At 67.9% G+C, this 56,663-nt stretch carries 51 protein-coding genes and 1 pseudogene (1 of these 52 running past the window's edge); 32 read left to right on the top strand and 20 right to left on the bottom strand.

Annotation, left to right across the window (positions count from 1 at the left end; all coding sequences use genetic code 11):
- Positions 1–1,428, bottom strand: partial view of an ABC transporter ATP-binding protein gene (locus ACNQQL_RS21670; RefSeq protein WP_347065557.1) — the 5' portion only. It extends 435 nt beyond the left edge of the window; the window shows 1,428 of its 1,863 coding nt (coding positions 1–1,428); it begins with the start codon at positions 1,426–1,428; the stop codon falls past the left edge of the window.
- 536 nt (positions 1,429–1,964) lie between these two features.
- Here ACNQQL_RS21670 and ACNQQL_RS21665 point away from each other — a divergent pair.
- Positions 1,965–2,846: a Dyp-type peroxidase gene (locus ACNQQL_RS21665; protein ID WP_204422521.1), complete on the top strand. Its 882-nt coding sequence runs from the start codon at positions 1,965–1,967 to the stop codon at positions 2,844–2,846.
- Positions 2,847–2,943: 97 nt separating this feature from the next.
- On the opposite strand, the gene ACNQQL_RS21660 is transcribed toward ACNQQL_RS21665, so the two are convergent.
- Both ACNQQL_RS21660 and ACNQQL_RS21655 read right to left on the bottom strand, forming a co-directional pair.
- Complete coding sequence (locus ACNQQL_RS21660) at positions 2,944–3,345, bottom strand: OsmC family protein (RefSeq protein WP_072439310.1); 402 nt, start codon at positions 3,343–3,345, stop codon at positions 2,944–2,946.
- Positions 3,346–3,442: 97 nt separating this feature from the next.
- Positions 3,443–4,366 (bottom strand): LysR family transcriptional regulator, encoded by a 924-nt coding sequence (locus ACNQQL_RS21655; RefSeq protein ID WP_204422522.1) that lies wholly within the window; start codon positions 4,364–4,366, stop codon positions 3,443–3,445.
- A gap of 496 nt (positions 4,367–4,862) precedes the next feature.
- Here ACNQQL_RS21655 and ACNQQL_RS21650 point away from each other — a divergent pair, with 496 nt between their 5' ends.
- The 6 genes from ACNQQL_RS21650 (at position 4,863) to ACNQQL_RS21625 (ending at position 10,896) form a co-directional block, all read left to right on the top strand.
- Complete coding sequence (locus tag ACNQQL_RS21650; RefSeq protein WP_347065554.1) at positions 4,863–5,927, top strand: helix-turn-helix domain-containing protein; 1,065 nt, start codon at positions 4,863–4,865, stop codon at positions 5,925–5,927.
- A complete protein-coding gene (locus ACNQQL_RS21645) occupies positions 5,876–7,192 on the top strand; it encodes an Nramp family divalent metal transporter (RefSeq protein WP_204422524.1) in 1,317 nt (438 codons plus the stop codon). Before ACNQQL_RS21650 ends, ACNQQL_RS21645 begins: the two co-directional genes overlap by 52 nt.
- Before the next feature lie 81 nt (positions 7,193–7,273).
- Positions 7,274–7,864, top strand: a complete 591-nt coding sequence (locus ACNQQL_RS21640; RefSeq protein ID WP_072439318.1) for a phosphatase PAP2 family protein — start codon at positions 7,274–7,276, stop codon at positions 7,862–7,864.
- Between the two features lie 459 nt (positions 7,865–8,323).
- On the top strand, positions 8,324–9,112 hold the full coding sequence (locus tag ACNQQL_RS21635) for an SDR family oxidoreductase (protein WP_072439320.1): 789 nt from the start codon (positions 8,324–8,326) through the stop codon (positions 9,110–9,112).
- A gap of 44 nt (positions 9,113–9,156) precedes the next feature.
- Positions 9,157–10,173 (top strand): NADP-dependent oxidoreductase, encoded by a 1,017-nt coding sequence (locus ACNQQL_RS21630; protein WP_096474887.1) that lies wholly within the window; start codon positions 9,157–9,159, stop codon positions 10,171–10,173.
- Positions 10,174–10,380: 207 nt separating this feature from the next.
- A complete protein-coding gene (locus ACNQQL_RS21625; protein ID WP_347065550.1) occupies positions 10,381–10,896 on the top strand; it encodes a thioesterase in 516 nt (171 codons plus the stop codon).
- A 66-nt stretch (positions 10,897–10,962) separates the two neighbouring features.
- On the opposite strand, the gene ACNQQL_RS21620 is transcribed toward ACNQQL_RS21625, so the two are convergent.
- The 4 genes from ACNQQL_RS21620 to ACNQQL_RS21605 all read right to left on the bottom strand — a co-directional run bounded on the left by ACNQQL_RS21620 (position 10,963) and on the right by ACNQQL_RS21605 (position 15,418).
- Positions 10,963–12,015 carry an AI-2E family transporter gene (locus ACNQQL_RS21620; RefSeq protein WP_347065548.1) on the bottom strand — a complete coding sequence of 351 codons (1,053 nt, stop codon included), beginning with the start codon at positions 12,013–12,015 and terminating at the stop codon, positions 10,963–10,965.
- Between the two features lie 235 nt (positions 12,016–12,250).
- Positions 12,251–12,835, bottom strand: coding sequence for a YSC84-related protein (locus tag ACNQQL_RS21615; RefSeq protein ID WP_347065546.1), 585 nt, complete (start codon positions 12,833–12,835; stop codon positions 12,251–12,253).
- 64 nt (positions 12,836–12,899) lie between these two features.
- On the bottom strand, positions 12,900–13,286 hold the full coding sequence (locus ACNQQL_RS21610; RefSeq protein WP_072439328.1) for a DUF883 family protein: 387 nt from the start codon (positions 13,284–13,286) through the stop codon (positions 12,900–12,902).
- A 284-nt stretch (positions 13,287–13,570) separates the two neighbouring features.
- Positions 13,571–15,418: an ExeM/NucH family extracellular endonuclease gene (locus ACNQQL_RS21605; protein WP_347065544.1), complete on the bottom strand. Its 1,848-nt coding sequence runs from the start codon at positions 15,416–15,418 to the stop codon at positions 13,571–13,573.
- A gap of 207 nt (positions 15,419–15,625) precedes the next feature.
- On the opposite strand from ACNQQL_RS21605, the gene ACNQQL_RS21600 reads away from it, so the two are divergent.
- The 8 genes from ACNQQL_RS21600 (at position 15,626) to ACNQQL_RS21565 (ending at position 22,631) form a co-directional block, all read left to right on the top strand.
- Entirely contained in the window at positions 15,626–15,979 is a 354-nt protein-coding gene (locus ACNQQL_RS21600) for a YciI family protein (RefSeq protein ID WP_034185206.1), read from the top strand.
- Positions 15,980–16,103: 124 nt separating this feature from the next.
- Positions 16,104–16,523, top strand: coding sequence for a YciI family protein (locus ACNQQL_RS21595; RefSeq protein ID WP_175958629.1), 420 nt, complete (start codon positions 16,104–16,106; stop codon positions 16,521–16,523).
- A 42-nt stretch (positions 16,524–16,565) separates the two neighbouring features.
- On the top strand, positions 16,566–16,982 hold the full coding sequence (locus ACNQQL_RS21590; RefSeq protein WP_072439335.1) for a VOC family protein: 417 nt from the start codon (positions 16,566–16,568) through the stop codon (positions 16,980–16,982).
- Positions 16,979–18,247, top strand: coding sequence for an RNA polymerase sigma factor (locus tag ACNQQL_RS21585; protein ID WP_347065541.1), 1,269 nt, complete (start codon positions 16,979–16,981; stop codon positions 18,245–18,247). The genes ACNQQL_RS21590 and ACNQQL_RS21585 overlap by 4 nt, the downstream gene beginning before the upstream one ends.
- A gap of 233 nt (positions 18,248–18,480) precedes the next feature.
- The gene (locus tag ACNQQL_RS21580; RefSeq protein WP_034185149.1) at positions 18,481–18,903 is read left to right on the top strand and encodes a rubrerythrin family protein; all 423 of its coding nucleotides are present in this window, start codon (positions 18,481–18,483) and stop codon (positions 18,901–18,903) included.
- 113 nt (positions 18,904–19,016) lie between these two features.
- Positions 19,017–20,354 carry a heterodisulfide reductase-related iron-sulfur binding cluster gene (locus ACNQQL_RS21575; RefSeq protein WP_347065538.1) on the top strand — a complete coding sequence of 446 codons (1,338 nt, stop codon included), beginning with the start codon at positions 19,017–19,019 and terminating at the stop codon, positions 20,352–20,354.
- Positions 20,355–20,385: 31 nt separating this feature from the next.
- Positions 20,386–20,967, top strand: a complete 582-nt coding sequence (locus ACNQQL_RS21570) for a DUF3501 family protein (RefSeq protein ID WP_347065535.1) — start codon at positions 20,386–20,388, stop codon at positions 20,965–20,967.
- Between the two features lie 722 nt (positions 20,968–21,689).
- Positions 21,690–22,631: a transposase gene (locus ACNQQL_RS21565; protein WP_072439341.1), complete on the top strand. Its 942-nt coding sequence runs from the start codon at positions 21,690–21,692 to the stop codon at positions 22,629–22,631.
- 121 nt (positions 22,632–22,752) lie between these two features.
- On the opposite strand, the gene ACNQQL_RS21560 is transcribed toward ACNQQL_RS21565, so the two are convergent.
- A complete protein-coding gene (locus ACNQQL_RS21560; protein WP_347065533.1) occupies positions 22,753–24,279 on the bottom strand; it encodes a mannose-1-phosphate guanylyltransferase/mannose-6-phosphate isomerase in 1,527 nt (508 codons plus the stop codon).
- A 428-nt stretch (positions 24,280–24,707) separates the two neighbouring features.
- Here ACNQQL_RS21560 and ACNQQL_RS21555 point away from each other — a divergent pair, with 428 nt between their 5' ends.
- The 10 genes from ACNQQL_RS21555 (at position 24,708) to ACNQQL_RS21510 (ending at position 37,592) form a co-directional block, all read left to right on the top strand.
- The gene (locus tag ACNQQL_RS21555) at positions 24,708–26,081 is read left to right on the top strand and encodes an undecaprenyl-phosphate glucose phosphotransferase (RefSeq protein ID WP_175958636.1); all 1,374 of its coding nucleotides are present in this window, start codon (positions 24,708–24,710) and stop codon (positions 26,079–26,081) included.
- Between the two features lie 65 nt (positions 26,082–26,146).
- Positions 26,147–27,559 carry a UDP-glucose/GDP-mannose dehydrogenase family protein gene (locus ACNQQL_RS21550; protein ID WP_347065530.1) on the top strand — a complete coding sequence of 471 codons (1,413 nt, stop codon included), beginning with the start codon at positions 26,147–26,149 and terminating at the stop codon, positions 27,557–27,559.
- Between the two features lie 31 nt (positions 27,560–27,590).
- Positions 27,591–28,034, top strand: coding sequence for a low molecular weight protein-tyrosine-phosphatase (locus ACNQQL_RS21545; protein ID WP_072439345.1), 444 nt, complete (start codon positions 27,591–27,593; stop codon positions 28,032–28,034).
- Positions 28,028–29,206 (top strand): polysaccharide biosynthesis/export family protein, encoded by a 1,179-nt coding sequence (locus tag ACNQQL_RS21540; protein WP_034185155.1) that lies wholly within the window; start codon positions 28,028–28,030, stop codon positions 29,204–29,206. The genes ACNQQL_RS21545 and ACNQQL_RS21540 overlap by 7 nt, the downstream gene beginning before the upstream one ends.
- Positions 29,207–29,256: 50 nt before the next feature.
- The gene (locus ACNQQL_RS21535; RefSeq protein WP_347065528.1) at positions 29,257–31,482 is read left to right on the top strand and encodes a polysaccharide biosynthesis tyrosine autokinase; all 2,226 of its coding nucleotides are present in this window, start codon (positions 29,257–29,259) and stop codon (positions 31,480–31,482) included.
- 62 nt (positions 31,483–31,544) lie between these two features.
- Positions 31,545–32,504: a glycosyltransferase family 2 protein gene (locus tag ACNQQL_RS21530; protein WP_072439351.1), complete on the top strand. Its 960-nt coding sequence runs from the start codon at positions 31,545–31,547 to the stop codon at positions 32,502–32,504.
- 127 nt (positions 32,505–32,631) lie between these two features.
- Positions 32,632–33,768 (top strand): glycosyltransferase family 4 protein, encoded by a 1,137-nt coding sequence (locus tag ACNQQL_RS21525; RefSeq protein WP_347065525.1) that lies wholly within the window; start codon positions 32,632–32,634, stop codon positions 33,766–33,768.
- A 10-nt stretch (positions 33,769–33,778) separates the two neighbouring features.
- Positions 33,779–35,245 carry an O-antigen ligase family protein gene (locus ACNQQL_RS21520; protein WP_072439356.1) on the top strand — a complete coding sequence of 489 codons (1,467 nt, stop codon included), beginning with the start codon at positions 33,779–33,781 and terminating at the stop codon, positions 35,243–35,245.
- On the top strand, positions 35,242–36,426 hold the full coding sequence (locus ACNQQL_RS21515; RefSeq protein WP_072439358.1) for a glycosyltransferase family 4 protein: 1,185 nt from the start codon (positions 35,242–35,244) through the stop codon (positions 36,424–36,426). Before ACNQQL_RS21520 ends, ACNQQL_RS21515 begins: the two co-directional genes overlap by 4 nt.
- Positions 36,426–37,592 (top strand): glycosyltransferase family 4 protein, encoded by a 1,167-nt coding sequence (locus ACNQQL_RS21510; protein WP_072439360.1) that lies wholly within the window; start codon positions 36,426–36,428, stop codon positions 37,590–37,592. Before ACNQQL_RS21515 ends, ACNQQL_RS21510 begins: the two co-directional genes overlap by 1 nt.
- A gap of 130 nt (positions 37,593–37,722) precedes the next feature.
- Here the strand turns inward: ACNQQL_RS21510 and ACNQQL_RS21505 are convergent, their stop codons facing one another.
- Positions 37,723–38,973, bottom strand: coding sequence for an MFS transporter (locus tag ACNQQL_RS21505; protein WP_347065522.1), 1,251 nt, complete (start codon positions 38,971–38,973; stop codon positions 37,723–37,725).
- 153 nt (positions 38,974–39,126) lie between these two features.
- On the opposite strand from ACNQQL_RS21505, the gene ACNQQL_RS21500 reads away from it, so the two are divergent.
- Entirely contained in the window at positions 39,127–39,597 is a 471-nt protein-coding gene (locus tag ACNQQL_RS21500; RefSeq protein WP_072439364.1) for a winged helix-turn-helix transcriptional regulator, read from the top strand.
- A 138-nt stretch (positions 39,598–39,735) separates the two neighbouring features.
- On the opposite strand, the gene ACNQQL_RS21495 is transcribed toward ACNQQL_RS21500, so the two are convergent.
- Positions 39,736–40,509, bottom strand: coding sequence for an AraC family transcriptional regulator (locus ACNQQL_RS21495; protein ID WP_175958643.1), 774 nt, complete (start codon positions 40,507–40,509; stop codon positions 39,736–39,738).
- 25 nt (positions 40,510–40,534) lie between these two features.
- A complete protein-coding gene (locus ACNQQL_RS21490; protein WP_006479474.1) occupies positions 40,535–40,876 on the bottom strand; it encodes an FKBP-type peptidyl-prolyl cis-trans isomerase in 342 nt (113 codons plus the stop codon).
- Positions 40,877–41,464: 588 nt separating this feature from the next.
- On the opposite strand from ACNQQL_RS21490, the gene ACNQQL_RS21485 reads away from it, so the two are divergent.
- Together ACNQQL_RS21485 and ACNQQL_RS21480 are read left to right on the top strand one after the other, a co-directional pair.
- Positions 41,465–42,382 (top strand): metal-dependent hydrolase, encoded by a 918-nt coding sequence (locus ACNQQL_RS21485; RefSeq protein WP_347065518.1) that lies wholly within the window; start codon positions 41,465–41,467, stop codon positions 42,380–42,382.
- A gap of 470 nt (positions 42,383–42,852) precedes the next feature.
- Positions 42,853–44,316 (top strand): sigma-54 dependent transcriptional regulator, encoded by a 1,464-nt coding sequence (locus ACNQQL_RS21480; protein WP_347065516.1) that lies wholly within the window; start codon positions 42,853–42,855, stop codon positions 44,314–44,316.
- 1,067 nt (positions 44,317–45,383) lie between these two features.
- On the opposite strand, the gene ACNQQL_RS21475 is transcribed toward ACNQQL_RS21480, so the two are convergent.
- Entirely contained in the window at positions 45,384–46,166 is a 783-nt protein-coding gene (locus ACNQQL_RS21475) for an ABC transporter substrate-binding protein (protein ID WP_072439373.1), read from the bottom strand.
- 233 nt (positions 46,167–46,399) lie between these two features.
- Here ACNQQL_RS21475 and ACNQQL_RS21470 point away from each other — a divergent pair, with 233 nt between their 5' ends.
- Together ACNQQL_RS21470 and ACNQQL_RS21465 are read left to right on the top strand one after the other, a co-directional pair.
- Positions 46,400–46,819 carry an MbcA/ParS/Xre antitoxin family protein gene (locus ACNQQL_RS21470; RefSeq protein WP_034185167.1) on the top strand — a complete coding sequence of 140 codons (420 nt, stop codon included), beginning with the start codon at positions 46,400–46,402 and terminating at the stop codon, positions 46,817–46,819.
- Between the two features lie 2 nt (positions 46,820–46,821).
- Positions 46,822–47,517: an RES family NAD+ phosphorylase gene (locus ACNQQL_RS21465; RefSeq protein WP_347065630.1), complete on the top strand. Its 696-nt coding sequence runs from the start codon at positions 46,822–46,824 to the stop codon at positions 47,515–47,517.
- Between the two features lie 34 nt (positions 47,518–47,551).
- Here the strand turns inward: ACNQQL_RS21465 and ACNQQL_RS21460 are convergent, their stop codons facing one another.
- A complete protein-coding gene (locus tag ACNQQL_RS21460) occupies positions 47,552–48,283 on the bottom strand; it encodes a metallophosphoesterase (RefSeq protein WP_175958648.1) in 732 nt (243 codons plus the stop codon).
- 139 nt (positions 48,284–48,422) lie between these two features.
- Here ACNQQL_RS21460 and ACNQQL_RS21455 point away from each other — a divergent pair, with 139 nt between their 5' ends.
- Positions 48,423–49,076 carry a DUF1345 domain-containing protein gene (locus ACNQQL_RS21455; protein ID WP_347065512.1) on the top strand — a complete coding sequence of 218 codons (654 nt, stop codon included), beginning with the start codon at positions 48,423–48,425 and terminating at the stop codon, positions 49,074–49,076.
- Between the two features lie 6 nt (positions 49,077–49,082).
- On the opposite strand, the gene ACNQQL_RS21450 is transcribed toward ACNQQL_RS21455, so the two are convergent.
- Complete coding sequence (locus ACNQQL_RS21450) at positions 49,083–49,751, bottom strand: glutathione S-transferase (protein ID WP_347065628.1); 669 nt, start codon at positions 49,749–49,751, stop codon at positions 49,083–49,085.
- Between the two features lie 95 nt (positions 49,752–49,846).
- Positions 49,847–50,554, bottom strand: coding sequence for a class I SAM-dependent methyltransferase (locus ACNQQL_RS21445; RefSeq protein WP_347065510.1), 708 nt, complete (start codon positions 50,552–50,554; stop codon positions 49,847–49,849).
- A 304-nt stretch (positions 50,555–50,858) separates the two neighbouring features.
- Between ACNQQL_RS21445 and ACNQQL_RS21440 the strand changes: the two genes are divergently transcribed.
- The gene (locus ACNQQL_RS21440) at positions 50,859–52,511 is read left to right on the top strand and encodes a DUF3459 domain-containing protein (protein WP_347065626.1); all 1,653 of its coding nucleotides are present in this window, start codon (positions 50,859–50,861) and stop codon (positions 52,509–52,511) included.
- An 82-nt stretch (positions 52,512–52,593) separates the two neighbouring features.
- On the opposite strand, the gene ACNQQL_RS21435 is transcribed toward ACNQQL_RS21440, so the two are convergent.
- The 5 genes and pseudogenes from ACNQQL_RS21435 to ACNQQL_RS21415 all read right to left on the bottom strand — a co-directional run.
- Positions 52,594–53,178, bottom strand: a complete 585-nt coding sequence (locus ACNQQL_RS21435) for a thiamine phosphate synthase (protein ID WP_347065508.1) — start codon at positions 53,176–53,178, stop codon at positions 52,594–52,596.
- 28 nt (positions 53,179–53,206) lie between these two features.
- Complete coding sequence (locus ACNQQL_RS21430; RefSeq protein WP_347065506.1) at positions 53,207–54,550, bottom strand: hemolysin family protein; 1,344 nt, start codon at positions 54,548–54,550, stop codon at positions 53,207–53,209.
- 76 nt (positions 54,551–54,626) lie between these two features.
- The gene (locus ACNQQL_RS21425; RefSeq protein ID WP_347065504.1) at positions 54,627–55,406 is read right to left on the bottom strand and encodes a HAMP domain-containing sensor histidine kinase; all 780 of its coding nucleotides are present in this window, start codon (positions 55,404–55,406) and stop codon (positions 54,627–54,629) included.
- 67 nt (positions 55,407–55,473) lie between these two features.
- Positions 55,474–56,397: a DMT family transporter gene (locus tag ACNQQL_RS21420; protein WP_347065502.1), complete on the bottom strand. Its 924-nt coding sequence runs from the start codon at positions 56,395–56,397 to the stop codon at positions 55,474–55,476.
- A 40-nt stretch (positions 56,398–56,437) separates the two neighbouring features.
- A pseudogene (locus tag ACNQQL_RS21415) lies at positions 56,438–56,663 on the bottom strand (LysR family transcriptional regulator); the annotation flags it as partial.

The raw sequence follows: 56,663 nt of genomic DNA, 5'->3' as shown, positions 1-56,663 counted from the left end.
CGCGACGATGAAGTCGTGCGCACTGGCGAGACGCGCGGCGCGTTCGATGTCCGCGCGGCTCGCGTCGGGGCGCGCATACGCGATGTTCTCCGCGAGCGTGCGGTGGAACAGTACGGGCTCCTGCTGGACGATCGCGATCTGGCTGCGCAGCGAATCCTGCCGCACGCGCGCGATGTCCTGCCCGTCGATCGTGATGCGGCCGCCCGACACGTCGTACAGGCGCTGGATCAGCTTGATGAACGTCGTCTTGCCCGACCCCGAGTGGCCGACGAGGCCCACGCGCTCGCCGGGCGCGATCCGCATCGAGAAATCGTCGTACAGCGGCACCGGATGGTTGCCGTAGCGGAACGTCACGTGCTCGAAGCGGATCTCGCCCTGCCCGATCCGGATGGCAGGCGCGCCGGGGCGATCGTCGATGCCGAGCGGCTGGCGTTCGAGCGCGACGAGTTCTTCCATGTCGTTCACCGAGCGCTGCAGGTTGCGGATGTGCATGCCGACGTCGCGCAGGTAACCCTGCAGCATGAAGAACATCGTCAGCGCGAACGCGATGTCGCCGACGCTCGCCTCGTCGTTCGCCCACAGCCGCAGCGCGACGCCGATCATCGCGGCCTGCATCGCGACGAGCATCGCGCCCTGCAGCCCGCCGTTGAACGTGCCGCGCACCCACGTGCGGCGCGTGCGCTGCCGCCACTTGCCGATCACGCGCGCGAGCCGCGCTTCCTCGCGCGTTTCCGCGCCGAACGCCTTGACGACCGCGTTGCAGCTCACCGCGTCGGCGAGCGCGCCGCCCATGCGCGTATCCCACAGGTTGCCGAGCCGCGCGGCCGGCGCGACGATGCCGAGCGACACGGCGACCGTCACCGCGATGTACAGCAGCGAGCCCGCGCCGACGACGAGCCCCATCACGGGCCAGTGCGTGCCGAGCAGCACGGTTGCGCCGACCAGCATCGCGACCGACGGCAGCAGCGCGATCAGCACGGTGTCGTTCAGCAGGTCGAGCGCCCAGATGCCGCGCGTGATCTTGCGCACGGTCGAACCCGCGAAGCTGTTCGCGTGCCAGTCGGTCGAGAAGCGCTGCACGCGGTGGAACGATGCGGCGGCGATCTCGCTCATCATCTTCAGCGTGAGCGTGATGATGTTCAGGTAGACGCCTTGCCGCAGCACCGTCGCGCCGATGCCGAGCGCGGCGAGCGTGCCGAACGCGACGATGGCGGAATGCCACGCGGCGGCGCGGTCGGTCAGGCCGGTCGACAGCGCGTCGACGAGACGGCCGGCGAACAGCGGCGTGAGCACGTCGGCGAGCGCGGCGAGCAGTGCGAAGGTCGCGACCGTGGCGATGTGTGCCGGCTGCTTGCGCCAGTAGCGGATGGTGAAGCCGAAGACGGCTTTGAATGCGTGGCCGCCCAGATGGGAGGTTTTTCTGGTCATTTATCATTGCCCGGCGCATCGCGCGACGGGACTTTCCGGTTCGGAGAACGTCGAAAACGCAACAGCCGGGGCCGCGTGGAAAACGCGGGCGGAACGAAACGGGCTGTCGGGAAAAGCGCGGCTGACGGGTTAGCGAAAAACTCGGGAGCCGGCGCGGACGGCGGGCTGGATCAGCTGCGCCGTGGAACCACGTTCGGGAAGGTTGCTGGCATTCGGAACATCTGCACCTCCCCTGAAGTGAACGGTTGAAAGGACGCCGAAAAGACGTTTAAAGATTCTATCAGCAGTGTTCTGCACGCTGCAACGTCTGACGAATGCGGCGTTGCGGCGTCGATACGGTTAGTATTCAGGGTTCCGGCCCTTTCTTTTTAGGGCTTTCCGCGAAGCGGTGGTGCAGGGTGGCCGTCGGGCGCATCGATTACACTTCGGCGTTCGCGGCACGCCACGGTGCGTGCGTCCCGGCGCGGCCCGGCACGACGAGCGGCCGCCCGTTGCGGCCCTCGCAGAATCACCCCCGATACACTCCTGAGGAAACGATGAGCGACGTTCAGCAAGGCATCCTGGCTCCGATCGACACGGCGGCCCGATACCTCACTTTCACGATTTCGAATGACGGCAATGTAGCGGCGGCGCTGGCCGCGCTGCGCGAGATCGTCGATGGACGCGACACGGTCGTCGGTTTCGGACAGGCGCTGGCGGCGCACCTCGGGCGCCCGGTTCCGGGCCTGACCGATTACCCGGCGTTCGCGGTGAAGGACCGCACGCTGCCGGCGACGCCGGCCGACGTGTGGGTCTGGCTGCGCGCCGGCGATCGTGGCGAGATCGTGCTGCGCGCGCGGGCGATCGAACGCGTGCTGGCGCCGGCGTTCGCGCTGCAGGACGCCGTCGACGGCTTCCGCTATTCGAACGATCGCGACCTGTCCGGCTACGAGGACGGCACCGAGAACCCGACCGGCGACGACGCGCTCGACGCGGCGATCGTGGCGGGGCAGGGCGCGGGGCTCGACGGTTCGAGCTTCGTCGCGGTCCAGCAGTGGCTGCACGACTTCGACCAGATGGAGCGCATTCCGTCGGGCGACATGGACAACATCATCGGGCGCCGCCGCTCGGACAACGAGGAACTCGACGACGCGCCCGAGTTCGCGCACGTGAAGCGCACCGCGCAGGAAAGCTTCGAGCCGGAGGCGTTCATGCTGCGCCGTTCGTCGCCGTGGTCGGACGCGCGCCGCGCGGGCCTCTACTTCGTTGCGTTCGGCTGCTCGTTCCGCGCGTTCGACGTGCAGATGCGCCGCATGAGCGGCGCGGACGACGGGATCGTCGACGGCCTGTTCCGCTTCACGCGGCCGCTGACGGGCGCGTATTTCTGGTGCCCGCCGATGAAGGACGGCAAGCTGGACCTGTCCGCGCTCGGGTTGTAAGCGCCTGGTTGTATCGATGGACGGGCGGGCCGCGCATCGTGCGCGGCCCGCCCGTTTTGTTTTTCAGGCGGTGATGGTGTGCCGCGCGCCGCGCACGTCACTTCAACGTCGTCTCGATCCGCGTGCCGCGCTTGATGAACTGCGTCACCGGCGTCTTCTCGCAGATCTCGGCGAGGCGCTGGCGTTGCGCGTCGTCGAGCGGGCCGTCGAGCGTCACGACGCGGCGCACGTATTGCACGCCTTCGCGATCGGCATGCAGCTCGGTGCGCACGTCGATGCGCGCGGCCGGCCACGACTTGCGCTGCATGACCATGCGCAGCGTCGCGGCCGTGCATTGCGCGAGACCGGCAAGCACGAACTCGTACGGTGCCGGCCCGCGATCCTGGCCGCCTTCGCGCGGCGCCTCGTCGCCGGTCAGCGCGTGCGTGCCGGCCTGCAGCTGGACGACGTAGTCGGGCGCGTCGGCATCGAGGACGGCGGCGGCATGGATGAGCGACATGGCAAGTCTCCGGTAAGCGGGAAAAGGAAGCGGGCGCCGCATGTCGGCGCGAATCCGTCAGCATACCGTTTCGATCGTAACGGCGTACGCAGCGTGGTTACGCGCCGGCGCTGCCCGCGCTGCTGCGCACGAGCGCGGCGATGCGCTCGCGCACCCACTGGTGCGCGCGATCGGTGTCGCGCGATTCGTGCCAGTACGCGAGCAGCGGGAACGGCTTGAGCCGCAGCGGCAGCGGCCGCACGACGATCGGCAGCAGTGCGGCCATCCGCAGCGCATAGGTGTGCGGCAGCGTGACCAGCAGGTCGCCGGTCGCGGCGATCTGGCATGCGGCGAAATAGTGCTGGCAGGTGAGCCGGATATCGCGGAAGCGCCCGTCGCTGCCGAGCAATACGTCGAGCGATTGCGGTTCGCCGAACGACGACACCGCGATATGCCGCGCCGCGAAATAGTCGCCGCGCCGCAGCGGATCGCGCGCGAGCGGATGATCGCGGCGCAGCGCGACGACGAGCGAATCGTCGAGCAGGTGTTCGGTGGCGATGCGCGGGCCCGTCTGCACGCGACGCTCGACCGCGAGATCGAGATTGCCCGATGCGAGTTCGCGCTCGATGTCGGGCACTGCGATGCGACGGCTCACGAGCCGCAGGCCCGGCGCTTCGTCGGCGAACGCGGCGACGATCCGCGGCAGCGCGATCGATTCGAGCACGTCGCGAATGCCGACCGCGATGCTCAGGTCGAGCGTTGCGGGATCGAATGCCGATGGATCGCGCACGGTGCCTTGCAGGCCCTTCAAGTGCAACTGCACGTCCGCGATGATCGACCGCGTGCGCTCGGTCGGCACGACGCGGTTGCCCTGGCGCGCGAACAGCGGATCGTCGAAATGCGCGCGCAGCCGGTTGAGCGCATGCGTGACCGCGGGCTGCGTGAGATGCAGCGCGCGGGCGGCCGCGCCGATGCCGCCGTGCACGTAGACGGCGTCGAGCACGCGAAACAGGTTCAGGTCGAGACGGTGATCGGCGGGCACGGGGCGCAGGCGGCGTGGTGAACGGTGGATCGATTCTAAAGGATGCGCAGGCAACGGATGCGCGGGCTTTCGTGTGCGGCGATCGATGACGTTCGATGCATGTCGGGGCCGTTCGGACCGGTACGCGACCGCAGCTTCGTCCGATGCGCAACGCAACACAACGAACGAAATGCGCACATCGTGACGCATGACGACCGCACCGATCGGCTGTATCGACAGGTGCGATTCCGTGCGGGCATACCATCGACTCGCGACAGCCTGTAGTAATCCGCCATCATGCTGTCCACGTCGGCCATTTCGCGCCAAAGGCGCTACCCGTTCGGCTAAGATGCCGTCGCTTCATATTTCGGGATAGCCGTCCTGTCGCACGCATTCAAACCAAATATAAGCCTGACAGTTCGACGGTATTAGAAGAAGTCGAAACAAGTCGGGGGCTTGGCCAGTGAATGCAGCAGATCAGAGGTGGGTCGTTATCTATTTGAGTACGGGGTTTTCGTTGGCCCAGGCCGCGCGTCTCGGCGAGGCTTTCAACCTGGCGAATCGCCTGCATGCGTTCAGTGCGGATTACCAGTTGAAGTACGTATCCGAAAGCGGGGGACTGTTGCAGTCGTCGTCCGGCGTGAGCATCGCGGCCGATCCGCTCGGCGACGAGCACGGCCGCCGTGCGCTCGCGTTCTTTCATCTTCACGGCGACCGCGCGGCCGTTAACTGGAACGATGCGTTGCAGCGGCGTCTGACTGACATTCGCCGGCACGCGCGCTGGATCGTCGATGCGATGGACCTGCCCGCGCTCGCGGCCTCGCAGCGGCCGTCGGCGGCGATCCACGTGTCGCCCTGCAAAGCCGGGCGCCGTGCCGACGCGACGGTCGAACTGCAGGCCGGCGAGACCGACGTGTTCGCGGCAGCGCTCGACATGTTCCGCGCCGATCTCGGCGACAGCGCCGCGCAGGAGATCGCCAGTAACATGCTGCGGCCGGTCGAGCAGCGCTATGCACAGTCGATGTGGGCGTTTCGCGAACTGAGCGCGAGCCCGTCGATCCGGATGTCGGCGCAGCGGCTGCGCGCGCTGAGCGTGAACCGCATCTCGATCGCGAACGCCGCACAGGCCGCTGCGATGAGCGAGCGCAATTTCCTGCGGCGCTTCAAGAAGGAGATCGGCGTGACGCCGACCGCGTTCGTCCAGCAGGTGCGGCTCGAGCGCGCGTGCCACATGCTGATCCATACGACGCTGCCGGCCGACAAGGTCGCGCGCCGGACGGGGTTCGGCAGTGGCGAGCGGCTCGCGAAGCTGTTTCGCCAGCGCCTGCTGATGTCGCCGACCGAATTTCGCGTCGCCGAGCGGGAAAAGATTCTCAGCCGTGGCGCTGGGTCGCCCGATGCGAACGACGGGTCCGCAGCCGCGTTGGGCGACGGCGGCGGCGCGAGTTGCGCCGCGTATGCCGGCGTGCAGGAGAAAACGGGGCGGATACCCGTAGAATCGTCCTGTCGCGATCTCGATTCCCGGTTTACATGCCCTTCCTCCCCACTACCGCCACCGCCCCTTTCTGCCCGTCGGAAGTAAAGGGCAGCATCACGATCGACGCCGGCGCGCCGCGCTGGCAGAAGCTCAAGCGCTTTTTCGGCCCCGGCCTGCTCGTCGCGATCGGCTACATGGATCCCGGCAACTGGGCGACCGACATCCAGGCCGGCTCGCAGTTCGGCTATTCGCTGCTGTGGGTCGTCGCGTTCTCGAGCCTCGCGGCGATCTTCCTGCAGATGCTCGCGGCGCGGCTCGGCCTCGTCGCGGGCAGGGATCTCGCGCAGGCCAGCTACGAACGCTACGGCCGGTTCGGCCGCATCGTGCAGTGGGTCACCGCCGAGGTGTCGATCATCGCGTGCGACATCGCGGAAGTCCTCGGCTGCGCGCTTGCGTTCAAGCTGCTGCTCGGCGTGCCGCTCGCGTGGGGGATCGTGCTGACCGCGCTCGACACGATGATCGTGCTCGGCCTGCAGGGCAAGGGGTTCCGGCAGATCGAGGCGATCGTGCTCGGGCTGATCGCGACGATGGCGTTCTGCTTCGTCGCGCAGGTCGCGATCACGCCGCCCGACTGGCACGCGGTGGTCGGTGGGCTCGTGCCCGGCGATCCGGGCCACGACCGCAAGGACGCGATCGTGCTCGCGCTCGGCATCGTCGGCGCGACGATCATGCCGCACAACCTGTATCTGCATTCGTCGGTCGTGCAGACGCGGCATGTCGTCGGCGGCGCGCGCGGCGTGGTCCGCGACACGCTCGCGCTGGTGCGCATCGATACCTGCGTGTCGCTGTTCGTCGCGATGCTCGTCAATGCGGCGATCCTGATCGTCGCGGGCGCGGCATTCCATGCGACGGGCCAGCACAACGTGACCGACATCGAGCAGGCCTACAAGCTGATTACGCCGATCGCGGGCGGCGCTGCCGCACTGCTGTTCGGCATCGCGCTGCTCGCGTCGGGGCAAAGCTCGACGCTGACCGGCACGATCGCCGGCCAGGTGATCATGGACGGCTTCCTGCATACGAAGATCCCGTGCTACCAGCGCAGGCTGATCACGCGCGGGCTCGCGCTCGTGCCGGCGCTGATCGGCGTGCTGTGGCTCGGCGACGGGTCGGTCGGGCAACTGCTCGTCTGGAGCCAGGTGCTGCTGAGCTTGCAACTGCCGTTCGCGATGTGGCCGCTGATCCGGTCGGTCAGCGATCGCAACGTGATGGGCGAGCACACGATCGGCCGCGGGATGCAGGTCGCCGCGTGGGCGCTGTTCGTCGTCATCACCGGCACGAACCTGCTGCTGATCACCGGTGTCGCGGGCTGATACAGCCTGTCACAGGCTGACACAGACGCGCTGCGCGCATGCGGTAAACTGCGGCCTTTCGATCGTCGTCCGAAGTCCGTTATGTGGAGTGAAATCAGCAACATCGGCGATGCCGCGCTGACCTTGCCGATCGCGCTGGCCTGCGCGGCGTGGCTGGCGCTGACCGACCGGCGCGTCGCCGTGCGCTGGGTCGTGCTGCTGGCCGCCGGCATGGGCCTCGTCGGCGCAACCAAGATCCTGTATGCCGGGTGCGGCATCGAGATTCCCCAATTCGATTTCCGCGTGATCAGCGGCCATACGATGCTGTCGACGTCGGTATGGACGGTCGCGCTGTCGATGCTGTGGCAGGCGTTCCGGCCGGGCAAGGCGCCCGGCATCGCGGCCGGGCTGGCCGTCGGCGCGGTTACGGCCGTCGCGCGCGTGTTCGATCACTCGCACACGATTCCGGAAGTTGTCGTCGGCTGGATGCTCGGCGCGCTGGTCGCGCTGATGTTCCTGCGCGGCTACGACGGCGCGCGGCAGCGCGCGTTCTCGCCGCGCATCGCGGCCGTCTGCCTGCTGCTCGTGTCGGGCATCGCTTACGGGAACCGTGCGCCGTTCCAGCAGATGATCGATACGCATTCGCCGCAACTCTGCGCGTTCGTGCGCGCGCCGTCGGGCGACGGATTCTGACGGCTGCCGGTTGCGGCGGCCCGGTGTTTCGGTGTTCCGGTGCCGCCAGGTTGCCGCCGGCGATCGCCCGGTGATTGCGCGATTCCTCTTCCCGATCGTTCCCTGTCTGTCGCCGTACGCATCGTCCGCCATTCCCGGAATCAACGAACCGGCCGGTCCACGGGATCGGCCGTGCCGCTTTGCGCATTGGCGCAGCCGCACGACGGTCATGAGCGGAATCTATGACCGGGCATAACGATTATTCATTTCATCGATTGGCGTCATTCGCGTACGCTGGCTGTCGTTCGACCGCGGCCGGCTGCCCGGCGCGCGTCACGCTCGTCTCGATATACTCGCGGAAACCGTGCGGCACCTTATGAATCCGACGCGCCGTCGACCGGCATGCGTCGGCCGCGACACGCACGGAAAACCCGTCGCGGCAGCATGCCGCGACGACGATTCACGACAGGAGCAGCTCACATGACAGTCGTTTCTTCGCGCCTCGCCGGCAAGTGCGCATACATTACGGGCGCCGCGGGCGGCCTCGGCCGCGCGATCGCGCGCCGGATGGTCGAGCAGGGCGCGCGCGTGTTCTTGACCGACATCGCCGAAGCGGCGGTGCTCGACGCGTTCGCGCAGGAACTCAACGCGGGCCACGCGACGCCGGTCGCGTTCGCCGCGACGCAGGACGTGCGCGACGAAGCACGCTGGCAGGCGCTGCTCGCGCAGGCGAACGATGCGATGGGCGGGCTGTCGGTGCTCGTCAACAATGCGGGCGTCGGCTCGATCGGCTCGCCCGCGCAAATCGAACTGGACGAATGGCGGCGCGTGATGGCGATCAACGTCGAGAGCATCGTGCTCGGCTGCAAGCATGCGCTGTCGTACCTGGGCGCGAGCCATCCCGCATCGATCATCAACATCTCGTCGGTCGCCGCGTTCAAGGTCGAGCCGGATTTCACCGCGTACAACGCGTCGAAGGCGGCGGTCGCGTCGCTGACGAAATCGGTCGCGATCGATTGCGCACGCCGCGAGCTCGACGTGCGCTGCAACTCGATTCACCCGGCGTTCATCCGCACGGGGATCGTCGAACCGCTGTTCCAGACGCTCGGCGAACGCGATGCGACGCGCAAGCTCGCGCGCGGCATTCCGCTGCGCCGGCTCGGCGAGCCGGACGACGTCGCGCATGCGGCCGTGTATCTCGCATCCGACGAAAGCCGCTTCGTGACGGCCGCCGAACTCGTGATCGACGGCGGCATGTGCGCGGTCTGACGCGCATCCCGCATCCCGTACCGCAATTACCGGAGGAGAACATCGTGTCGACACCCGTGAATCGCCAACTGCTGCTGAAGACGCGCCCGGAAGGGCGGGTCGGCCGCGAACACTTCTCGCTCGTCGAGACGCCGGTGCCGGCGCTCGCGGACGGCGAGGTGCTCGTGCGCGTGCTGTACCTGTCGATGGACCCGACCAACCGCGTGTGGATGAGCGACGTACCGCAGTACCTGCCGCCCGTCGCGATCGGCGAGGTGATGCGCGCGCTCGGCATCGGGCGCGTGGTCGCGTCGCGCCATGCCGGTTTCGCGGAAGGCGATCTCGTGCAGGGGCTCGTCGGCTGGCAGGATTATGCGGTCGTGCCGGCCGACCAGGCCGCGCAGCTCGTGAAGCTGCCCGCGCAGTCGGGCCTGCCGCTGCCGACGCTGCTCGGCGCGTGCGGGATGAGCGGGCTGACCGCGTATTACGGGCTGACCGACATCGCGCCGGTGCAGCCCGGCGAGACGCTCGTCGTGTCGGCGGCGGCCGGGTCGGTCGGCTCGATCGCCGGGCAGATCGGCAAGATCCACGGCGCGCGCGTGGTCGGCATTGCGGGCGGCGCGGACAAGTGCCGCTACCTGACCGAGACGCTCGGCTTCGACGCGGCCGTCGACTACAAGGCCGACGATTTCCGTCAGCAACTGAAGGCGGCGACGCCGGACGGCGTGCACGTGAACTTCGAGAACGTCGGCGGCGAGGTGATGCGCGCGGTGTTGTCGCGGATGGTGATCGGCGGGCGCGTCGCGCTGTGCGGCGTGATCTCGAACTACAACAGCGGACGCGCGGCCGACGACGTCGGCGTGCTGATCTCGAAGCGGCTGACGATGCGCGGCTTCCTGATCCTCGACTACCGCAAGAGCCGCGAAGCCGTGCAGACGCTCGCGGGCTGGTTGCGCGACGGTCGGCTCAAGGCCGAGGAAACTGTCGCCGACGGTCTCGAAAACGCGCCCGACGTGCTGAATCGCCTGTTCGACGGCGACCATCGAGGCAAGCTCGTGCTGCGTGTCGATCCGGACGCGTGACCGGCTTGCGGCGCGACGCGCGATATCGGTCGCGCGTTGCCGTCAGGTGTTGTCGAGCGCGATGAGTTCGATCAAACGGCTCTCAGTTTCGGACTTGTCCCATATATTGTCCCGGCCTCTCTCCCTAAAGTGATCGCCAGTGAACAGGCGGCGTGACCGACGCGTCACGCCGCCTTTTTTCTGGTCACGCGGCAGAGGAGAGGGAACATGCGGAACAACGCGAAGCGGGTGGCATCGGCAGCGATGCGCAATCGAACGGTGCGGTGCGTCGGCGCCGTGCGGATGATGGCGATCGGGCTGGGCGTCGTGCTGGCGATGTCGAATGCGGCGGCGGCGGGGCAGGCCACGTCGGACGGCACCGTGCGGTTTACCGGCGCGCTCGTCGATCTCTACGACGTGACGTTCGACGCGCCGTCGGGCGCGGTTGTCGAAGGACGGGAAGCGGCGGGCGGCGGGGCCGCGGCGGCGCTCCGGTTCGATGCGCATGGCCGGCGTTTGCCGGGTGCTCATGTGGCACTGGTCGGGCCTGACGGTGCGCCGTTCGCGCTGGACGCCGATTCCGGCGTGCGCGCAACGTGGCGCGATGCGCGCGACGATCGAAGCGTGCCGCTGGTGTCGGGCCGCGTTTATCGCGTGGGCCCGTATGGCGGCGTGATGACCGTCGCGGCGGATGAAGCGACGGGCGCCGTGGCGCCCGTCGTGATCAGGATTCGCCATCCGTGACGGAGGGCTTGTGCGTGCGGATGGAGCGGTGGCGGCCGGGCGTATGGCACGCGGCCACGCGCCGCGTCATTCGCCCTGTTCGGCGCGCGCGTAGATGTCCCAGCTCGCCATGAACAGCGCGGCGACGAGCGGCCCGATCACGAAGCCGTTGATGCCGAACAGCGCCATCCCGCCAAGCGTCGAGATCAGCACGACCCAGTCGGGCATCTTCGTGTCCTTGCCGACGAGGATCGGGCGCAGCAGGTTGTCGACGAGACCGATCACGCCGACGCAGAACGCGACGAGGATCACGCATTTCCAGATCTCGCCGATCGCCAGGAAGTAGAGCGCGGCCGGTATCCACACGAGGCTCGCGCCGATCGCGGGCAGCAGCGACAGGAACGCCATCAGCGCGCCCCACAGCACGACGCCCTGGATGTCGAGGATCCAGAAGATCAGCCCGCCGAGCGCGCCCTGCACGAGCGCGACCGCGATGTTGCCTTTCACGGTCGCGCGCACGACCGTCGTGAACTTCGCGAGCAGCAGATTCTTGTGCTCCTCGTCGAGCGGCAGCGCGCGGCGCACGCGGCGGCCGATCTCGCCGCCGTCGCGCAGCAGGAAGAACACCATGTACAGCATTACGCCGAAGCTGACGATGAACTGGAACGTGTTCTGGCCGATGCTGAACGCCTGGGCCGCGGCGAACTGGCTGATCTGCGCGGCGCCGTCGGTCAGCTTCTTCTGGATGCCGGGGATGTTGGTCAGCCCGTATTTCGCGAGCACGCGCTGGATCGAGGTCGGCAGCGCGTGGATGATGTCCTGGAAGTACTGCGAATAGTTCGGCTGCGCGGTCTTGATTTCCTGGTACACGTATGCGATTTCCTGCACGAGCGTCGCGGCGACGAACACGAGCGGCAGGATCACGATCAGGATGATCAGCGTCATCGTCACGAGCGCGGCCAGGTTGCGCCGCTTGCCGAAGCGCGCCGCGAGCCAGCGCTGCACCGGCTGGAACAGGATCGCGAGAATGGCGCCCCAGAACACGGCCCCGGAGAACGGCGCGAGAATCCCGCACATGCCGACGGTGACCGCGAACAGCAGGAAATAGAAGAATTTTTGGTGATCGTGTCCGCTATCCATGGGTGGCATTCGCGCAGATTGATGCTTGGTTTGATTGACTCTCGTTGCCCCGGGCGCGATCGGCTCGCGAACGTCACGGGTTCGCTGCGGAACACGCGGCGGGGCGGCCCATCGGGAGTATGCCCGCAAAGGTGCCGCCATCATAACCGCTGCGCGCGACCCATGCGAAAACGCCGCGGCCGGGGCCGCGGCGCTGCCGGGAAGCGAACGCGGCGCAAGGCCGCGTGCGATACCGTCAGATATTGAGCTTCGTGACCTTGGTGCCGTTCACCGACAGGTCGCCCATCAGGCCCGCGTTGGTCAGGACCAGCACCTCGACCGGTGCGGTGGCCGTGTTGGTGTCGACCGCGCCGTTCGCGCCGACCTTCACGACCGCGACCGATGCGTCGGCGCCGGCGGCCCAGCCGTCCGACTTGCGGAACGAGTCAAGCGCATCCTGCGTCATGAACAGGAACACGATCGCCTTCGACTGCGCGCCGGCCTGCAGGCCGACCGACAGCGACGACGTGTTGTAGTAGCCGACGGTGCTGCCGCCGACGCGCAGCGCTCCGTTGCCGGACTGGCCGCCGATGATGAGACCGGCCTGCAGCACGTTCGGGAACACGAGTACGCCGCGCGATTTCGCGACGAGTTCACGCGAACCCGGCACCGTCGAATAGAGGCGCGACAGCGTCGCGTTCACGCTCGCGTCGATCGACTGGCGCTTCGACGCGCTGGCCGATGCGGTTTCGGGTTTGTCGGGCGTGGTCGTGCAGCCGGCGAGTGCAAGGCTGCCGAGCATCACGGCGGCGGCGGCTTTCATGGCGAGGGACTTCTGCATGGCGGTTCTCCTTCGTTGTCTGATTGAGGACGGACGGTGCGAGCAGCGGTGCGGGCAGCCCCGTTCAACGGCGGGCAAGGAGCAGGCCCGCAACGAACGCGAGGCCAGCGACGACGCCGGCGGTCTGCCACGGGTTGTCGTGCACGACCTGCGACACGCGTTCGGCCGAATCGCGCAGCCGGGCGGCCGCGCTGCCCGACGCGTAGTCGAGCGCGCTGCGCGCTTCGTCGAGCCTCGACTGCACGCGCTTGCGCAGCGCGGCGATATCGCCGTCGCCATCGTTTTTCAACAGGTCTTCCAGTTCGTCGACCAGCCCGCGCAGATCGTCGGTCACGTCGGCATGCAGATCACGGGCGGCGGAGCGCGTCGTGCGTCCCACGCGCCGGCCGGTGCGACGGATGTCGGCCAGGCCGCGGTCCAGTTTGTGTTCGATCGAGTCGGTGAGCGCCATGGTGTTTATCCTCCTTCGATTCCAGGCCAATTTGAAGATAAGACGAATCCCAGCAATTGATGTGATTCACTTGCCCCAATTGAGTTTCGAGACAAATTTTCAATTCGTTGGCAGGATCGCCGCGAAGCCCCGTCGCGCGGGGCGGGGCGACGGTTGAAAAAATTTCGCAATCGGGCGAATCGGCGTGTGGAGCAGCGGTACGAAGCGAATGTCCGGTAAATATGGCATCGCCAGGGTCGTCAGGTAAATAGTGCCGTTGCAGGCCTTGTGTTGATGCAAATGCACTAGTCCACGCTGTGTCGGGGAGCACGGTTCGTGCCCGAGGCCGGCACGGCGCCGCTGTCGCCAAGCGCGACATCGATGATGACGGGATCGTGGTCCGACGAGCGGTATGCGTCGGGTGCGTAATAAGACGATCGGTGCACACGCGTTTTGTAATCGGGCACGGGTTGCAGGGCGACCGGTTCGTCGGCGTTGATGTGCCATATGTGCACGGCCTTCACGCGTGCGGCGAGTGTCGATGTGGCCAGCGCGTGGTCGAGGTAACCGGCTTCGCCGCGAAATACGTAGCTGTACGCAGCATCGCCGACGAAGCGGGCAACCAGGTTCGCATAGCCGCGCGATTCGAGCGCGCGGACCGGATCTTCCTTCGCATAGCTGTTCAGGTCGCCGATCAGCAGCATGCCGTCGGCCGCGGCGCCCGTCGGCGAAGCGGCGAGCCAGTCGGCGATGCGCGTGGCCGCTCGCGTGCGCGCCGCATTCCAGCAGCCCTGGCCGTCGGACTGGTCGAGGTCGGCGCCGGTCGCGTTCGGGCAGTTCTTCGACTTCAGGTGATTGACCGCGACAGTGAACGCGCGCGTGCCGCCGATGCGCCGGAAGGTCTGCGCAAGCGGCGGCCGGTGCCGGCCGCCGAGCGCGACGGTCGCGGCGTGCCCGACCGGCTCGACCGTGCGACTGTCGTACAGCAGCGCGACCGCGATCACGTCGCGGCCGAGCCGCGCGGTGCCGGGGTCGACAGCGCGCCAGCCGTCGCCAAGTTGCGCAGCGAGACGCCGCACCGCGCTCGCGTCGCCGTGGCCGTTGTTCGCGATTTCCATCAGACCGATCACATCGGCGCACAGCGAGCGCAACGCCGCGACGATCTTTGCTTCCTGCCTCGCGAAGACGGCGTGCGTTTTTGCGCCACGGTTGGCCGGCGCGTCGAATCCGCCGCCATGGCCGTCGCCGTTGAAATAGTTGAATACGTTGAACGACGCGATGCGAACGTCTGCAGCGGAGTGCCGGTCCGGCGCATCGGTACGCGGATTCGCGGCGGCGTCGAACACCGGCGCCGCGCCGGCTGTCGGTTGCAGCCGCCACGTGCCGTAGCGCAGTTCGAGCACGCCTTCGACGCCGCGCACCGTGTAGCCTGCGCGCAGCGTATTGGCGGCGCTCAGCGCGGGCGGCGGATAGCGGACGGTCGCGGGATCGCGGCGGCTCGAGCCGTCGTCGAGCACGATGCGGTTGCGCGCGTTGGCCGCCGCGAGCGCGGCGGCTTCGGCCGGCGGCGCGACGTGGGTCGGGATGCGCAGCCGGCCGTTGCTGAGAACGAGGCTGCCGTAGCGGCCGAGTTCGTGCGTATCGCTGACCGTCAGCGTTTGCGGCAGGCGCACCCGCATGCCTTCGTGCGCGGCCAGCACGGCCGGCGTGGCGACCGGCAGCGCGAGCGTCGCCGGCGTGACCGTCTGCCCGCGTGCGCAGACGGCGATGCCGCCCGACAGCACGAACTGTGTGCGGCCGTATTTATCGTCGACCCGGCCCGTGAGATGCACGAGATCGCCGGGGCTCGCGCGTGCGTTCGGTGCGTACACGAACAGGCCTTCCGGGACGCCCGGCCGCTGCCGCCGCTGCGCGTCGGCCTGCTGGACGAAGAAGCCGCCGAAGCCGTCGGCGCCGTCGAACGCCGCGGTGACGACGGCTTCGATCGAGGTCGTTTGCCCTGCCAGCGGCGACGGGCCGCCAGCGCTGCGGAGGTCGGCAATCGCCGAGGTCGCGCCGCCGCAGCCGGCGCTGACCGGTAGCGCGGCGGGGGCCGGCCGGACGGAGAGGGCGAGCGATAGCGCAACGGCAAGCGGCGGAAGCAAGCGTGACATGGGACGGTCCACTGGAAGAAAATCCGACAGTTCGGGAGCGCATCTTGACGACAAAATGCCAGGAAGCGGCCGAATTGGCCGTCCGGCCAGTGCCGGATGGCCAACGATGCAGGCAGACCCTGCCGCGGCTGTTACGCTTTCGCATCGGGTGTCGCACGCCGATCGCGCAGCGAACGCCGCCGCACCCCGTCCCTACAGGAGAAGTCCATGTCTTACATGCTGTTGATCGTCGAACCGACCGACCAGCGCGCGGAACGCACGCTCGACGAAGGCCAGGCGCTTTACGCGCGGATGGTCGATTTCGCCGAGACGCTGAAGGCGCGCGGCGTGCTGCGCGGCGTCGAGTCGCTGGAGCGCTCCGAGCGCGGCACGCGCGTGCAGGTGCGCGACGGCGAAACGCGTCTGCTCGACGGTCCGTTCGCGGAGGCGAAGGAGATGGTCGGCGGCTTCTTCCTCGTCGATGTCGACACGCGCGAGGAAGCGATCGAGATCGCACGCCAGTGCCCGGCTGCGCAATGGTGCACGGTCGAGGTACGCGCAGTCGGCCCGTGCTTCCTGTGAAGGCCGTGACTAGGTATTTACCCTGATTTATCGTGGCGCGTGTCGATCCGGCCGTGTTCCGCCCGTCGTCCGGATAAGGCGCCGATAAACGGGCGTCCCTTTCACCGACGACAAGGAGTGAACGATGCGATTCATGATCATGATCCGGGCGAACGCCGTCAGCGAATCCGACGCGTTGCCGGACAACCGGCTGGTCGAGGCCATGACCGTCTATCACGAGGAACTGGCCAACGCAGGCGTGCTGCTCGACGCGAATGGCCTGCGGCCGAGCGCGCGCGGCTGGCGCGTGCGCTATACGGGCGGCAAGGGCACGGTGGTCGACGGCCCGTTTGCCGAAACGAAGGAACTGATCGCCGGCTATACGCTGATCCAGGTGCGTTCGCGCGACGAGGCGCTCGAATGGACGCGCCGGTTCCCCGCGCCGTTCGGTGCCGAGATGGATTGCGAGATCGAGGTGCGGCCGCTGTTCGAGCTCGACGACCTCACGCCGAGCGACGCGGTCGAGCGGTTTCGCGAACTCCACGTCGGCCGTACCAGCGCCTGATTGACTGCCCACCTGAATCCAACCTCACCGGGAGCACCCGACATGCACAAGATGGTCTTCATCAACCTGCCCGTGGCCGACCTGCCGCGCTCGAAGGCGTTCTACCAGGCGCTCGGCTTCGAAGTCGTGCCGGCCTATACCAACGACCAGGCCGCCTGCATCAAGATCAGCGACACGATCTTCGCGATGCTGCTCGTGCGTCCGTTTTTCCAGACGTTCACCGGCAAAACCATCATCGATCCGGCAACGCAGGTGCAGGTCCTGTCGTGCCTGTCGTGCGAAAGCCGCGCCGAAGTCGACGCGATCGTCGCAAAGGCGCTGGCGGCCGGCGGGTCCGCGCCGCAAGCGCCGCGCGAGTACCCGAACATGTACGGCCACGGGTTCGACGATCCGGACGGCCATGCATGGGAACTGATGGCCATGCCGCTGGACGCGTCCGCCGAGGGGCAGGCGTCGTGACGCATGAGGCGACGCATCGTGCGATCGAAGCGGTCTGGCGGATCGAGGCGCCGAAGATCATCGCACGCGCCGCGCGCGTGGTGCGCGACGTCGGCGTGGCCGAGGAACTGGCGCAGGACACGCTCGTCGCGGCGCTCGAGCACTGGCCCGTCGACGGCGTGCCCGACAATCCGGCCGCCTGGCTGATGACGGCCGTGAAGCGTCGCGCGCTCGACCGCGTCCGGCAGGAGTCGCTTCATGCGGCGAAGCGCGACCAGCTCGGCCACGAGATGGACGCGCTCGAAGCGCAGGTCGTCCCCGACATCGCCGATGCGCTCGCCGACGCGAGCGACGACGACATCGGCGACGACCTGCTGCGGCTGATCTTCACGTCGTGCCACCCGGTGCTGTCGACCGACGCGCGCGTCGCGCTGACGCTGCGGCTGCTCGGCGGGCTGACGACGGGCGAGATCGCACGTGCGTTCCTGACGCCCGAGCCGACGATCGCGCAGCGGATCGTACGCGCGAAGCGCACGCTCGCGGCGGCGCACGTGCCGTTCGAGGTGCCGGCCGCCGATGCGCGGCCCGCGCGGCTCGCGTCGGTGCTCGAGGTGATCTACCTGGTGTTCAACGAAGGCCATGCGGCGACCGCGGGCGACGACTGGATGCGCCCCGCGTTGTGCGACGAAGCGCTACGGCTCGGCCGCGTGCTCGCGGGGCTGGCGCCGGACGAGAGCGAAGTGCTCGGCCTCGTCGCGCTGATGGAGTTGCAGGCATCGCGCATGCATGCGCGCACCGATGCGCAGGGCCGGCCGGTGCTGCTGCTGGATCAGGATCGCAGCCGCTGGGATCAACTGCTGATCCGGCGCGGTCTCGCGGCGCTCGAACGGGCGACGAAGCTCGGCGGCGTGCGCGGGCCATATGCGCTGCAGGCCGCGCTGGCCGCCTGCCATGCGCGTGCGCGGCACGCGTCGGAAACGGACTGGGCGCAGATCGTCGCGCTGTACGACGCGCTCGCCGAAGTCGCACCGTCGCCGGTCGTCGAGCTGAACCGCGCGGTGGCGGTGGGGATGGCGTTCGGGCCGGCGGCGGCGCTCGAACTCGTCGACGTGCTGCGCGACGATCCCGCGCTCGCGCGCTATCACTGGCTGCCGAGCGTGCGCGGCGATCTGCTGGCGAAGCTCGGGCGTGCCGACGAGGCGAAGCTCGAGTTCCGCCGCGCGGCGGAACTGACGCGCAACGAGCGCGAGCGCGAATTGCTGCTCAAGCGTGCGATGGATGCGTGACGCATGAAGCGTGCGTCGTAAGCGCGGCATACGCGCCCGATCCCTCCCTCCCGACGATCCCCGGATGTACGCCCGGCACTATCACCCGGATTGAAAAAGCCTATTGGGGGATGCGAACGCCAGCGCCTAGATTAAAAGGCACGATGCGTGCGCCCCAGGCAAACGCATCGTTCCCCACATATCTGATCGGCCCGGCTTCGCATGCGGCCGCGCCGACTCGAACGGAGGCGCACATGGCTCACCTCAAGGGCAGCAAAACCGAAGAGAACCTGAAAGCCGCATTCGCGGGCGAATCGCAGGCGAATCGACGCTATCTGTATTTCGCTTCGAAGGCTGACGTCGAAGGCCAGAACGACCTCGCCGCGCTGTTCCGCTCGACCGCCGAAGGCGAAACCGGCCATGCGCACGGCCACCTCGAATACCTGGAAGCCGTCGGCGATCCGGCAACGGGCTTGCCGTTCGGCTCGTCGCGGCTGAATCTCGAATCGGCGATCGCCGGCGAAACGCACGAATACACCGACATGTATCCGGGCATGGCGAAGACGGCGCGCGACGAAGGCTTCGACGAAATCGCGAACTGGTTCGAGACGCTCGCGAAGGCCGAACGCAGCCACGCGAACCGCTATACGAAGGCGCTGGACAGTCTCGTCGACTGACGGGCCGCGGCCCGGCCGAGCGACCCGCAAGCGGCCGGCCGCCGCTCATTCATCGCTGCCCGCAGCGCGCGGGCGGCGCGCTCGCGCGCATGCGCGCCACGCTGGAGCGCCTCATGCCCCACAAGGAAGGCAGTCTCGAAGCCCCGACCCGGCATCCGCTCGACTGGCAGTCCGATGCGTTCTACGACCAGGCCGCGATCGATGCGGAAATGACGCGCGTGTTCGACATCTGCGCCGGGTGCCGGCGCTGCGTGTCGCTGTGCGGCGCGTTTCCCGCGCTGTTCGATCTGGTCGACGACACGCCGATGGGCGATATCGACGAAGTGCCGAAGGCAGCGTTCGGCAAGGTGGTCGACCAGTGCTATCTGTGCGACCTCTGCTACATGACAAAATGCCCGTACGTGCCGCCGCATGCATGGAACGTCGACTTCCCGCACCTGATGCTGCGCGGCAAGGCGGCGCGCTACAAGCGCGGCGAAGCGACGCTGCGCGACAAGGTGCTGTCGAACACCGATGCGCTCGGCCATTTCGCGGGCATTCCGATCGTCACGCAGACGGTGAACGCGGTGAACCGCACGCCGCCCGCGCGCCATGCGCTCGAAGCGGCGCTCGGCGTCGATCGCAACGCGTGGCTGCCGGAGTTCGCGCCGCGCAAGTTCCGGCGCGCCGCGAAGCGCTCCGGCAACCCGCCCGCGCGCGACGGCGAACGCACGCCCGGCAAGGTCGCGATCTACGCGACGTGCTACGTGAATTTCAACGAGCCGGGCATCGGCCACGACCTGCTCGCGATCCTCGCGCACAACGACATTCCGTACGAGCTCGTCACGCGCGAAGCATGCTGCGGAATGCCGCTGCTGGAGCAGGGCAACCTTGCCGGTGTCGCCGCGAAGAAGGCGGTGAACCTGCCCGTGCTCGAACGCTATGCGCGCGAAGGCTATGCGCTGATCGGCGCGATCCCGAGCTGCGTGCTGATGTACAAGAGCGAGCTGCCGCTGATGTTCCCCGGCGACGAAGCGGTGCGCGCGGTGGCCGACGCATTCTGGGATCCGTTCGAATACGTGATCGCGCGGCATCGCGACGGGCTGCTGAAGACCGATTTCAAGACCGGCCTCGGCACCGTGTCGTATCACGTGCCGTGCCATGCGCGCGTGCAGAACATCGGCCGCAAGACGGCCGACGTGCTGTCGCTCGTGCCCGATACGCGCGTGAACGTCGTCGAGCGCTGCTCGGGCCATGCGGGCACGTTCGGCGTGAAGAAGGAATTCCATGCGGACGCGATGCGGATCGGCGCGCCCGTGTTCAAGGCGATGGCCGAGCCGCAGCCGGATTTCGTGTCGTCGGATTGCGCGCTGGCCGGCCATCACATCGTGCAGGGCATCGACGAGAAGGGGCTGCCGTCCGCGCCGCTCGCGCATCCGCTCACGCTGCTGCGCCGCGCATATGGCATCTGAGCTGCTGCCGGCCGACTCACGAGGACATCCCATGACGCTGACCCGCGACTCCCTGCTGACGCTCGAAGCGTACGCGAAGATCCGCAGGACCGAACACGCGCGGCTCGTCGCGTACAAGCGCCGCCGGGCGGTCGCACTCGGCAACCACCTGCGTTTTTTGTTCGAGGACGAGACGACGATCCGCTATCAGATCCAGGAGATGCTGCACATCGAGAAGATCTTCGACGAGGCGGGCATCGACGGTGAACTGGACGCGTATCTGCCGCTCGTGCCCGACGGCACCAACCTGAAGGCGACGATGCAGATCGAATACGAACACGAGATCGAGCGGCGCGCGGCGCTCGCGCGGCTGATCGGTATCGAGGATCGCGTGTACCTGCAGGTCGACGGGCACGCGCGCGTCTACGCGATCGCCGACGAGGATCTCGAGCGCGACAACGACGAGAAGACGTCGGCCGTGCATTTCGTGCGTTTCGAACTCGACGTGCCGATGCGCGCGGCGCTCAAGGACGGGGCGGCGCTGTCGATCGGCTGCGATCACCCGGCCTACACGATGCCGCCGCAGCGCGTGGATCCGGACGTGACCGCGTCGCTGGCCTGCGACCTGCACTGACATGACCGCCGCGCGTCCTGCGCGGCGTATTCCGCTTTTCCGTTCCGACCCGAAGCAGGCTTTCCGCGAGTAGCGCGGCGAGCGCTCGCCTGTTGCCGCGAAAATGTAACAGGCGCCCCGCGCTTGCGTGCGGAGAAACAATGTGCATTCCGCGTCACCGTGCTTTCATCACTCGCAGAGAAACAATAAAGAGATTGTGTACGGAGAAAATTCAATTGAACGGGAATTGAATGATTTACCGATTCATGAATATCTTGTTACGAAATTTTCCCTGATTTACCGATTTTAGTCGGCAATTCCGGGGATTGTTGCAGGCAAGGGTCGGAACAGCCCGAAAAGGCCCATTGGCGGCCATTCTTCATACCCTGAAGCGCCCCGCCAGACGGGCCTTTGCTGCGCCGGGCATAAAGATCGCGCAAAAAAATTCAAGCATAAATGGATTGCGTACCCGTGGCAGGTTGTTTCAGTGCGTAACATTAAGTCATTGTCATATTGAGATAAACCCTGAGGATGGTATGCTTCGTGCACAAAAATTCCCACATTGGAGTGAGACCGTGATTTGTGCGCTGTTGCCGGGAATTCCGGCACCGTGAAAGTGCGGTGTCGGCCGGCATGCACAACATCGGATAAACATAATGTGCAAACCTGGCCGCCCCGCGACGCGATGTGTCGCGACGGCGCCGCCAATCGCAGCCCGGCCTGGCTGCGTGGAGAGATCTACTATGTTCTTCGATGAGCTTAACGATGAAGAGTGGTTTCGTCTTTCAACGCTGATCGCCGATGAACCCATCCGGCTGAATCGTCGTGGGCGTCCACGAGCCGAACCGCGCGTCGTTGCCAACGCGGTGCTCTGGATCCTGACGACCGGTGAAGCCTGGTCCAAGCTGCCCGGTCGTTATCCGTCCGGGCCGACGTGCCGTCGTCGCTACGAGGAGTGGCTCGCGAGCGGCACGCTGCTGCAGATGATCGACGTGCTGACCCAGTTCAGCGGGCGCACGTTCGCGTATATTCCGCCGCCGCCGGTGCCGGTCGTGCCTGCGCGTCGCGCGGAGCCCGCGCCCGACAACGATCGCTTGCGCGGCGTGTTCTGGCAAAACCCCGAGTCGTGGCAATTGCCGGTCGCGCAGGCAAACGTTTGGGAGGGCGAAGGCGCGTCGCTGAGCGCGATGCCGGACGACGCAGTGGCCGATCCGGCCCGCACGTCGTTCGTGGTGCCCGGTACGCCGGCGGCGGAACTGCGCCATGCGCGTGCGTCGTCGGCGAGCTTCGCCGCTGCCGAACCGCAAGTCGACGAGTATCGCGGCTATACGATCTGCGGCATCGCGCAGCCCGTGCAGAACCTGATGTATCGCGCGTGGGCCGAGATCTCGCAGGACGACCGGCGCGTCGAGCGCTCGGGCCTCATCGGTCCGCGTTTCACCGATGCCGAGGAAGCCGAGCAGTTCGCGCTCGACTGGGCGCGCCAGTGGATCGATCGCCACGGTGCGAGCCACGAGCCGGCGCGCGCGCCGCAAAGCGAGGTGCTGGCCGGTTTGTCCGCGCTGGCGCGCGCGGAGTCGGACATCAAGCGCTTCATCGCCGAGCGTCACGCGGGTGCGCTATCGGAAAGCCGCAACGATCCCGTGCAGTCGGAGCGCCGCGAATACGCGTACCGCGTAGGTTGAGCGCCGTTCCAATGCAACGCGCGGGCCGTCGTGTGCCACGACGCCCGCGCGGAAGCCTCGTCTTTCCATGCTTGCCACGCCGGGGCTCCGCTGTCGAAGCGGAGCCCCGGCGCTTGCTGCGTCACTGCCGGCCGTAGGTATCGTCGAAGCGGACGATGTCGTCCTCGCCGAGATACGCGCCCGACTGCACTTCGATCAGTTCGAGCGGCATCTTGCCCGGGTTCTCCAGGCGGTGCGAGACGCCGAGCGGGATGTACGTCGATTCGTTTTCGGACAGCAGGAACGTTTCGTCGCCGCGCGTGATGCGCGCGGTGCCGCGCACGACGATCCAGTGTTCGGCGCGATGGTGGTGCATCTGCAGCGACAGTCGCGCACCCGGTTTCACGACGATGCGTTTTACCTGGAAGCGCTCGCCCATGTCGACCGAGTCGTAGTGGCCCCACGGGCGATGCACCTTGCGGTGATCGGTGGCTTCCGCGCCCTGTTGAGCCTTGATGCGGCCGACGATCTTCTTCACGTCCTGCACGCGCGACTTGTCCGCGACGAGCACGGCGTCGGGCGTTTCGACGACGACGAGGTTCTGCGTGCCGACGCACGCGACGAGCCGGCTTTCCGAATGCGCGAAGGTCGATTCGGCGCCTTCGAACAGCACGTGGCCGCGGCCGACGTTCCTGGCCTCGTCCTTCTGCGAGATCTGCCAGATCGCGTCCCACGAGCCGACGTCCGACCAGCCCGCGTCGAGCGGCACGACGACGCTTTCGCACAGCTGCGGCAGGCTCGCAAGCGGCTCCATCACCGCGTAGTCGATCGAGTTCGACGGCGATGCGGCGAACGCGTCGCGATCGACGCGGAAGAAGTCGCCATCGGCCTTGCCCAGTGCGACGGCCTGTTCGCAGGCCGCGTAGATCGCCGGTTCGAGCTGGCGGATCGCCTTCAGCCACACCGACGCGCGAACGATGAAGATCCCGCTGTTCCACCAGTACTCGCCGGATGCGACGTACTGCTGAGCGAGTTCGAGGTGCGGCTTCTCGACGAAACGGTCGAGGCGGCGCACGTCGAGGTTGCCCGTCGCGGCGTCGCCGAGCGGCGCGCCGACGCGGATGTAGCCGTAGCCGGTTTCCGCGTGCGTGGGCACGATGCCCATCGTCGCGATCCTGCCTTGCACCGCGCAGTGCACGCCGGCCGCGACGGCTGCGTGAAAGCGCGGCAGGTCGGCGACCGCATGGTCGGCCGGCATCACGGTCATCACCGCATCGTTGCCGTCGGCGACGAGCCGCAGCGCGGCGAGCGTCAGCGCGGGCGCGGTGTCGCGGCCGAGCGGCTCGAGCATGATCGTCGCGGGCTTGGCCGTCAGGCGCAGTTGTTCGGCGGTCGTGAAGCGGTGATCCTCGCCGCACACGATCAGCACGTCGTCGTTCAGCGGGTGGTCGGCCGCGAGGCCGTCGAGGCGCAGCGCGGTCGACTGCAGCAGCGAATGATCGCCGAGCAGGCCGATCAGCTGTTTCGGAAAGCGTTCACGCGACATCGGCCACAGGCGCGTGCCGGAACCGCCGGCAAGAATCACCGGCTGCACGGCGAGGCGCGTGCCGGCGGCGGGAGCGGCGGAAGAAGATTGGCGCGTTTCGGCTGCCACTGCCGGAGCATTCATGGTGACACTCTCCACGGTTGAAGTCAGTGCCTGTCGTTGTAGCATGAAGTAAATCGACAATAAAACCGGGACCATTGACTGATATTCGCCACGCATGCATCTGGAAAAATTTTCCGCGATCGCATCGGACGTAAATAAAAAAATAAAAAATAATTCCGGGCATTGTTGGCCATCCCGTGCCGGCAAAGGGCTCGCGGCGAAGGGAAAATTTCCGAAAATTTCTCGATTCCCGATCGATTCGGGAAAACCTGCCGAATTAAATCAAAAAGTTCGCGGCAAGAATTTCCGATTATTTTTCGAAATACTTGTGCGCTTGAGGGGCGATTTTCTTGTCGCTTCAATAGCGTCATGCAACGTTTGAATCGAATGTGCGGCACGGGCTGCACGAGGAGCTGTTCGGCAAACGCCTGTTCAAAGAGGAAGCAGACATGTTGAGCGTGCTGGCGAGAGTCATCGATATCGCGATGGTCGTGGCAGGGGCGCTGATCGCCGCTGCGCTGCACGACGGCAGCATCTGGCTCAACGACCTGCAGCGCACGACGGTGCTGTTCGACTGCCTGCTGGTCGTGGTGTTCTTTCCGGCCATCGGCATCTACCAGTCGTGGCGAGGCAAGCGTCTCGTCGGGCTGATGGGGCGCGTCGCATTCGCGTGGCTCGTGGTCGAGCTCGCGGGCATCCTGATGAGCTTCAGTTTTCACCAGTCGGGCGACCTGTCGCGGCTGTGGCTCGGTTACTGGGCGCTCGTGACGATGGCGCTGCTCGCCGGCTCGAAGGCCTGCGTGCACGTCGTGCTGCGGCAACTGCGCCGCGGCGGCTACAACCTGAAGGCGGTCGCGATCGTCGGCGGTACGCCGGCGGCGCGGCGGCTGATCGCGCAGATGCGGGCGCGGCCGGAAGCGGGCTTCAACCCGGTATGCGTGTACGACGAAAGCGAGGCGCCGGGCGACGTCGCGCTCGACGACGTGCGCATCGAGCGGCAGTTCGAATCGCTGGTGTGGCTCGTGCGCAGCCGCGCGATCCGCGAGCTGTGGCTCACGCTGCCGATCTCGGAGGAACCGAGGATTCACCAGATCGTGACGGTGTTCCGCCATGATTTCGTGAACATCCGTTTCATTCCGGACGTGCGCACGTTGTCGTTCTTCAACCAGGAAGTGGTCGAGGTGCTCGGCGTGCCGGCGATCAACCTCGCGGCGTCGCCGATCACCGACGTGCGGATCCTGCCGAAGTTCGTGTTCGACCGGCTGTTCGCGCTGGCGGCGCTCACGGCACTCGCGCCGGTGATGCTGCTGATCGCGGGCCTGATCAAGCTGACGTCGCGGGGGCCGGTGTTCTTCCGCCAGAAACGCAAGGGCATCGACGGGCACGAGTTCGAGATCTACAAGTTCCGCTCGATGAAGGTGCACCAGGAAGCGGCGGGCACGGTGACGCAGGCGACCAAGAACGACACGCGCGTGACGCCGGTCGGCCGGTTCCTGCGCCGCACCAGCCTCGACGAGCTGCCGCAGTTCATCAACGTGCTGAAGGGCGAGATGTCGGTCGTCGGCCCGCGCCCGCATGCGCTCGCGCACGACGACATCTACAAGGATCTGGTCAAGGGCTACATGTTCCGCTACCGGATCAAGCCCGGCATCACCGGGTGGGCGCAGATCAACGGCTTTCGCGGCGAGACCGACCAGATCGAGAAGATGATGGGACGCGTGAAGCTCGATCTGTACTACATGCAGAACTGGTCGTTCTGGCTCGACATCAAGATCGTCGCGCTGACGCTGTGGAAAGGCTTCACCGGCAGCAACGCGTACTGACACAGTGCCCCGCGGGCATTCCGGTTTTACGAATTTCGAATCATTGGTCAAGAGGTCGACACATCATGAATCTGACTATCATCGGCAGCGGTTACGTAGGTCTTGTCACCGGCGCATGCCTCGCCGACATCGGGCACGACGTGTTCTGTCTCGACGTCGACCAGGCGAAGATCGACATCCTGAACAACGGCGGCGTGCCGATCCACGAGCCGGGCCTCAAGGAAGTCATCGCGCGCAACCGCTCGGCCGGCCGCCTGCGTTTCTCGACCGACATCGAGGCCGCGGTCGCGCACGGCGACGTGCAGTTCATCGCGGTCGGCACGCCGCCCGACGAGGACGGCTCGGCCGACCTGCAATACGTGCTCGCGGCGGCGCGCAACATCGGCCGCTACATGACGGGCTTCAAGGTGATCGTCGACAAGTCGACGGTGCCGGTCGGCACGGCCGAGCGCGTGCGCGCGGCGGTCGCCGAGGAGCTCGCGAAGCGCGGCGGCGACCAGATGTTCTCGGTCGTGTCGAATCCGGAATTCCTGAAGGAGGGCGCGGCGGTCGACGATTTCACGCGGCCGGACCGCATCGTGATCGGCTGCGACGACGACGTGCCGGGCGAGCGCGCCCGCGAGCTGATGAAGAAGCTGTACGCGCCGTTCAACCGCAACCACGAACGCACGCTGTACATGGACGTGCGCTCGGCCGAGTTCACGAAATACGCGGCGAACGCGATGCTCGCGACGCGCATCTCGTTCATGAACGAGCTGGCGAACCTCGCCGACCGCTTCGGCGCGGACATCGAAGCCGTGCGCCGCGGGATCGGCTCCGATCCGCGCATCGGCTATCACTTCCTGTATGCCGGCTGCGGCTACGGCGGCTCGTGCTTCCCGAAGGACGTCGAGGCGCTGATCCGCACGGCCGACGAGCACGGGCAATCGCTGCAGATCCTGAAGGCCGTGTCGTCGGTCAACGCGACGCAAAAGCGCGTGCTCGCCGACAAGATCGTCGCGCGCTTCGGCGAGGACCTGGCGGGCCGTACGTTCGCGATCTGGGGCCTGGCATTCAAGCCGAATACCGACGACATGCGCGAGGCGCCGAGCCGCGAGCTGATCGCCGAGCTGCTGTCGCGCGGCGCGCGCATCGCCGCGTACGACCCGGTCGCGCAGCAGGAGGCGCGCCGCGTGATCGCGCTCGATCTCGCCGATCACCCGAGCTGGCTCGAGCGCCTGAGCTTCGTCGACGACGAAGCGCAGGCCGCGCGCGACGCCGATGCGCTCGTGATCGTCACCGAATGGAAGGCGTTCAAGAGCCCCGACTTCGTCGCGCTCGGCCGCCTGTGGAAGACGCCGGTGATCTTCGACGGCCGCAACCTGTACGAGCCGGAGACGATGAGCGAGCAGGGCATCGAATACCACCCGATCGGCCGGCCGGGCTCGCGCCAGGCCGTCGCCGCCCGCGTGCCGGGCGCCGCGCGAGCGAGCGCGTAACCCTGTTTCCCATCACCCGCTACGAGACGCCATGTTCCGGAACATCCTGATCGTCTGCCACGCGAACGTCTGCCGCAGCCCGGCGGCGGAAATGCTGTTCAAGTCGCACGCCGCGTCGCGCGGCGGCCCGCGCGCGACGTTTCATTCGGCCGGCGTTCATGCGAACGACGGCGACGGCATCGATCCGGTGATGCGGCAGTTGCTCGCGGAGCGCGGCGTCGATGCGACGACCCACCGCTCGCGGCGGCTGTCGCGCCGGATCGTGCGCGACGCCGACCTGATTCTCGTCAGCGAGCGCGGACAGATCGCGGCCGTCGAATCGGTCGATCCGTTCGCGCGCGGCAAGGTCCACCTGCTCGGCAAGTGGGAAGGGGCCGAGATTGCCGATCCGCACGGCGGCCCCGAGGCCGAATACCGCGAGAGCTACTCACAGATCGAACGTCTGGTTCAAGGATGGCTACAGAAACTATGCTGAAACGCCCGATGCGCCCGGTGGCGCTTGCCGTCGCGCTGACGACTTTCCTGTCAGCCTGTGCAACCGCGCCCGGCAACTACCTCGACTCGTCGAACCTGAAGGACGAAGGCCGCCAGCAAGCGGCCGAGACCTATCCGGTTCATTACATCGACGCCAAAGTGGTGATGGACCAGTTGCAGAAGCAGCAGGTCGACCATCCGCTGCCGCCGGGACGTTATACCGATGCGTCGCAGTACGTGTACCGCATCGGCGCGCAGGACATCCTCGGCGTTACCGTCTGGGACCACCCCGAGCTGACGACGCCGCAGGGCCAGTCGTTCTCCAGCGGCGGCAACACGACGCAGACGATCGCGGGCGCGCTGCAGCAGCCCTATTCGTCGTCGCTGCCGGGCCAAGCCGATCCTTACGGCCAGACGGTGGCCGCCGACGGCACGATCTTCTTCCCGTTCGTCGGCCGCATCCACGTGGCGGGCAAGACGATCGCGCAGACCCGCGACGAGCTGGCCACGCGTCTCGCGCGCTATGTGAAGAACCCGCAGCTCGACGTGCGCGTGCTGTCGTACCGCAGCCAGAAGGTGCAGGTGACGGGCGAGGTGAAGACGCCGGGCCCGCTCGCGATGAGCGACGTGCCGCTGACGCTGGTCGATGCGATCTCGCGCTCGGGCGGCTCGACCAACGAGGCCGACCTGCAGCGCGTGCGCCTGACGCGCGACGGCAAGCTGTACACGCTCGACGCGAACGGCGTGCTCGATCGCGGCGAAGTGCGGCAGAACGTGATGCTGCAGCAGGGCGACATCGTCAACGTGCCGGATCGCAGCGACAGCCGCGTGTTCATCATGGGCGAGGTCAAGACGCCGGTCACGGTGCCGATGCTCAAGGGCAGGCTGACCATCGCCGACGCGCTGACGGCGGGCGGCGGCATCCTCGACACCGATGCGAACCCGCGCAAGATCTACGTGATGCGCGGCATGCGCGACAACCCGACGAAGCCTGAAGTGTTCCGCCTCGACATGACGCAGCCCGATGCGTTGATGCTGTCGAGCCGCTTCCCGCTTCAGCCGCTCGACGTGGTCTACGTCAGCACGGCCAGCTCGGTGCAGTTCAACCGGGTGCTGCAGCAGGTGCTGCCGACGATCCAGACGATCTTCTACATGCGGCAAATCACGCGCTGATAGCCCGCCGGGGCGGCGCCTCCGCTCCGGCACCACTCAAGCGGGAACGAATGGTGAACACGCAAGCGAAACACTCCTACGCGGATCTGTCCGTGAAAACCGAGGAAGAGGACGTCGTCCTCGGCCAGTTGCTCCAGGTAATCATGGACGACATCTGGCTGCTGCTCGGCATCGCGGCGACGGTCATCGCGCTCGCCGGCCTTTACTGCTACATCGCGAAGCCGGTGTATCAGGCCGACGTGCACGTGCGGGTCGAGAGCAACGACAACACGTCGCAGGCGCTCACGCAGACGCAGACCGGCGCGACGATCAACACCGGTCCGCAGCAGGCGCAGACCGATGCGGAAATCGAGATCATCAAGAGCCGCGGCGTCGTCGCGCCGGTCGTCGAGCAGTTCAAGCTGAACTTCTCGGTCGTGCCGAAGACGCTGCCCGTGATCGGCAGCCTCGCCGCGCGCGTCGCGACGCCGGGCACGCCGGCGCGGCCGTGGCTCGGCCTGAAGTCGTACGCGTGGGGCGGCGAAGTCGCCGACGTCGATTCGATCAGCGTCGTGCCCGCGCTCGAAGGCAAGAAGCTGACGCTGACGGTCGGTCCGAACGACACGTATTCGATCGTCGACCAGAACGGCACCCGGCTGCTGTCGGGCCAGGTCGGCGAATCGGCGCAAGGCGGCGGCGTGACGCTGCTCGTGAAGAAGCTCGTCGCGCGCCCCGGCACGCAGTTCACGGTGGTCCGCTACAACGATCTCGACGCGATCGGCGGCTTCCAGGCCGGCATCCAGGTGAGCGAGCAGGGCAAGCAGACGGGCGTCGTGCAGATCTCGCTCGAAGGCAAGGACCCGGATCAGACCGCCGCGATCGCGAACGCGCTCGCGCAGTCGTACCTGAACCAGCACGTGGTCGCGAAGCAGGCAGAAGCGACCAAGATGCTCGACTTCCTGAAGGGCGAGGAACCGCGCCTGAAGGCCGACCTCGAACGCGCGGAAGCCGCGCTGACGCAATACCAGCGCACGTCGGGCTCGATCAACGCGAGCGAAGAGGCGAAGGTCTACCTCGAGGGCAGCGTGCAGTACGAGCAGCAGATCGCCGCGCAGCGCCTGCAGCTCGCGTCGCTCGCGCAGCGCTTCACCGATTCGCACCCGATGGTGATCGCCGCGAAGCAGCAGCTCTCGGAGCTGCAGGGCGAGAAGGACAAGTTCAGCAACCGCTTCCGCAGCCTGCCGGCGACCGAAGTGAAGGCCGTCCAGCTCCAGCGCGACGCGAAGGTCGCCGAGGACATCTACGTGCTGCTGCTGAACCGCGTGCAGGAGCTGTCGGTGCAGAAGGCCGGCACGGGCGGCAACATCCACCTCGTCGATTCGGCGCTGCGCCCGGGCGATCCGGTGAAGCCGAAGAAGGTGCTGATCCTGTCGGCCGCCGTGTTCCTGGGGCTGATCCTCGGCACGGGCATCGTGTTCCTGCGCCGCAACCTGTTCCAGGGCATCGAGGATCCCGATCGCATCGAGCGCGCGTTCAACCTGCCGCTGTACGGGCTGGTGCCGCAAAGCGCCGAGCAGGTGAAGCTCGACGCCGCGGCCGAGAAGGGCGGCGGCCGCGCGCGGCCGATTCTCGCGAGCCTGCGTCCGAAGGATCTCAGCGTCGAGAGCCTGCGCAGCCTGCGCACCGCGATGCAGTTCGCGATGATGGACGCGAAGAACCGCGTGATCGTGCTGACGGGCCCGACGCCCGGCATCGGCAAGAGTTTCCTGACGGTCAACCTCGCGGTGCTGCTCGCGCATTCGGGCAAGCGCGTGCTGCTGATCGACGCCGACATGCGTCGCGGCCTGCTCGACCGCTACTTCGGCCTCACCGCGCAGCCGGGCTTGTCGGAACTGCTGAGCGACCAGTCGCCGCTCGAGGATGCCGTGCGCGAAACGCCGGTGCAGGGCCTGTCGTTCATCGCGGCCGGCACGCGTCCGCCGAACCCGTCGGAACTGCTGATGTCGACGCGCCTGCCGCAATACCTCGAAGGGCTCAGCAAGCGCTACGACGTCGTGCTGATCGATTCGCCGCCGGTGCTGGCGGTGACCGACGCGACCATCATCGGCCGCATGGCCGGCTCGACGTTCCTCGTGCTGCGCTCGGGCATGCACACCGAAGGCGAGATCGCCGACGCGATCAAGCGCCTGCGCACCGCGGGCGTCGATCTGGAAGGCGGGATCTTCAACGGCGTGCCGCCGAAGGCGCGCGGCTACGGCCGCGGCTACGCGGCCGTGCACGAATACCTGAGCGCCTGAGTGCAGTGTGCGAAACCGGGCCGGCGCGCAGCGCGCCAGCCCGGCCGACTGGAGAACCATCGATGAAAATTTCCGTGCTCGTCCCGACCTACCGGCGCCCGGCCGACCTCGCGCGCTGCCTGCTGGCGCTGCAGCGGCAGCAGCGGCTGCCCGACGAGGTGATCGTCGTCGCGCGCCCGGAGGACGACGCCACGCACGAACGGCTCGCGGATCCGGCGGTCGGCGGCGCGCTGCCGCTGCGCATCGTGCCGGTCGACGTGCCGGGGCAGGTCGCCGCGCTGAACAAGGGGCTCGACTCGGCGAACGGCGACATCGTCGCGATCACCGACGACGATGCGGCGCCGCACCCCGACTGGCTGGCGCGCGTCGAGTCGGCATTCCAGGCCGATCCGCGCGTGGGCGCGGTCGGCGGGCGCGACTGGGTGCACGAGAAAGGCCGAGTGCTCGACGAATCGCGCGAACTCGTCGGCCAGCTCACGCTGTCCGGCAAGATCGTCGGCAATCATCACCTCGGCGTCGGCGGCGCGCGCGAAGTCGACATGCTGAAGGGCGCCAACATGAGCTACCGCCGCGCCGCGATCGAACGGCTGCGTTTCGACACGCGGCTGCGCGGCGCCGGTGCGCAGGTGCACAACGACATGGCGTTCAGCATGCGCGTGCAGCGCGACGGCTGGAAGCTCGTCTACGACCCGGCGATCGCGGTCGATCATTTCCCGGCCGAGCGCTTCGACGACGACCGGCGCGACGCCGCTTCGCTGAATGCGATCAGCAACGGCGCGTACAACCTGCATCTGATCCTGCGCGAGCATCTGCCGCCGGTCCGGCGCGAGATCGCGTGGTGGTGGTGGACGCTGGTCGGTACGCGCGTCTATCCGGGTTTCGCGCACGTGCTGCTGTCGCTGCATACGGCGCAGCGCAGCCGGATCCGCGAGCACTGGCGCGCGGTGCGCCGCGGCGCGCGCGACGCACGCCGCGCGAACCTTGCCCCCCACCGTGCGGCGATGCCGCCGGTGACGTCTTGAACGGGCTGCGCGCATCGCGCGCGGCCACTCCCGGAGGGCTCGAAATGAAACAACCCCCACGCGCGCTTTGCGCGCTGCCCCCCGAGGGCGCGGTCAGCCTCCTTGGGGCGGCCCGGCGGAGGCTGACATGACCACAACGAAAGTCCACGTCCACCTGTTTTACGGCGCCGATCCGCGTACCTACCGGAAAGGCGAGAACATCGGCTGCCTGTACGGCTATCACCATGCCGAATCCGACGAATTCCGGCTGACCTATTCGCAGGACGGCGGCGAGAGCCGGGTCGCCAGCCTCGCGCGCCGCGCGCTGAAGGCGGCGCTCGGCTTCGACGTCGTGCATGCATGGCGCAACCGCGCCGCGCTGCTGAACACCGACGTGATCTGGACGCACACCGAGCAGGAGCATCTCGCCGCTTCGCTGATCCTGAAGCTCGCCGGCGCGCAGGGCAAGCGCCCGCTGCTGCTCGCGCAGAGCGTGTGGCTGTTCGACAAGTGGAGCAGCTTCGGCGGCGCGCGCCGCTGGCTGTACCGCAAGCTGCTCGCGCGCGCCGACGCGCTGACCACGCTCGCCCGCGACAACGCCGAGCTGTGCCGCCGCTACCTCGGGCGCGATGCCGAGTTCGTCTATTACGGGCTGAACACGCAGGATTTCCCGCTCACCGAGCCACAGCAATGGCAACCGAACCGGCCGCTGCGGATCGCAGCGATCGGCAACGACCGCGACCGCGACTGGCGCACGTTCCTCGCCGCGTTCGGCGGCGACGAACGCTACGACGTACGGCTCGCGACGCGGCGCCGCGTGCCGCGCGAGTGGCATGCGCCGAACGTGAAGATCGGCTCGGCGTCGGGGCTCGCGAAGCAGCACGAACTGTACGCGTGGGCCGATGTGATCGTCGTGCCGCTGCGGCCGAACTTCCACGCGTCGGGCATCACCGTGATGCTCGAGGCGGCGGCCGTCGGCAAGCCGATGATCGTGTCCGACGTCGGCGGCCTCAGCGACTACTTCCCGCACGATACGGCCGCCTATGTGCCGGCGTTCGACGCGCAGGCGATGCGCCAGGCCGCCGATCGCTTCGTCGCCGATCCGGTCGCGGCGCTCGGCTGCGCGCGGGCCGCCGCCGCGTGCCTGCGCGAGCGCGACCTGACCACGCAGGCGTTCGCCGAGCAGCACGTGCGGATCACGCGCGACCTGCTGCGACGGCGCCGCACGCCGGCCGCCGCGGGCCTGGCGATGCCGCTTGCGGATTCGCGTCCGTCGTCGCGGTGAGAGCGCATCGATGAGTACGATTGCCGCCGAACGCGCACCGTCGCGCAACCGCAGCTGGTTTGCCGAACCGAAGCACTGGGCCGGGCAGGCCGGGCTGTGGTCGTTCACCGCCGTGCTGATCGCCGCGCACCAGGGCAAGGTGCTGACGCTCGCGTTTCCGGTGCTGGCGATCGCGGTGGGCATCTGGCTGTATTTCAAGAGCCCGGCGCGCTATGTCGGCTTCATGTGGTGGGTGTGGTTCCTGAGCCCGGAAGTGCGGCGTCTCGCCGACTGGTCGAAGGGCGCGTTCACGCCGACCAGCCTGATCCAGGTCGCGCCGCTCGCGGTGACGATGATCGCCGGCTTCGGGCTGATCCGGCATTACCGCGTGCTCGCGCAGCGGCGCGGGATTCCGGTGCTGCTGATGCTGTTCGGGCTCGCGTACGCCTATCTCGTCGGGATCGTGTCGAGCGGCGTGATGGCCGCGACCTACGACCTCGCGAACTGGGTGTACCCGGTGCTGATCGGTTTTCACATCATGGTCAACGCGCGCGACTATCCCGAGTATCGCGACGTGCTGTTGTCCACGTTCATGTGGGGCATGCTCGTGATGGGCGTGTACGGCGTCGTGCAGTACTTCGTGATGCCGCAGTGGGACGTGTTGTGGATGATCGGCTCGGACATGGGTTCGCAGGGCGAGCCGGTGCCGTACGGCGTACGGGTATTCAGCACGATGAACTCGTCGGGGCCGTTCGCGTTCGCGATGATGGGCGCGCTGGTGTTCGTGCTCGCGGCGCCGCAGAAGATCCGCTGGTTCGCGGGGGCGGCCGGGTTCGTGTCGTTCGCGCTGTGTCTCGTGCGTTCGACGTGGGGCGGCTGGGTGATCGCGCTCGCGATCCAGCTCGCGCAGTCGAACAACCGCGTGCGGATGCGGATCCTCATCAGCGGCATCGTGCTGGTCGGGTTATGCGTGCCGCTGCTGACCGTCGGGCCGGTGGCCGATCGTCTCGGCCAGCGTCTGCAGTCGATCGTGAACCTGAAGGACGACCGCAGCTACGACGACCGCAACAAGTTCTACGCAACCTTCGCGCAGACGGCGTTTACCGACGTCGCCGGTGAGGGGATGGGCGCGACGGGCGCATCGACGAAGCTGTCGAGCGACAGCGGCGAGCTCGGCAAGTACGGCAGCTTCGACAGCGGCGTGATGAACGTGCCGTTCGTGCTCGGCTGGCCCGGCACGCTGCTGTATCTCGCCGGCGTCGTGATGCTGTTCGGCCGCACGCTGCGCGCGGCGTTCAAGCTCCGCAAGGACAAGTTCGTCGGCGCGTGCCTGAGCCTGTGCCTGTCGACGTTCGCGATGCTCGTGTTCACGAACTCGCTGATCGGCACGGGCGGCCTGCTGATGTTTACAGCCATTTTTTCGATACTTTCCGCGGCGCACTGGCAGAAGGCGCAACGCCTGCTGGCCGCCGCGCGTTCACGGGGAGGCGACCTTTGAGAATCGCGATCGTCACGCATGTCGTGCGACATAACGACGGGCAGGGCCGCGTCAATTACGAAATCGCGCGCGCGGCGCTGGCCGAGAACTACGAAGTCACGCTGGTCGCATCGCACGTCGCGCCCGAGCTGCTGGCCGACCCGCGCGTGCGCTGGGTGCCGGTGAAGGTCGGGCGCTTCTGGCCGTCGAATCTCGTCAAGCAGCAGGTGTTCGCGCTGAAGAGCGCGTGGTGGCTGCGCGCGCATCGCGGCGAGTACGACGTGCTGCACGTGAACGGCTTCATCTCGTGGATCAAGGCCGACGTGAACACCGCGCACTTCGTGCACGGCGGCTGGTTCAGGAGCCCGTACTATCCGTTCGGGCTCACGAAGGGGATGTGGTCGGCTTACCAGTACGTCTATACGCGCGTGAACACCGCGCTCGAGCGCTGGGCATACCGGCGTTCGCGTGCGATCACCGCGGTGTCGCAGAAGGTGGCCGACGAGATCGCCGCGCTCGGCATCGACAGCCGCAAGATCAGCGTGATCTACAACGGCGTCGACGGCAGTGCGTTCGCGGGTGCGCAGGCCGACCGCGCGGCGTTCAAGCTGCCGGACGACGCGTTCCTGCTGCTGTTCGTCGGCGACCTGCGCACGCCGCGCAAGAACCTCGGCACCGTACTGAAGGCGCTGACGAAGCTGCCGGCGAACGTCCATCTGGCGGTGGCCGGCTATCTGCCCGGCAGCCCGTATCCGGACGAGGCGCGCGCGCTCGGCATCGATTCGCGCGTGCATTTCCTCGGCCTCGTGAAAAACATGCCGACGCTGATGCGCTCGGTCGATGCGTATGTATTCCCGTCGCGCTACGAAGCGATGAGCCTGTCGCTGCTCGAGGCGATGGCGGCCGGACTGCCGGTCGTCACCGCGCGCACCGCGGGCGGCGCGGAAATCATCACGCGCGAATGCGGGATCGTGCTGGAGGATCCGGACGATCCCGCCGCGCTCGCGCAGGCGATCGGTTCGCTCGCGGCGTCGCGCGACACCTGCCGCGCGATGGGCGGCGCGGCTCGCGAACTGATGACCCGTTTCGGCTGGGCGCACATGGGTGCCCAGTACGTCGCGCTCTACCGGCGCATCGGCCAACCCACGCAGCCGTCCGCGTTCGAGCGGGTCGAGCATGCAGTCACGCAGGAGCAATCGTGATGTCCCAATCTTCCCGGCCGATCAAATCGTTGCAGATCGGCATGCACTGGTTCCCCGAACGTGCGGGCGGCCTCGACCGGATGTACTACTCGCTCGTCGGCGCGCTGCCGGGCGCGGGCGTGGAGGTGCGCGGGCTCGTCGCGGGCTCGCCGAAGGTCGCCGACGACACGGGCGGCGCGATCCAGGGCTTCGGTCCCGCGTCGCAGACGCTCGCGCGCCGGATGCTCGCCGCGCGGCGCGCGCTGCGCGAGGAGATCCGCAGCGAGCGGCCGGACGTGATTTCTTCGCACTTCGCGCTGTACACGTTCCCGGGCCTCGACGTGACGCGCGGGATTCCGCAGGTGTCGCACTTCCAGGGGCCGTGGGCCGACGAAAGCCAGGTCGAAGGCGCCGCGACGCTCGGGCAGCGCGCGAAACGCTATCTCGAGCAGGCCGTCTATACGCGCTCGTCGCGGCTGATCGTGCTGTCGCAGGCGTTCGGCCAGATCCTGACGAATCGCTACGGGATCGAGCCGTCGCGCGTGCGCGTGATTCCCGGCTGCGTCGATACCGCGCAGTTCGACACGCCGCTCACGCCCGCCGAGGCGCGGCACAAGCTGCAACTGCCGCAGGATCGGCCGATCGTGCTGGCCGTGCGCCGGCTCGTGCGGCGCATGGGGCTGGAGGACCTGATCGACGCGATCGGCCTCGTCAAGCACCGTCATCCGGACGTGCTGCTGTTGATCGCCGGCAAGGGCAAGATCGGCGAGGAATTGCAGCAGCGTATCGACGCGGCGGGGCTGCAGGACAACGTGAAGCTGCTCGGCTTCGTGCCCGACCATCATCTCGCGGCGCTGTATCGCGCGGCGACGGTCAGCGTCGTGCCGACGGTCGCGCTCGAAGGCTTCGGGCTGATCACCGTCGAATCGCTCGCGTCCGGCACGCCCGTGCTGGTCACGCCGGTCGGCGGGTTGCCGGAGGCGGTGGCCGGGCTGTCCAACGATCTCGTGCTGCCGTCGACCGGCGCGGACGCGATCGCGGAAGGGCTCGGCGGCGCGCTGTCTGGTGCGATCGCGCTGCCCGACGAGGCCGCGTGCAAGCGTTATGCACGCGATCATTTCGACAACGCGGTGATCGCGCGGCGCGTCGCCGGCGTGTACGAAGAGGCGATCCAGGCGGCAGGTTGAGCGCCCGCGGCGCGCACCGTGCGTGCCATACCGAAGGTCGAGCCGGTGCGCGTGCGCGGCCGGTTCGCGCACCGGCCGCCCGCTACGGGCGCGCCGGCTTTCCCCTCCCGATCCGCGTCGCCGGCACGCGTCACGCGCGCCTGAGCGTCGCGGCCCACACGCCGAGCGCGGCCACGCTCACGACTGCGCCGAGCGCGCAGACGCCCGGCCATCCGGCGCGCGCATACATCATCGTCGACGCAATCGCGCCGAGCCCGCTGCCGGCCGAGTAGAACAGCATGTAGCAGCCGACGAGCCGTGCATGCGCTTCGGGCCGCGTGCCGAGAATCATGCTCTGGTTGACGACGTGGACGGCCTGTCCGCCGACGTCGAGCAGCACGATGCCGACGATCAGCAGTGCAATCGACGTATTGCCGAACGCGAGCGGCAGCCATGAGCACGCGAGCAGCGCGAGCGCGGCGCCGGTCGTCGCTTCGCCGCGCCCGCGATCGGCAAGCCGGCCCGCGCGCGTGGCCGCCGCCGCGCCCAGTGCGCCGACGAGGCCGAACGCACCGATCTGCGTATGCGACATCGAATGCGGCGGTGCGCTCAGCGGCAGCACCAGCGCGCTCCAGAAGATGCTGAACGCCGCGAACATCAGCAACGCGATCGCGCCGCGCACGCGCAGCACGCGGTCGTCGCGCAGCAGCGACACCATCGATCGCAGCAGCGCCGCGTAACCGATGCGTTCGCGCGGCCCGTTCGTGTCGGGCAACAGCCGCGACAGCACGGCGAGCATCGCGATCGCGAGCGCACCCGAGACGAGATAGACCGCGCGCCAGCCGGCAATATCGGTGACGACGCCGGCCACCGAGCGCGCGGCCAGCAGCCCGATCACGACGCCGCCCTGCGCGGCGCCCACCACGCGCCCGCGTTCGCCGGCGCCCGCGAGCGCGGCCGAGCACGCGATCAGCCCTTGTGTCATCGCGGTGCCGAGCAGCCCGACCGCGACCATCCCCGCCAGCAGCGCGATGCGCGTCGATGCTGCCGCCACGCCGATGCAGGCCGCCGTCAGCAGCAGAAGCTGCACGGCGATCAGGCGTTTGCGGTTCAGCAGATCGCCGAGCGGCACGACGAACAGCAGCGCGAGCGCGCAGCCGAGCTGCGTGGCGGTGATGATGCCGCCGACCGCGGCTTGCGACACGCCGAAATCCCGCGCGATCGAATCGAGCAGCGGCTGCGCGTAGTAGACGTTCGCGACGCTCGCCGCGCAGCAGACGGCCAGCAGCGAGACGCAGGCCGCGGACAGGCGGCCGTCGCCGGCCGGATGCGCCGCGTTCGGTGCGTTCGATGCATCCGCTGCGTTTGACGCGACGGTGCTTGAATGACAGGAAGGCGCCATCGGTTTCCTTACGCAAAGTAGTTGCAATTTGAAACTTGTGTGAGTGTAGGTAGAGTAGTTTTAAAATGCAACCTGTTGTGCGGCGGGCGACGGGCCCGCGCACGGACGGCCGGCGCTGCCGCGAGGGCGGCCGGCTAGACTGCGGAGAGGAACATGGCCAGGCAGAAAAGTCTTGCGGATTCGCCGTGCCCGGTGGCGCGGGCGACCGATATCGTTGGTGATCGCTGGGCGCTGCTGATCGTGCGCGATGCGTTCGACGGCGTGCGCCGCTTCGGCGATTTCCGCGCGAGCCTCGGCGTCGCGAGCAACATCCTGTCCGACCGGCTCAGGATGCTGGTGGACGCCGGCGTGTTCGACGTCGTGCCGGCGTCGGACGGTACCGCGTATCAGGAGTATGCGCTGACCAAAAAGGGCGAGGGGCTGTTTCCGGTCATCGTGATGCTGCGGCAGTGGGGCGAGGCGAACCTGTTCGCGCGTGGCGAGCCGCATTCGGTGCTGGTCGACCGCAATACGGGGCGCGCGATCCGCAAGCTCGCGCTGCGGCACGACGATGGCCGGCCCGTGAAGGCGGCCGAGACGGTCGTGAGGAAGGTCGGCGACGAAGCGGGCGCGACGCGGCGGTGAGCACGACGCGCTATGGCGCGGATTGCGAGCGGAAACGAAGCGGGGGCGACGAAGGTTGCGGCCGGACCGGCTCGAACGCGGTTTGTCGAACCGTGCGGCTACGTGGATTGACGCGTGTTCAGGGCGACGGATTCGCGCTCAATGCCGCTCGCCGCGCCAGCGTCCCGGCGCAACGCCGAAGCGCTTCGTGAACGCATGCGTGAACGTGCTTTGATCCGCAAAGCCGACCATGCCCGCGATGTCGACGAGCGGATGCCGGCCATCTGCGAGCAGTACGACCGCCGCGTCGAGCCGCAGCCGCTGCAAATAGCGATGCGGCGTTTCGCCGAACGCGTCGACGAACAGTTGATGAAACCGGCGCATCCCGTAGCCGCAGTGCGCAGCGAGATCGGCGATGCGCAGCGGCTCGGCGAGTCGCGCGCGCAGCCAGCGGTCGATGCGCGCGAAATCGAGGCCTGACGCGGGCGCGGCGATGCCGGCATCGTCGATGAGCGCGCCGCACAGGCGTGCCGCGGCCTGCCACTGGAAACGGTGCGCGGCTGCCTGCCGTGCGTCGCCGGCCGGCGCATCGAGTTGCGCGGCGGCCGCTGCGACCTGCGCGACGAGCGACGTCAGGGCCGGATCGATCGACACGGCGCGTGCGCGGTCGAACAACCGCTGCGGCACCGCGAGCGATGCCGCGGGCAGGTCGATCACGAGCTGGCGATTGTCGCCGAGGCCCGCATAGTCGTGGCGCGCGCCGGCCGGAATCAGCCACGCCGCGTGCCGGTCGATGCGCCGGCCGATCCCGTCCACCGCCATCACCATCGCGCCATCAACGCCGAGCACGACCTGGTGGAAGTCATGCACGTCCGACGCTTCGCACGTGTCGTAGCGGCGCAGCGCGATGGCGGGGGAGGCGATGCGTTCCATCGGAAGGAAACGGCCGGGTGCGTCGTCAGACGTCGAGCAATTCGACTTCGAACACGAGCGTCGCATTCGGCGGAATCACGCCGCCTGCGCCGCGCGGGCCGTAGCCGAGTTGCGGCGGGATCGTCAGGCGGCGCACGCCGCCGACCTTCATGCCCTGCACGCCTTCGTCCCAGCCCTTGATGACCATGCCGCCGCCGAGCACGAACGCGAACGGGTCGTTGCGGTCCTTGCTCGAATCGAATTTCTGACCGTCGGTCAGCCAGCCCGTGTAGTGAACGCTGACGGTCTTGCCGGCTTGCGCTTCCGCGCCGGTGCCTTCGGTCAGGTCTTCGTATTTGAGGCCCGATTCGGTCGTGATGACAGACATGACTACTCCTGAAAGAGGGTTGCGTAAGACCGCTATTGTAGGCGAGCCCGCAGCGGGCCGTCGCACGTGGCTTTCACCCGCCGGTACGCGTGTCGCGGACGGCTGCGAGGCACCGCACCCGCGGTCGCCGAAAATGCAAATGGAACGCGCGTTTGAATTTTTCTCGGGCCGCGCGACCGAGGTTGCACCGTGCGAGTGCGCCGCGCGTATGAATCGGTGCTACGGGGGGCGGTATGCCATATGCCGCGCGCCGCCGCCGGATTCGTCGAAACGCCCGTCGCGCGGGGCGTTCTGGCAGATGGCGAGTCGCGGCGCCGAGCGCCTCGCGTCGCTTGCAGGCCGTTCGAATCGCGGCCCGCCCTGGCGCTGTTCGAACGTCGTTTTTCCCGCCTATCCGACCGTGCCCTGTTTGGAAGCGGGCATCTACCGCGCGGCTTGCGCGCGTCGGCGCGGGCGGCCTATCTTTACATCTATCGATGTCAAGATTTTGGCGGTGCGCGATGCGCCGCCGGGGCCTGCGCCGGCCGCGTCGGACGACGCGCCGGGCCGCTCCGGAACAGGAGAACGCGGAACAGGAGAACGATGAACATGAAGTCAGCCGCTTCCGCTACCGCAGCCGGAATCATGCCGGTGCGCCGCGACCTGCGCTTCGATCTGCCGGTCGAACGCGCGAAGGACTGGCATGGCCTCGGGTCGCACGTGACCCATTTCTTCAACGCGCTGTCGCTGCTGTTCCCGGCCGGCGAGCGCTTTTTCATGGACTCGGTGCGCAATTACCGCGACCGGATCGACGATCCCGTGCTGAAGCAGCAGGTGCTCGGCTTCATCGGCCAGGAGGCGATGCATACGCGCGAGCACGTCGAATACAACGAGCTGATGCAGGCGAACCGTTTGCCCGCGCGCAAGCTCGACAAGCGCGTGTGGGCGGTGCTCGGCTACATGAAGCGCAAGCTGCCGCATTCGGTGCAGCTCGCGCATACGGTCGCGGCGGAGCACTATACGGCGATGCTCGCCGAATGGCTGCTGCGCGACCCGACGCGCCTCGAAGGCTCGGTCGAAGGCTACCGGCAGATGTGGATATGGCACGCGCTCGAGGAAACCGAGCACAAGGCCGTGTCGTTCGACGTGTGGAATGCCGTGATGAAGCCGGGGCTGCGGCGTTACCTGATCCGCATCGGCGTGTATCTGCTGACGACGCTGACGTTCTGGCCGGCCGTGTTCCTGATGCACGCGACGCTGCTGTGGCGCGATCGCGGCGCCGGACATCACGTGCGCGGGATGCTGCGGACGATCGCGTTCCTGTACGGGCCGCGCCGCGGGCTGTTCCCGCGCATCGCGGGCGAGTGGCTGAGCTTTTTCCGGCCGGGCTTCCATCCGTGGGATCACGACAACCATCACCATCTCGCGCGGGTCGACGCGCTCGTCGCCACCTACGGCGAACACGGCGGCACGCCGGTCGGCCGCGGCCGCGCGAACGCGCTGGCGCCGGTCGCATCGGGCCGCTGACATGATCCGTTTCTGACACAAGCCGTCGCGCTGCCATGGACGGCGTCCGGCCGCGCATGTTGCGTTCCTGCATCATGCCGGCTTCCTCCGACGATTAACCGAAATCAACCGGAACCGTTTGCGCGGGCATCCGGCTGTCCGGTCGACCGGCCGCGCACCTCCTCGCCGGCGTGCCGATTCTGCGTGCGCCGCATCGCACCCTAACGCCGCGCGCCAGCACCGGCGCGGCTTTGCGCACAGCGCGCCCGCCCGCTCCGGGTTCGCGCCGCGCCCGCCACCGGGATAACACCCATCTAGCCGCAGGCCGGCCGCGTCGATATACCGTTCATGACAACCTCAAGCTCATGCACGATTCATGCGCAGGGGGATTTTATTCGGACGGAAATGCGGCCAATATGTCAGTTCGATCGTGGTCCGTCGTATGCGTCGGCGAGCCGGCGCACGATACCAACGCCAAGCGGGGAACAACGATGGTTGCAAGGTCACCCGACGCAAACGGGAATGCGGCGCCCGAGACGACGCCCGTGTCCGTCACCGCTCCAGAGGCCGGCCGCAAGCTGTTCGTGATCATGCGTACGCCCGACGAGCCGCTGCTTGCGCAACTGCGGGGGCTCGGCTGGGAGATCACGGTCGCGAAGACAGCCGGCGCCGCGCAGAACATGACATCCGGCGTAATCGTCGCCGCCGGGCTGGTCGATTTCACGGGGTTCACGTCGCGCGACTATCCGGCGCTGAAAGCGTGCCTGAGCCAGCCCGCTATCGGCTGGATTTCGATCGCGCAGGCTGGCATCACGATCGGTCCCGCCGTGCGCGAACTGATTCGCAGCTATTGTTTCGATTACGTGACGCTGCCGCTGCCCTACGAATGGATTTCGCACGTGCTCGGCCATGCGCGCGGGATGGCCGCGCTCGACCGCGTCGACGGCGCAGCCTATGCGGCGTCGATCGGCGAGCACGGCATGATCGGCAACTGCGAGGCGATGCAGCAGCTGTTCAGCACGATCCGCAAGGTCGCGAAGACCGACGCGAGCGTATTCATCTCCGGTGAGTCGGGCACCGGCAAGGAACTGACGGCGCTCGCGATTCACGAGCGTTCCGGCCGCGGCAAGGGGCCGTTCGTCGCGATCAACTGCGGGGCGATTCCGCATCACCTGCTGCAGTCGGAGTTGTTCGGCTATGAGCGCGGCGCGTTCACCGGCGCGAACCAGCGGCGCGTGGGCCGGATCGAATCGGCGAACGGCGGCACGCTGTTTCTCGACGAGATCGGCGACATGCCGGTCGAGAGCCAGGCGAGCCTGCTGCGCTTCCTGCAGGGAGGGAAGATCGAGCGGCTCGGCGGACAGGAATCGATCTCGGTCGACGTGCGGATCATCTCGGCGACGCACGTGGATCTCGACGGCGCGGTCGAGACCGGGCGCTTCCGCGCGGATCTCTATCACCGCCTGTGCGTGCTGCGCATTCACGAACCGCCGCTGCGCGCGCGCGGCAAGGACATCGACATCCTCGCGCATTACGTGCTGCAGAAGTTCAAGGCCGACAGCGGCCGCAAGATCAGCGGCTTCACGTCGGCCGCGCTCGACGCGATGCGCCGCTACGAGTGGCCCGGCAATGTGCGCGAGCTGATCAACCGCGTGCGGCGCGCGATCGTGATGGCCGAGAGCCGTCTGCTGACGCCGCACGATCTCGGGCTCGAGACACCGGGCGAAACCGAACCCGTGACGCTCGAACAGGCGAGGGCGCTCGCCGAGCGCACCGCGATCGAGAATGCGCTGCTGCGCAACGATCACCGGATCAACAAGGCTGCCGCCGAACTCGGCATCTCGCGCGTGACGCTCTACCGGATGATGATCGAGCACGGGCTGAACGATCACGACAACAACGGCGGGCACGACGGCGCGCCGTCCGGGGACGCGGGGCATCAGCGCGTCGGCTGAGCGGCGCGTCAAGCGCGTGAACGGTTCGGTGTCGGGGTTCAGCGATACGTCCAGAGCCGATGCAGCACGAACGTGACGGCCGGCACGCGCACGACCGGCGGCTCCGATGCCGCCGACGGCATGTAAAGCGCATGAAACATTTCGCGTCGGCAACCGGGCGAATTTCCGCGGCGAATCGGGCCGATCGGAACGGTGCCGGCCGGTAAAAATTCCATGTCGATTGTTCAGCCTTATCCCGCAGGGCTCGGCCGCCACGCGGCCGGCGCATGTCGCGCGCCGCATGTTTCAGATTCGCAACTTCCGGCATTGCGCACCCGTTCCGGCCGTCGTCCCGCGCGCCGAACCCCTTGTGCGGATGGGCTCGCGCGAAGCTGGCCCGCTCCTTGCGGATATGAACGTACGAAAGTCGACGACGCGAGGTCCGGCCGGTTCTGCAGCGAATCCTGTCAGTACCGGCCAGGACGCAGTCCGCGGGGATGCGGCGGCGGAGCGCGGCGCAGCCGCCGCGTTCCGGCGAGCATGGAACGTTGTCGCCTGATCGTCGGGGCACCGGCATCGTCCGGTTGCCGGAACAAGCATCAGACTGAAAACGGGGTAGAAAAATGATCGATCGCCACACGCCGCGGCTCGCAGGCCGCGATCGCAGTGATGCGGGGCATCGCCGGTCGAGCGTCGTTCTCGCAGCCGGCCGGCATGCATCGACAGGCCATCTCTCCGCGCCCGGTGCGAGGCGGATCCGGCTGATTGCCGGTCATCCGCGCCGGGTCGGCACTTTCCTGCACCCAGACCCGATTCGAAAGGGCATGTGCACACGGGCGCCGGTATCGCGACGCCCGATCTTCGGCTACTGAATTCGCAAGATATCCGGTCGCGTTACCCGTCGTGCACGCGAACCGGTGAAATTGATCTGCAATCCGAATCAGGTTTGACAGGTTGCGCAGTGCACGCGACGGAGGATGAATTCGATGTGGCGGCGAACGGCGCAATGCCGTCGCCGCCCGGTGGTGAGGGGAGGGGCGGTCGGACGCGCGCGACGGGAGAGTCGCCCGTACGCGCGCGACGCCGTTTCAGCCGCCGTAGATGTCGAAGTCGAAGTACTTCGATGCGAGCCGCTTGTAGGTGCCGTCCTTGACCATGTCGACGATCGCGCGGTCGATCTTCGCCTTCAGGTCGGTGTCTTCCTTGCGCAGCCCGATGCCGGCGCCGATGCCGAGCACCTTCTCGTCGACGAGTTCGGGCCCGACGAACTGGTAGTTCGCGCCGCGCGGCGATTTCAGGAACCCGATCGCGGCCTGCACTTCATCCTGGAGTGCCCCGTCGAGGCGGCCCGAGGTCAGGTCCGCATACACGCCGTCCTGGTTCTGGTACGACACGACGTTCGCGCCTTGCTTGCCCCAGTACGCTTTCGCATAGGTTTCCTGCGTCGTGCCCTGCTCGACGCCGATCGACTTGCCCTTCAGCGATTCGGCCGTCGGCAGCAGCGGCGAGCCCTTCTTCACGACGAGCCGCGTCGGCTGGTTGTAGATCTTCGTCGTGAAGCCGATCTGCTCCGCGCGCTGCGGCGTGATCGACATCGACGACAGCACCGCGTCGAATTTCTTCGCCTTCAGCGCCGGAATCATCCCGTCGAAATCGTTCTCGAGCCACACGCACTTCGCCTTCAGGCGCGCGCAGATCTCGTTGCCGAGGTCGATGTCGAAGCCGACGAGCTTGCCGTCGGGCGCCTTCGACTCGAACGGCGCGTAGCTGGCGTCGGTGCCGAAGCGGATCGTGGTCCAGTCCTTCGCGGCGGCGGGGCCTGCGGATACCGCGAGCAGGGCGATCGAAACAGCGGCAATCAGTCTCTTCATGGTGCGTTCCTTGGCGTGGTGCTTCCGGTTCTGTGCGACACGGTTCCGCGGACACGAAGCGCGTCTGCACGCGCTGTCCGCCTGGCCATTAACGCAGAAAATAAAATAAGAGTCCAGAATGGACAAAAAATATCGTTTTGCCGGAAGAAATGGCCGATCGCCGGGTGTCGACCCTTGCAAAAATACGAAAATGGACTAGTCTTGTTAGTGAATTCATTTCGAGACTAACGATCATGTCACAGCCTGCCTACGATTCGCATTCCGCCCCGCCGCAGGCTTCGTTTGCGCAGATGTCGGCGGCCGGCCTGCGTGCGTTTTTCAACATCGCGCGCGACTGGGAACTGACGATCGACGAGCAGATCGTGCTGCTCGGGTCGCCCGGCCGTTCGACGTTCTTCAAGTGGAAGGCGGCGCCGGAGTCGGCGCGGCTGCCGCGCGACACGCTCGAGCGGCTATCGCTGCTGCTCGGCATCTACAAGGCGCTGCAGATCCTGCTGCCGCAGCCGGCCGCGGCCGATGCATGGGTCAAGCGGCCCAACGATGCGGCGCCGTTCGGCGGCAAGCGCGCACTCGACCGGATGCTGGCCGGCAACGTCGGCGATCTGGTCGCCGTCCGGCAATATCTCGACGCGATGCGAGGTGGCTGGGCGTGACGATGCCGATCGAAGCAAAACAATGGCCCACGACCGCCGTCGACTGGGCGCCTGCCTATCGTGTGATCCCCACCCGTTTTCCTGCGATCAACCTGTTCGACCGCGTCGCGTCGGCGGACGATTTCGACGCGCTGTACGCGCTCGAATCGCTGACCAACGACCGCATCCGCAACGAAGTCGGCACGCTCGACCTCGTGCCGCCCGCCGAGCGTCGCTACGGGCTGGGCTGGGGGCCGATCATGGCCGCGTTCACGCACCTGAATCCGCAGGGCAGCCGCTTTTCCGACGGCAGCTACGGCGTGTTCTACTGCGCCCGCTCGCGCGACACCGCGATCGCCGAGACGCGCTATCACGGCGCGCTGTTCCTGGCCGCGACGAAGGAGCCGCCGATGCGCCAGCAGATGCGGCTCTATACGGTGTTCGCGCAGGGCGACGTGGTCGACGTGCGCACGTGGCCGCAGCGCGATCCCGCGTTGCTGCATCCGCTCGATTACAGCGCGGGGCAGGCGCTCGGCCGCGCGGTGCGCAACGCGGGCGGCGCGGGGATCGTCTATCCGTCGGTGCGCGACCCGGGCGGCGAGTGTCTGGCGGCATTCCGCACCGCGCTGCTGCGCGACTGCCGTCACGCGGCCTACCTCGAATACAACTGGAACGGCTCGGCCGTCGACGCGGTGTTCGAACTGAACCAGGTTGGCTAAGGCTCGCTCGCGGGCCGATGCGGGTGCGAGGGCATCACGGCAGCGGCCAGTCGCCCGCGTGGCGTTCGCGCGCCTCGGCCTGCGTCATCGACCACGTGCTGCCGGTGCGCGGCTCGGCGAGCGTGAGCCGCCCGGACGGCGCGAACGCGCCGGTGTCGATGAACCACTGCGCGCCGATCCGCTGCGGTGCGCGCACGGGCGTGTGCCCGGTGCAGGTCAGCGACAGTCCGGCCTGCCGCGCCGGATCGGCAAGCCCCTGGACCAGATCGCGGCCCCAGATCAGTCGCTCGCGCACGTCGTGCGAATAGCTGCCCGTATCGAGGTCGGCGTCCGACCCGAAAAATTCCGCATGCAGCACGTTGAAGCGCTCGGGGCCGTCGCCGATCACGCGCACCAGCGGCAGCGCGTCGACGCGTGCCGCATGCGCGTGCAGCCGCTCCGGCGGCAGGTCGGCGCCCCAGTCGCCGCCGATCCCGCGCCACGCATCGGGCGACAGCTTGCCGCGCGACACGAGGCTCAGCACTTCCTCGTGATTGCCGCGCACGACGTGGCACCACGGGCGGTCGAGCAGGTCGAGCGCGGTTTCGGACGCGGGGCCGCGGTCGACGAGATCGCCGACCGAGAACAGGCGGTCGCGGGCCGGATCGAAGCGGATGTCGTGCAGCAGCGCGCGCAGCACGTCCACGCAGCCGTGCAGGTCGCCGACGACGAAGTCGCGGCCGGCCGTGTTCGCGGGGTGGCGGCAGAGGGAGGCGGTGGCAGTCATCCCAGTATCTTAGGCGCTCGTGCCCATCGCCACGTCGCGATGGAATGGCGATAATCGGGGCGCGGTACCTGCCGGCGCGGCGCAGCGGGCCGCCGCGCGTACCGTTCGAACCCTTTCCATCCGCTTTCGGAATCACACGATGACGTTTTATCCGCAGGTATTACGCAACCGCCCGCGCATGGTCGCGGCGTTCGTCGCGGGCTTGCTGTGCGCGGTGCTGCTGCCGTTTCCGCTGCGTCTGACCGCGCGTACGCTGATCGGCTGGGATTGCGCGGTCTGGCTGTATCTCGTGCTGATGTGGGTGCGCATGGTCACCGCGCATCATCACAAGGTGCGCGAAGTCGCGATCCGCGAGGACGAAAACGCAACGACCGTGCTGACCGTCGTGTGCCTCGCGACCGTCGCGAGCGTGGCCGCGATCGCGATCGAGCTCGCGACCGCCAAGAGCGTCGGCTTCCGTGCGGGGCTCAGCCATTACGCGATCACGGGCGCGACGCTGTTCGGCGCGTGGTTCCTGATTCCGACGATCTTCACGCTGCACTATGCGCGGCTCTATTACGGCTCGCCGAGCAGCGACCGCGCGCTGCGCTTCCCGGACCAGCACCCCGAACCCGATTACTGGGATTTCCTGTATTTCGCGTTCACGCTCGCGGTCGCATCGCAGACCGCCGACATATCGCTGGCGAACCGCTCCGCGCGGCGCGCGGTGCTCGCGCAGTCGATCCTGTCGTTCTACTTCAACATGGCCGTGCTCGGGCTGTCGATCAACGTCGCGGCGGGGTTGCTGAGTTGACGCCGGCTACTTGAGCAGGTCGTACGGACCGCCGCGTTCCAGTGCCCGCCGGTACGCCGGCCGCGCGTGGATCGTGTCGAGAAAGCGCGCGATCGCGGGATACCGGCTGCCGCCGCCGCGCGCGGTCGCGGCTTCGAGCGGAAAGCTCATCTGGATGTCGGCCGCGCTGAAGCCGTCGCCGACGAACCAGCCGGTGCGATTCAGCGCGCCGTCGATATGGCCGAGATGCAGCGCGATCTGCGGATCGACGAAGCCCGACTCCAGCGTGTCGGCGATCTTGCGCGCGATCGGCCGCGCGAAGAACGGCATCGGCGCATGCGCGATCCGCAGCGCGACGAGCTTGAGCAGCAGCGGCGGCATCGCCGACCCTTCCGCGTAGTGGAGCCAGTACGTGAAGTCGTGCCGCTCGGGCGTGCCGGGCGGCGGCGCGAGACGCCCGTTGCCGTAGCGTTCGACCAGGTACTCGATGATCGCGCCCGATTCGGCGAACGTGCGGCCGTCGTCGGTGACGACGGGCGACTTGCCGAGCGGATGGATCGCGCGCAGCGCGGGCGGCGCGAGCATCGTTTTCGGATCGCGCTCGTAGCGCACGATCTCGTACGGCACATCCAGTTCTTCGAGCAGCCAGAGCACGCGCTGCGAGCGCGAGTTGTTCAGGTGATGGACGGTGAGCATGTCGAGGCCGGAAGGGGGCGGGAACGACATCATACCCAGCGCGCGCGGCGTGTACGCGAATCGCGCCGCCCGCCGTTTCGAACCGATTCGAACCGTTATGCGCGCCGCACCGCGATCCACGCACCCCAGAACAGGCTCGCGAAAAAGCGCAGCGGCGCATCGAAGCCCGCGTTGCGCAGCAGGCTGAACACGGCTTCCTCGGATGCGGGCGGATCGGCGCCCTGCAGGATCTTCGCGAGTTGCGCGCGCACGGCGTCGGGCGTGGCGCCCTTCATGCGCCAGCGCTGCTGCCACGCGTCGAGCAGGCGAGGGTGGTCCGCGTACCGGCGATGATTGCCGGCGAGCACGAGCGGCGCGCCGGGCTTCAGGCGTCGCGCGATCGCGTGCAGCAGCGCCGCCTTCGCATCGTCGCCCGGGACGTGATGCAGCACGCCGATCAGCGTTGCGCCGTCGAACTCGGGTGCGTCGGGCAGCGCATCGACGTCGTCCTCGACGAACGCCGTGCGCGCACCGAAGCCGGCGGTTTCGACGTTCGTGCGCGCGAGCGCGAGCATCGGCGCGGACGGGTCGACGGCCGTGAATTGCCAGCCCGGCTCGAGCGCGGCCGCCACGCAGATTTCCTGCCCCGTGCCGCCCGCGCCCGCGACGAGTATCCGCGCATCGGGCACGCCGATCGCCGACGCGAGCATGCACGCGGCGAGTTCGTGGCAGGCATCGTAGCCGGCGAGCGCGATGCGCGATTGCTCGGCGTATTCGTGTGCGCGTGCCGGATCGAATTTCGCGGCGCTGGCGGGAAGCGACATGGCGGGTTCCTCGGGTCGGGCGCGGACGACGTGTCCGCGAGCATGGCGCAGAGCGTAAGCGTGCGTGGTCGACGCAACAAGGCGAGCGGTCATTCCGGTATGCCGACTACCCGATTCGGCAAGCGTCGGGCTGCCGATTTTCCGGGGGTCGATTCGCATTTAAAAATGTCTGAACATGATGCATCGCGGTGGCGAATCCGGCGCATACTCGATTCTCTCCCCCCGCCTGGCCGTCGCATGCCGGGCCCCGATGCGCCGCGCCAGTGGCGCGGCCATGCCGCTCGGCACGCACGAGGAGCGCATGATGTCCGATTGTCCGCACGATCCGTACGCGCAGCACTACATTCATTGTTTGCCGTTTGGCGCGCAGCCCTGTGGCGCGCTCGGCACGACACCGCGCACGCATTTTCGTGTGTGGGCGCCGGGCAGCACGCAGGTCCAGCTCGAACTCGATACCGGCTACGGCCCGACGCTCGTCCCGATGAAGGCCGCTGGCCCGAACTGGTTCGAAGTGTTCGCCGATTGCGGCGCGGGTGCGCGTTACCGCTATCGCCTCGACGATGCCGTGTCGATTCCCGATCCCGCGTCGCGCTCGCAACCCGAAGGGCTCAACGGCCCGAGCGAGGTTGTCGATCCGCGCGCGTTCACGTGGCGCAACACGTTCTGGCGCGGGCGCGCGTGGGAAGACATGGCGCTCTACGCGATTCGCCCACACGCGGTGGGCGGCTTCGCCGGCGTGCGTCGCCGCCTGCCGCAGCTCGCGCGCCTCGGCGTGACCGCGCTGGAACTGCTCGCATCGCCGCACGACAGCCTGCCGTTCGCGCCGCTTGCGGCCGAAGGCGGCCCCGATGCGCTGAAGGCGCTGATCGACGACGCGCATGGCTACGGCTTCGCGGTGCTGCTGGAACTCGACTACGCGCGCTTCGGCAGCGGCACCGACGCGCTGCGCCACTTCGCGGAGCCGTTCTTCCATATGCGCGACGATCCGCTGCAGGCGCCGCCGCTGGCGCTCGATCATCCGGACGTCTGCGATTTCTTCTGCGACAACGCGCTGTACTGGATCGACGAATACCGTTGCGACGGGCTGCGCCTGCGCGAGGCCGACCGGATCGACGTGTCGTGGCTGCGCGAGATCGCGGACCGCGTGCGCGCGGCCGTGCCGGCCGACCGGTTCATCCATCTCGTGCTCGGCAGCGAGCGGCATCCGGCGCATCTCGCCGATACCCATTTCGATGCGCAATGGAATGGTTGCGGCGAACGCGCGCTGCACCGGCTGACGGGGCGCGACGCGTCGGCCCACGAAGGCATTTCCACGCACCAGTCGATCCACACGCTCGCCCGCGCGCTGACCGCGGCCGGCGCGGCGTTTCAGCCGGCCGCGCCGGCAGAAGGCATGGCCGCCGAAACCGGGCTGTCGTTGACGTCGCTGGTGCTGTCCGATGGCGCGTGGCGCGACTGCGGTCAGGGCGAGCGAGGGCAAGAGGCCGGCCTGGCCGGGCTCGCGCTGTCGCTGCTCACGCCGCAGATCCCGCTGATCTTCGACGAAACCGCGCGCGACGCCGATCGCGCGCATTTCGTGCAGTCGGCGCTCGCGGTGCGCGCGAAGCTGATCGCGCCGCGGCTGTCCGATTGCCGGCCGCAGGACGCGCATGCGCTGAAGGCGGACGGCGACGGGGATGCCGACGCGCTGCTCGCGTCATGGCGTCTTGCTGACGACGAGACGCTGACGATCGCATTGAACCTGTCGCCCGATGCGGTGCCGTTCGATGCGCCGAGAGGGCAGGTTGTGTTCGAGACGCCGGCGCGCGCGCGCGACCGGGTCGATGAAGGGGAATTGCCGCCGTATTCGCTCGTTGCGTGGCTGACGGGCGACGTCAACCGGTACGCGCTCACGCACGACGTGCGTCGCATCGATGACGGCTCGTGGCGTGGAGCGCGAGCGAACCTGAACGCCTGAAGAGCGCCTGCGTGCGCGAGCAGGTGACTGTCCGAACGGCCGGGCGCATCCGCGCCCGGCGGCTGCACTGCCGGCCCCCGAGTTACCAGAACCCGCGAATACCCGCGATGCCGTACGCGCCATGACGGCGCGCGTTGTCGAGATGCGCGCGCGTCATCCCGCCGAGCGCGTAGACGGGCATCGCGGCCTGCGCGGCCAGCGCGTCGAATCGGCTCCAGCCGAGCGCCGGCGCACCGGGGTGGCTGAGCGTCGGCAACACGGGCGACAGCGTGACGAAATCCGCGCCGGCGCGCGCGGCCAGCAGCAGGTCGTCGTGCGTGTGGCAGGCGGCGGACACCCATCGTCCGGCCGGCAGCGGCCGCTGCGCGGCGGCGCGCAACGCGGCGCCGTCGAGATGCCAGCCGGCGCCGTCGAGCCGCATCACGCCGCCCGCATCGATCGGGCCGTTCAGCATCAGGTGCGCGCCGGCGGCATCGCAGCGCGCGAGCGCCGCGGCGGCGAGCCGCGCGAACGCGGCCGTATCGAGCGATTTCACGCGCAGTTGCACGAGCGTCTCGCCGCGCGAGAGCACAGCCGACAGCCGGTCGAGGAACGCATCGCAATCGGCCGCCGACGCGGACGCCGGTTCCGGCGTGATCACGCAGCAGCGCGGCAGCGTTGCGTTCATCGCGCGTCGCGACGACAACGGGAGGCCGTCATTCGTCGGCCTCCTTCGCGATCTTCGGATAGACGCGCACGAGCACGATGCGCGGCCCGTTCATCTTCTTCACGACGACGTCGAAGCGGTCGAACGACACGCGCTGCCCTTCGGTCGGCAGGTCGCTGAGCGCCTGGATCACGAGGCCGCCGACCGATTCCGCACGGCCTTCGTCGATGTCGATGCCGAGCGCCTGCTCGAGCGACACGACGGGCAGGCTGCCCTTGCCCATCAGCGTGCCGTCGTCGAGGCGGCTCCAGTCGGCATCGCCCTGGCGGAACTCGTCGTGGATCTGGCCGACCAGCGCGCCGAGCAGGTTATCAAGCGTCAGGAAACCGATCGGCTTCTCGCCCTTGTTGCCGACCAGCGCGAAGTGCGGCGCGCCCTTGCGGAAGCGGCGGAACAGTTCGAGCGCCGGGGTGTCGGGCTTCACGTACTGCACGGGGCGCACGTAGTCGGACAGGTCTTCGAGCGCCGCGCCCGCGTGACGCGCGAGCAGCAGGTCCTTCAGGTGGATCAGCCCGCTCACCTGTTCGCGCGACGCATCCTCGAACAGCGGATAGCGGCTGAAGCGGTGCCGCGCGACGATCTCCATGTTGTCGGGCAGCGGCAGGTCGCGCCGCAGGCCGATCATTTCATGGGCCGGCCGCATCAGGTCCGACACGGTCATCGACGAAAAATCGAGCGAATGCGCGAGCGTGTTCCACTCGTCGTTGCTGTACGTGCCGCGCGCCGGCTGTGCCGCGTTGCCGGCCGTGCTGCGGCGGCTGCGCAGGATCAGCTTCAGTTCGTCGGTCGAGTAGTGCGCGTCGCCGCCGTGGTCGGTCGACAGCCCCGCGAGCCGCAGCACCGCGTTGGCGCTGTTGTTGAGCACCCAGATCGCCGGATACATCGCCCAGTAGAACGCATAGAGCGGCAGCGCGACCCACAGGCCGATCTTCTCGGGCTGGCGGATCGCCATCGATTTCGGCGCAAGCTCGCCGACGACGATGTGCAGGAACGAGATCAGCGAGAACGCGAACACGAGCGAGATCAGGTGCACGACGCGTTCGGAGTGCACGCCGATCAGGTCGAGCAGCGGGCCGATCAGTTCCGCGAAGGCCGGCTCGCCGACCCAGCCGAGGCCGAGCGACGCGAGCGTGATGCCGAGTTGGCACGCGGAAAGATACGCGTCGAGCCTGCCGTGCACGATGCCGAGGATGCGCCCGCGCAGGCCGTGCTTGCGGGCAAGGGTCTTGACGCGCGTCGCGCGCAGTTTGACGAGGCCGAATTCGGCCGCAACGAAGAACCCGTTCAGGGCCACCAGGAACAACGCGCCGATGAGCGCGAAGATCTGTAACAAAGAATCGCTCCGGTTATGACAGGCCCATCAGTATAGAGCCGGAAAGGAATTTGTAATGTTATGGACGACCGATTGCTTACACCGGCGCCTCGCGGGGGATGGCGAGCGTCATGGTGGCGGTCGCGCCGTCGGCGAACGCGGTATGCGCGAACGTGCCGCCGTGCGCGAGCGCGACGCGCTGGCACAGCGCGAGCGCCCATGCGATTCGCTTCGCGTCGCGCTCGCGCAGCATTTCGCGTCGCGCGAACGATTCGAACGCATGCGGCTGTGCCGGATTGGTGAGTGCGTCGGCGCTCACGGTGCAAGTGGTGCATGCGACGAACTGCGCGCCGTCGCGCGTGCATGCAAACGTCACGCGGCTGCCGGCGGCGCTGGCCTCGACGGCCGCCGTCAGCATCGTCCAGAGCGCCTGCGCGATGCGTTCGCGGTCGGCCGACAGCGACGGTTCGTCGTCCGGCAGCGTCGCGTCGAGCGCGACCTGCCGTGCGTCGGCCAGCGCAAAACGGACGAGCGCGAGCGTGTCGTCGAGCAGCGCGCGCAGCGCGAACGGCCCCGGCGCGATCGCAAGCGTGCGCGTTTCCGCGCGCGGCGCATCGAGCACGTCGTCGATCAGCGTCACCTGCTGGTCGATGCCCGTGCGGATGCCCGCGAGCGCGCGCTGCAGGTTCGGATCGGCATTGGCGAGCTGGCGCTCGAGCACGTACGCCCAGCTATGCATCGCGTTCAGCGGGCTGCGCAGATCGTGCGACGCGGTGGAGAGCGCCTGGTCGCGCAGGAACAGCGCCGCCTGGGCGGCGTAGTGCGCTGCGCGTTCGCGCAGCAGGTCGGCGGCGGGATCGACGGAAGTGGACGTCACGGAGCAGGCCTGTCGGAAGCGGTTGGCGTGGAAGTCACGCGAACCGTCATTATAGGGACGGTGCGTGTCACGCCGGCAGCGCGTCCTCGTCCTTTTTCCGCGCGTCGCCGTTCGGCAGCAACTGGCACGCGAGCAGGCCGGCCAGCATCAGCGCGCAGCCGACGAGCGCACGCAGCGTCAGCGTTTCGTTGAGCGCGGCCCAGCCGGCGGCCGCCGCGAACACGCCTTCCATGCTGAAGATCACGGCCGCGTGCGCGGGCGCGGCGTCGCGCTGCGCGACGACCTGCAGCGTATAGCCGACGCCGACCGACAGCAGCCCGCCGTACAGCAGCGTCGGCAGCGCGCCGCGCAGCATCGCGACGCTGACTGGCTCGACGGCCAGGCCGACCGCGAGGCACGCCACGCCGCAGACGACGAATTGCAGGAACGCGAGCACGAGCGGATCGTGGCGCTTCGCGAGATGGCCGACCGCCATCACGTGCGCGGCGATGATGACGGCGCCCGCGAGCTGGAACCAGTCGCCGTAGAGCACCGAGAAGTGCTCGTCGATGCTGAGGAAATACAGGCCGATCGCCGCGAGCAGCGCGCCGAACCACGTGCCTGCGCCGATCCTGTGGCGTGCGAACATACCCATCAGCGGCACGATCACGACGTACAGCGAGCTGATGAAACCCGCGTTCGCGACTCGCGTGTACTGCAGGCCGAACTGCTGCAGCGAGATCGACACCGCGAGGAGCCCGCCGAGCGCGAGGCCCGGCAGCAGCAGTGCCGGCTCGCGGCGGATCGCCGCGAGCTGCGCGCGCGACGTCGCGTTCAGCATCAGCAGAGGAACCAGCACGAGCGCGCCGAGCAGGAAGCGCAGCCCCGTGAACAGGAACGGCCCGATCACGTCGAGGCTCAGTCGCTGCGCGACAAACGCAGAGCCCCAGATCGCGGCGGCGGCGAGCATCAGCAGGTTGGCGCGGAGGTGCTTGCGGGCTTCGGGCTTCATCGGATTCTTCTGAAGATTGCGGGCGGCGAAACCCCACAGCTTACGCCGAGATTGCAAGGCTGTCGGCAAACCTGCGCAGCGCGGCGGCCGCACGTGCGTCGCGCACGCGCGAATACAGCACGACCTGCGACTGCGGCAGCGGCGGCAGCCCGAATTTCGCGCCGACGTCGACCAGCGTGCGCGGCGCGACCCGCCGCGCGAGCGGGCAGACGGCGAGCCCCGCCGCGGCGGCGGCCGTGACCGCCGCGACACCGCCGCCCGTGAAG

Source organism: Burkholderia sp. LFS061 (assembly GCF_047978125.1).
Lineage (GTDB): Bacteria > Pseudomonadota > Gammaproteobacteria > Burkholderiales > Burkholderiaceae > Burkholderia > Burkholderia pyrrocinia_C.
Note: the sequence above shows the minus strand (reverse complement) of the source record. Positions and strands in the feature narration are given on the sequence as shown.

Excerpts from the sequence above, each read along its gene's own strand:
- ACNQQL_RS21510 (WP_072439360.1), top strand. The coding sequence starts at position 36,426 with ATGTCCCAATCTTCCCGGCCGATCAAATCGTTGCAGATCGGCATGCAC.
- ACNQQL_RS21455 (WP_347065512.1), top strand. The coding sequence starts at position 48,423 with ATGACGTTTTATCCGCAGGTATTACGCAACCGCCCGCGCATGGTCGCG.
- ACNQQL_RS21490 (WP_006479474.1), bottom strand. The coding sequence starts at position 40,876 with ATGTCTGTCATCACGACCGAATCGGGCCTCAAATACGAAGACCTGACC.
- ACNQQL_RS21560 (WP_347065533.1), bottom strand. The coding sequence starts at position 24,279 with ATGAATGCTCCGGCAGTGGCAGCCGAAACGCGCCAATCTTCTTCCGCC.
- ACNQQL_RS21440 (WP_347065626.1), top strand. The coding sequence starts at position 50,859 with ATGTCCGATTGTCCGCACGATCCGTACGCGCAGCACTACATTCATTGT.
- ACNQQL_RS21605 (WP_347065544.1), bottom strand. The coding sequence starts at position 15,418 with ATGTCACGCTTGCTTCCGCCGCTTGCCGTTGCGCTATCGCTCGCCCTC.
- ACNQQL_RS21645 (WP_204422524.1), top strand. The coding sequence starts at position 5,876 with ATGCCCTTCCTCCCCACTACCGCCACCGCCCCTTTCTGCCCGTCGGAA.
- ACNQQL_RS21500 (WP_072439364.1), top strand. The coding sequence starts at position 39,127 with ATGGCCAGGCAGAAAAGTCTTGCGGATTCGCCGTGCCCGGTGGCGCGG.
- ACNQQL_RS21485 (WP_347065518.1), top strand. The coding sequence starts at position 41,465 with ATGAAGTCAGCCGCTTCCGCTACCGCAGCCGGAATCATGCCGGTGCGC.
- ACNQQL_RS21505 (WP_347065522.1), bottom strand. The coding sequence starts at position 38,973 with ATGGCGCCTTCCTGTCATTCAAGCACCGTCGCGTCAAACGCAGCGGAT.
- ACNQQL_RS21595 (WP_175958629.1), top strand. The coding sequence starts at position 16,104 with ATGCGATTCATGATCATGATCCGGGCGAACGCCGTCAGCGAATCCGAC.
- ACNQQL_RS21535 (WP_347065528.1), top strand. The coding sequence starts at position 29,257 with ATGGTGAACACGCAAGCGAAACACTCCTACGCGGATCTGTCCGTGAAA.
- ACNQQL_RS21600 (WP_034185206.1), top strand. The coding sequence starts at position 15,626 with ATGTCTTACATGCTGTTGATCGTCGAACCGACCGACCAGCGCGCGGAA.
- ACNQQL_RS21550 (WP_347065530.1), top strand. The coding sequence starts at position 26,147 with ATGAATCTGACTATCATCGGCAGCGGTTACGTAGGTCTTGTCACCGGC.
- ACNQQL_RS21620 (WP_347065548.1), bottom strand. The coding sequence starts at position 12,015 with ATGGATAGCGGACACGATCACCAAAAATTCTTCTATTTCCTGCTGTTC.
- ACNQQL_RS21520 (WP_072439356.1), top strand. The coding sequence starts at position 33,779 with ATGAGTACGATTGCCGCCGAACGCGCACCGTCGCGCAACCGCAGCTGG.
- ACNQQL_RS21480 (WP_347065516.1), top strand. The coding sequence starts at position 42,853 with ATGGTTGCAAGGTCACCCGACGCAAACGGGAATGCGGCGCCCGAGACG.
- ACNQQL_RS21570 (WP_347065535.1), top strand. The coding sequence starts at position 20,386 with ATGACGCTGACCCGCGACTCCCTGCTGACGCTCGAAGCGTACGCGAAG.
- ACNQQL_RS21530 (WP_072439351.1), top strand. The coding sequence starts at position 31,545 with ATGAAAATTTCCGTGCTCGTCCCGACCTACCGGCGCCCGGCCGACCTC.
- ACNQQL_RS21420 (WP_347065502.1), bottom strand. The coding sequence starts at position 56,397 with ATGAAGCCCGAAGCCCGCAAGCACCTCCGCGCCAACCTGCTGATGCTC.
- ACNQQL_RS21575 (WP_347065538.1), top strand. The coding sequence starts at position 19,017 with ATGCCCCACAAGGAAGGCAGTCTCGAAGCCCCGACCCGGCATCCGCTC.
- ACNQQL_RS21460 (WP_175958648.1), bottom strand. The coding sequence starts at position 48,283 with ATGACTGCCACCGCCTCCCTCTGCCGCCACCCCGCGAACACGGCCGGC.
- ACNQQL_RS21610 (WP_072439328.1), bottom strand. The coding sequence starts at position 13,286 with ATGGCGCTCACCGACTCGATCGAACACAAACTGGACCGCGGCCTGGCC.
- ACNQQL_RS21615 (WP_347065546.1), bottom strand. The coding sequence starts at position 12,835 with ATGCAGAAGTCCCTCGCCATGAAAGCCGCCGCCGCCGTGATGCTCGGC.
- ACNQQL_RS21445 (WP_347065510.1), bottom strand. The coding sequence starts at position 50,554 with ATGTCGCTTCCCGCCAGCGCCGCGAAATTCGATCCGGCACGCGCACAC.
- ACNQQL_RS21555 (WP_175958636.1), top strand. The coding sequence starts at position 24,708 with ATGTTGAGCGTGCTGGCGAGAGTCATCGATATCGCGATGGTCGTGGCA.
- ACNQQL_RS21590 (WP_072439335.1), top strand. The coding sequence starts at position 16,566 with ATGCACAAGATGGTCTTCATCAACCTGCCCGTGGCCGACCTGCCGCGC.
- ACNQQL_RS21470 (WP_034185167.1), top strand. The coding sequence starts at position 46,400 with ATGTCACAGCCTGCCTACGATTCGCATTCCGCCCCGCCGCAGGCTTCG.
- ACNQQL_RS21640 (WP_072439318.1), top strand. The coding sequence starts at position 7,274 with ATGTGGAGTGAAATCAGCAACATCGGCGATGCCGCGCTGACCTTGCCG.
- ACNQQL_RS21665 (WP_204422521.1), top strand. The coding sequence starts at position 1,965 with ATGAGCGACGTTCAGCAAGGCATCCTGGCTCCGATCGACACGGCGGCC.
- ACNQQL_RS21435 (WP_347065508.1), bottom strand. The coding sequence starts at position 53,178 with ATGAACGCAACGCTGCCGCGCTGCTGCGTGATCACGCCGGAACCGGCG.
- ACNQQL_RS21495 (WP_175958643.1), bottom strand. The coding sequence starts at position 40,509 with ATGGAACGCATCGCCTCCCCCGCCATCGCGCTGCGCCGCTACGACACG.
- ACNQQL_RS21545 (WP_072439345.1), top strand. The coding sequence starts at position 27,591 with ATGTTCCGGAACATCCTGATCGTCTGCCACGCGAACGTCTGCCGCAGC.
- ACNQQL_RS21660 (WP_072439310.1), bottom strand. The coding sequence starts at position 3,345 with ATGTCGCTCATCCATGCCGCCGCCGTCCTCGATGCCGACGCGCCCGAC.
- ACNQQL_RS21475 (WP_072439373.1), bottom strand. The coding sequence starts at position 46,166 with ATGAAGAGACTGATTGCCGCTGTTTCGATCGCCCTGCTCGCGGTATCC.
- ACNQQL_RS21625 (WP_347065550.1), top strand. The coding sequence starts at position 10,381 with ATGCGGAACAACGCGAAGCGGGTGGCATCGGCAGCGATGCGCAATCGA.
- ACNQQL_RS21450 (WP_347065628.1), bottom strand. The coding sequence starts at position 49,751 with ATGCTCACCGTCCATCACCTGAACAACTCGCGCTCGCAGCGCGTGCTC.
- ACNQQL_RS21580 (WP_034185149.1), top strand. The coding sequence starts at position 18,481 with ATGGCTCACCTCAAGGGCAGCAAAACCGAAGAGAACCTGAAAGCCGCA.
- ACNQQL_RS21465 (WP_347065630.1), top strand. The coding sequence starts at position 46,822 with ATGCCGATCGAAGCAAAACAATGGCCCACGACCGCCGTCGACTGGGCG.
- ACNQQL_RS21540 (WP_034185155.1), top strand. The coding sequence starts at position 28,028 with ATGCTGAAACGCCCGATGCGCCCGGTGGCGCTTGCCGTCGCGCTGACG.
- ACNQQL_RS21635 (WP_072439320.1), top strand. The coding sequence starts at position 8,324 with ATGACAGTCGTTTCTTCGCGCCTCGCCGGCAAGTGCGCATACATTACG.
- ACNQQL_RS21565 (WP_072439341.1), top strand. The coding sequence starts at position 21,690 with ATGTTCTTCGATGAGCTTAACGATGAAGAGTGGTTTCGTCTTTCAACG.
- ACNQQL_RS21525 (WP_347065525.1), top strand. The coding sequence starts at position 32,632 with ATGACCACAACGAAAGTCCACGTCCACCTGTTTTACGGCGCCGATCCG.